Here is a 55,442-nt window from a genome sequence, read left to right on the forward strand (position 1 = left end):
CAGTCTCGCGTGGGGCTCGATATTCACCCGGAAAACCCGTGGGAGCAGTTTGTTTATCAGCTGAGCGCCGATAAATGGTGCGTGGGCGCGGCGCTGCGCGACCTGCATATGCCGAAAGAGACGCGCATCGCGGCGCTGTTTCGTGAAAACCAGCTGATGCACCCGACCGGCAGCACTCGCCTGCGGGAAGGCGATGTGCTGTGCGTGATTGGCCGCGAGCGCGACCTGCCTGCGCTTGGCAAGCTGTTCAGCCAGTCGCCGCCGGTGGCGCTCGACCAGCGCTTCTTCGGTGATTTTATCCTTGAAGCGGACGCGAAGTTCTCCGACGTGGCGTTTATCTACGGGCTGGATGACCAGTCGGCGGTGGATCAAAACCGCACCATCGGCGAAGTGGTGCTGGCGCTGATTGGCGCCGCGCCTGTCGTGGGCGACCAGGTGGATTTCGCGGGCATGACGTGGACGGTGGCGGAGAAAGAAAATAACCAGATCCGCCGCATCGGTCTGAAAGTGGCCGAAGACGGCGACGACTGACGGCGCCGCACGGCACAAAAGCAAAAGGGAAACCCGCGGGTTTCCCTTTTTTATGGCCTCGGTAACGCGCTTAGCGCGTGCTGACCGGCACGCGCGGCGCCAGCGCGCACATCAGCTCATAGCCAATTGTGCCGCAGGCCGCGGCGACATCGTCGATTTTAATCTCGTTGCCCCACAGCTCTACCGGACTGCCGATGCCCGCCTGCGGGCAAGGCGTGAGATCGACCGCCAGCATATCCATCGAGACGGTGCCGACAATCCCGGTACGCACGCCATCCACCAGCACCGGCGTGCCGTCCGGCGCATGGCGCGGATAACCGTCGGCGTAACCGCCCGCGACAATCCCGATACGCTGCTCGCCGGCGGCGCGGTAGCGGCTGCCGTAGCCCACGGTGTCGCCAGGCTTCAGGGTCTGCACGCCGATAATCTCGCTCTTCAGCGTCATCACCGGTTGCAGACCGCTGGTGGCGATATCCCGCCACTGCCCGGTCGGCGACGCGCCGTAGAGCACGATGCCAGGACGTACCCAGTCGAAATGCGCCTGCGGATGCCAGAGCGCGGCGGCGGAGTTGGAAAGCGAGCGCGGCGCGTCGATGCCTTCCGCCGCCTGCTCAATGCGCACCATCGCCGCGTCAATGCCGTCCGGGCGATCGGCATCGGCGAAGTGCGCCATCAGCGTTATCTGCCCCACATTGGCAATGGTTTTCAGCTGCTGCCAGATGCTGTGCACCCGCTCCGGCGTGAAGCCCAGACGGTTCATGCCGCTGTTGATTTTGAGATAGACATCCAGCGGGGCGTTCAGCTTCGCCTCCGCCAGCGCCTTTAACTGCCAGTTGCTGTGCACGCTGGTGGTGAGCCGGTATTTATCGAACAGCGGCAGTTCATCGGCGTGGAAAAAACCTTCCAGCATCAGGATCGGGCCTTTCCAGCCGCGCTCGCGCAGCAAAATGGCCTCTTCCAGATTAAGCATCGCAAAACCGTCGGTGGCGCCCAGCGCCGACCAGACGCGGTCAAGCCCGTGGCCGTAAGCATTCGCCTTGACCACTGACCAGACGCGCGACCGGGGCGCCGCGCGGCGCACCACCTCCAGGTTGTGACGCAGAGCCTGCAAATCCAGGCTCGCCTGTATCGGACGAGACATGCGGGTTCCTTATCAGGGGTGCGCGCCGTGCAGGCGGTGGGAAGAGGACGGTGTGAAGCCCGGCGCGTAACGGGCCACCGACAGATCCTCAAACGGAATCGCGGGCGTGCGGCCGGAGATGATATCGCTCAGAAGCTGCCCGGAGCCGCAGGCCATCGTCCAGCCGAGCGTGCCGTGCCCGGTGTTGAGCCACAGGTTTTTGAATTCGGTGCGCCCGACCACCGGCGTGCCGTCCGGCGTCATCGGGCGCAGGCCGGTCCAGAATTTCGCCTGTTCGATATGGCCGCCGCGCGGGTAGAGATCGCGCACCACCATTTCCAGCGTCTCCTGACGCGGTTTCAAAAGCTCGGTGTTAAAGCCGACGATTTCAGCCATGCCGCCGACGCGGATACGGTCATCAAAGCGCGTAATGGCGATTTTATAAGTTTCATCGAGCACGGTGGAGACCGGCGCGCCGGTTTCATCGGCAATCGGAATGGTGAGCGAATAGCCCTTCAGCGGGTAAACCGGAATATCCACGATGCCTTTGAGCATGGCGGTGGAATAGGAGCCGAACGCCATGACATAGCCATCGGCTTTAATAACTTCATCGCCGCACTTCACGCCGTAGATGCGCTGGCCTTCAGAGAGCAGTCTGTCTACCGGCGTGTTGTAACGGAACACCACGCCCGCCGCTTCCGCCATCTGCGCGAGGCGCGTGGTGAAGAGCTGGCAGTCGCCGGTTTCGTCATTCGGCAGTTGCAGCCCGCCGGTGAGTTTATGCGCTACTTCCGCCAGCGCTGGTTCCACCTGCGCCAGTTCAGCGGCTTTCAGGAGGCGGAACGGCACGCCTTCGCTCTCCAGCACCGCGATGTCGCGCGAAGCGTTTTCATATTGCTGTTCGGTGCGGAACAGTTGCAGCGTTCCGCCCTGACGGCCCTCATACTGAATGCCGGTGGATTCGCGCAGCGCTTTTAAGCAGTCGCGGCTGTACTCCGCCAGCCGCACCATGCGGCCTTTATTCTGCATGTAGTGGCGGGTGTCGCAGTTGCGCAGCATCTGCCACATCCACTTAAGCTGAAAGTGCGTGCCGTCAAGGCTGATGGCCAGCGGCGCGTGACGCTGGAACATCCACTTGATGGCTTTCAGCGGCACGCCGGGCGCGGCCCAGGGCGCCGCGTAACCGGGCGAGATCTGGCCGGCGTTGGCGGCGCTGGTCTCCAGCGCCGGGCCCGGCTCGCGATCGATAACCGTCACTTCGTGCCCCGCCTGGCGTAAATACCAGGCGCTGGCGACGCCGACAACTCCACTCCCCAGCACGACTACATGCATGTCCTCTTCCTTCTCAGGCTAAAGAATAATTAACTGATTACAAATTGATAACCCAGAAGAAAATATTATTCAACATATGGCTTTTTTATGGTGAACCCTCTCACAACTTTCCGCGTCACAGCAGGGATAGCGCTTTCAGGATCTCCTGCTTCCCTTCCCTGCCCGGCAAAATAAAATTCTGCGACGCCCGGCATTTACCGACAGGCGGGCTCAGGAAATCGCGCAGAAAAAATTTTTGCCGTGGCGCTGATAAGTCGGGGGTGATCTATGCTTGAAATTAAGGCTCTCCCCGGATGAGAGCCGCTAACAATGAGGGCGCGCTGATGGCTACCGTAACTGATTCCCTGAAAAAGGATACCCAACGTCTGAGCGACGGGCCGGACTGGACATTCGAGCTGCTGGATGTCTATCTCGCTGAAATCGATCGCGTGGCGAAACTCTACCGGCTGGACACTTATCCGCACCAGATTGAGATAATCACCTCCGAACAGATGATGGACGCGTACTCCAGCGTCGGGATGCCGATTAACTACCCGCACTGGTCGTTCGGTAAAAAATTCATCGAGACCGAGCGGCTCTATAAGCATGGTCAGCAAGGGCTCGCCTACGAGATTGTGATCAACTCCAATCCGTGTATTGCGTATCTGATGGAAGAGAACACCATTACGATGCAGGCGCTGGTGATGGCGCACGCCTGTTACGGCCACAACTCGTTTTTCAAGAATAACTACCTGTTCCGCAGCTGGACCGACGCCAGTTCGATTGTCGATTACCTCATTTTCGCCCGCCACTACATTACCGAGTGCGAAGAGCGCTACGGCGTGGATGAAGTGGAGAAGCTGCTGGACTCATGCCACGCGCTGATGAATTACGGCGTTGACCGTTATAAACGCCCGCAGAAGATCTCGCTGCAGGAAGAGAAAGCGCGCCAGAAAAGCCGCGAAGAGTATCTGCAAAGCCAGGTCAACATGCTGTGGCGCACGCTCCCCAGACGTGAGGAGGAGAAGGCCGTCGAGGCGCATCGCCGCTTCCCCGCCGAGCCGCAGGAGAACCTGCTCTATTTTATGGAGAAGAACGCCCCGCTGCTGGAGCCGTGGCAGCGCGAGATCCTGCGCATCGTGCGTAAGGTGAGCCAGTATTTCTACCCGCAGAAACAGACGCAGGTGATGAACGAAGGCTGGGCGACGTTCTGGCACTACACCATCCTGAATCATCTCTACGATGAAGGAAAAGTGACCGATCGCTTTATGCTGGAGTTTCTGCACAGCCACACCAATGTCGTTTTCCAGCCGCCCTACAATAGCCAGTGGTACAGCGGCATCAACCCGTACGCGCTCGGCTTCGCCATGTTCCAGGATATTAAACGTATCTGCCAGAACCCGACGGAGGAAGACCGCTACTGGTTCCCGGATATCGCGGGCTCCGACTGGCTGGAAACGCTGCATTTCGCCATGCGCGACTTCAAAGACGAGAGCTTTATCAGCCAGTTCCTGTCGCCGAAAGTCATGCGCGATTTCCGCTTCTTTACGGTGCTGGATGACGATCGCAACAACTATCTGGAAATTGAGGCTATCCACAACGAAGAGGGTTACCGGGCGATTCGTAACGAGCTGTCTGCCCAGTATAACCTGAGCAACCTGGAGCCGAATATTCAGGTGTGGAACGTTAACCTGCGCGGCGACCGCGCGCTGACGCTACGCTACATTCCGCAACACCGCGCGCCGCTCGATAAGGGCCGTCGGGAAGTGCTGAAGCATGTGCATCGCCTGTGGGGCTTCGACGTGCTGCTGGAGCAGCAGAACGAAGACGGCAGCGTGGAGCTGCTGGAGCGCTGCCCGCCGCGGATCAATACGCTCTGACAGCCACGCCCAACAAAAAAGGCTTCCCGAAGGAAGCCTTTTTTATGCGCGCTCGCCGTGTATTAACGGCTGTGCATCGCCAGATCGCCCGGCAGGTTTTTCTGCATCCGGTGCCAGATCTCGCCGCTTTCACGGCCGTAAGTACGGACCACGTCGTAGACCTGATCGTGCTGCCCTTCGCGCGAAAGCGTGCCGAGCTTGTGGTAAAAGCCCAGCGCCAGGCTGCGCGCTTCCGGGTTGGAGAAATAGTGGCGGCCGATGCGGGTGTAAAGCCCTTTCATGCCGTTGAGGATAAGGCCGTAGATCGGGTTGCCGGAAGCGAACGCCAGACCGCGGAAAATGTTGTAATCCAGCTCCGCGAAAGCGTCAGCGTGATCTTCGACTTCATCCGCCGTCGCCAGCACTTCATGCGCGCGATCGGGGTGCATACGCAACGCGGTGCGGATAAAAATCGTCGCGATGTTGGTGCGCACGGAAAGGAGGTTATCGATAAGCTGCGGCACGCTTTCGTGGTCGAGACGCGCCAGCGTTTCGAGGATGTTGAGCCCCGACGTTTCCCAGAAGTTGTTTACTTTCGTCGGCTTACCGTGCTGGATAGTCAGCCAGCCGTCGCGCGCCAGGCGCTGTAGCACTTCGCGCAGGGTGGTGCGCGTCACGCCGATCAGTTCAGAGAGTTCGCGTTCAGCAGGCAGAATAGATCCCGGAGGGAAGCGGTTATTCCAGATGCTTTCAATAATGTACTCTTCCGCGAAACCCGCCGGGCTCTGCGCCTTAATCACCATAATGAGCTTTCCAATACACCTAAGATGCAAAATTCACTCATCATACCAGACGCGCCGGAGCGCAGGTAGCATGACGAAATGTAAAAAAAGGGATCGTGGTTCGGTTTCTGACAATCCCCACCGGCCCGCCATACGCGCCCGCGGCTTGATCGCCGCACCACTGCCGGGTACCCTGCCATGTTAACGAAAAATAACCGTAAAGGATCATGGCATGGAAATTTCATATGGCCGGGCGTTGTACCGTAACTTTTTAGGACAATCTCCGGACTGGTACAAGCTTTGTTTACTTGGCTTTTTGATTCTTAATCCTCTGGTTTTCTGGGTAAGCCCCTTCGCCGCCGGCTGGCTGCTGGTTATTGAGTTTATCTTCACGCTGGCGATGGCGCTGAAGTGCTACCCCCTGCTGCCGGGCGGGCTGTTGGCCGTCGAGGCGCTGTTTATCGGGATGACCAGCGCCGAACATGTGCGCGAAGAGGTGGCGAATAACCTCGCCGTCGTGCTGCTGCTGATTTTCATGGTGGCGGGCATCTACTTTATGAAGCAGTTGCTGCTGCTGATTTTTACCCGGCTGCTGCTGGGTATCCGCTCCAAAACCCTGCTCTCTCTGGCGTTCTGCTTTGCGGCGGCATTTCTCTCCGCGTTCCTCGACGCGCTGACGGTGGTCGCCGTGGTCATCAGCGTGGCGGTAGGCTTTTACGGCATCTACCATCGCGTCGCGTCCAATCGTGAAGAGGGACAAGAGTTAGTGGACGATGCCCAGCTCGACGACGAACGCCGCGCCACGCTTGAGCGCTTTCGCGCGTTTCTGCGCAGTCTGATGATGCATGCGGGCGTCGGCACGGCGCTTGGCGGCGTGATGACGATGGTGGGCGAGCCGCAAAACCTGATTATCGCCCACGCGGCAGGCTGGGGCTTCGGCGACTTCCTGCTGCGCGTCGCGCCCGTGAGCGTGCCGGTGTTCATCTGCGGCATCCTCACCTGTATTCTGGTGGAGAAAACCAAATCGTTTGGCTATGGCGAACCGCTACCGGAGCCGGTGCGTAAGATCCTTCGCGAGTACGACGACAAGAGCCGCCAGAAGCGTACCCGTCAGGACACCATGAAGCTGATTATCCAGGGCCTGATCGGCGTCTGGCTGATTGCCGCGCTGGCGCTGCATCTGGCGGAAGTGGGCCTGATTGGTCTGTCGGTGATTATTCTCGCCTCCTCGCTGTGCGGCGTCACCGACGAGCACGCTATCGGCAAAGCGTTCACCGAAGCGCTGCCCTTCACCGCCCTGCTGACCGTGTTCTTCGCCATTGTGGCGGTGATAATCGACCAGCATCTGTTCGCGCCGATTATCGCGTATGTGCTGGAAGCCACGCCGCATAACCAGCTGTCGCTCTTCTATCTCTTCAACGGCCTGCTGTCGTCGATTTCCGATAACGTGTTTGTCGGCACGGTCTATATCAATGAAGCGAAAAGCGCGCTGCAACAGGGCGTTATCGACGCGAAACAGTTTGAGATGCTGGCGGTGGCGATTAACACCGGCACCAACCTGCCGTCCGTCGCCACCCCGAACGGCCAGGCGGCGTTTCTGTTCCTGCTGACTTCCGCGCTGGCACCGCTGATTCGCCTCTCCTATGGCCGCATGGTCTGGATGGCGCTGCCGTATACGGTGGTTCTGACGCTGGTGGGCCTTGCGTGCGTGCAGTACACGCTGGTGCCATTCACCGACTGGCTGCTGCAAAGCGGCTGGGTCAGCACCCCTGCCGTCACGGCGCTGCTGCATTAATCGCAAATCGGGCCTTCGCGGCCCGATTTTTTGTTTATAGGCAGGGGTTTAATGCGTTATTTTTGATGTCGCTAGTGGCGTCAAAGAGGTTTTCGTTTACACTGCCGGTTCAACGCAGATTGCAGAGATAATCATTATGTTGCGATATTTAAACCAGTGTTCGCGTGGGCGCGGCGCATGGCTGTTGCTGGCGCTCACCGCTTTCGCGCTGGAAATGGTGGCGCTGTGGTTCCAGCATGTCATGCTGCTGAAGCCATGCGTGTTATGTATTTATGAACGTTGCGCGCTGTTCGGCGTTATGGGCGCAGGGCTGGTGGGAGCCATTGCGCCGAAAACCCCGTTACGCCTTGTGGCGATGGGGATCTGGATCTACAGCGCCTGGAAGGGCCTGATGCTCTCCATTGAGCACACAAACATCCAGTTGCACCCTTCGCCGTTTGTCACCTGCGACTTCGCCGCGCGCTTCCCGTCCTGGCTGCCGCTCGACAAATGGCTGCCGCAGGTGTTTGTCGCCAGCGGCGACTGCGCCGAGCGTCAGTGGTCATTCCTGACCCTGGAGATGCCGCAGTGGCTGATAGGCATTTTCGCCGCCTATCTGCTGGTCGCTCTTCTGGTGCTGCTGGCCCAGGCGTTCAAACCGAAAAAACGCGATCTTTTCGGCCGCTACTGAGTCTGTCTCGTCAGCGCCACACCACGCCCACCGCGCCCCGGCCGGTGGGCGTTTTTTTTGGCCACGCGCAGGCATTCCCCTTGCCGCCTGGCTTGTTCCGGATTCCGGCGCCTATACTTAACAGGTGTTTAATTAACGACAGGAGAACGTGATGAATAAGTATCCACTTAACGTCGAAAAAGATGATCCGAACGAAGCGCCGGAATCGGGCGATAAAAGACCCAGTCCGAATCAGAAGTAATCAAAAAGGCCGCTCAGTCGGCCTTTTTTTCGGCGTTTTCTTACAATCGCTGGATTATCGACCAAAAACCGCTTACGTAACTTTACGCTTAAAAACAAAGCCTTAATTACCACTACAATAGATACAGACTATTGGTTCAATCACTATAAAAAGGTGAATTGTATCAAGCTGGCAGATGTGTTATTTGTGTGGGCAGATGATTTTTCGAAGCCCTTTCAGCCCTATGAACCCACTGATTTTACGCGACGACGTTTCTGTTAAAGCGGTACTTGCGCCTTCTGGCGCCCTGCGCGGCGTGTCGCTTATTCGACAGCCCGGCAATGAAACCTGGATGACCATTATCGCGCAGCCGTGCGATCATCTTCAGGAACAAATTGCGCGTTTTTTATCCCTTACTGACGATGAGCACAATACGCTGAGTCAGTATCTCGCGCAATTCAGCGAACCGGAATGACCGGTGATTAAACGTAAATAAATGAAAATGCAATTATTCAGGCGTGCTTAAGAAATATCTCAGGGCACGCTGAGCGAATAATCTGATTTTTTAAAATTGAAGATGCACCGCAATAAACAATAGCTATACTCCCTGTGTCGTAAAAACACGCCCGGAGTATTGTATGGAGATTTCAAGCAGAACTGCGGTTTTACTTAACCTGTTCGCCTTTGCTGGTCTACTCCTTTCCTTATCCGTCAGGTTTGGCTGGCTCTGAGAGGCGCACTGAGCCTCACCGCCGTCAACAGTCCCTTGCGAGCGATGTATCCCCGCTCCGGCGGTGAGAAAATACGTAGCGCTTACGCGCCGGATAAAAAAAGCCGCTAATCAGGAGCGGCTTTTTTATGCATTTCTGTTTAGCGTGGAGAATATTCACGGCTAGCAGAAAATAGCAGCTGAGATTATTCCGCCCAGTCCGTTTTTTTTGATACAGGCTGCCGTTTGAAGCAACAATATTTTGTTATGGTAGAAAATCTCTTTGCAAGCAATGGGTTAGCGCAGGGCAAATCTGCACCATCAGGGTCTTGAATTGTTTTCCGTTAGTTTTTTGCCACATAAATGCCCAACGTCGTATTGTCTGGACAGCTCGCCAAAGTTAGCATCAGCAACTTCTTCGCAATGGCAAAGAGCGTTATATGTTTTATAACTCATCTGACTGCATCTCGTTGTTCCTGCAGGTAAGCGCAGCGCCTTCCTGCGCTTCAAGCGCTACCTTCTGAGGTACTACAGCCAACATATAAGCCAGCGCGATGATGCTATGGGACTAATATAGCGTGTCTACTGTCATCGTGGTTGACTTAAGGCCCACCGTTTAATGTGCCTGCTCCCCTCGTAACAAGGGATCATGATAAACAATAAACCATATGGTTCACTAAAATATTGCACCGTAATTATTATCAAATAGATAAAAGGGCATCAGGAAAGGCAAGTTTATGTTGATGGCTTGTGGGTAACAGAATCTCAACTTAATAGCTTGTAACGTGGCGGTTATGCAGCTAAAATTGGTTAACTTTTTATAAAAATTATGAATGCGGCTTGGTATTTTTTTGATAAACTAAAACCTTTTATTAGCAGTAGTAAAAACCTCTTAAGGACAAACATGACAAATTTCATCAAAACTCTTATTTATGATTTAAAGATAAATAATGCAAAATCGAAGGTTGTCGTATTATTATTTAGATTATCCACGATACATGCAAAAACAAAGATGCTGTATCCATTATCCCTTATTTTTGTAATCCTGAATAAAATAGTAAACGAATTTTTCCTTGGTGTGGAGTTATCCTATCATTTAAAAATTGGAAAAGGCTTTAAAATATGGCATGCAAATTCTGTAATTATTAACAGGAGCTGCGTTATAGGAGATAATTTTGTCATCCGCCAATGCTGTACGCTTGGGGGAAACAAAAGAGGAATAGATATACATTTCAAAGTCGGGAACAACGTAGAAATGGGCGCGCATTCATGCATCATCGGAGATGATATTGAAATTGGTGATAACGTTAAAATTGGTGTAGGAACACTTGTGATGAAAAGTGTTCCATCAGATAAGACAGTAATTTCAAGTAATAAAATGATCATACTCGATAAATGAAGGGTTTTTCCTTATTTATAACCGCGCCTGGTCCGAAAAGTACAGGTCGGCGCGGTTACACAGTAGGCCACTTTTAGGGAAAGTTTATCATATATTCAAGGCGTACTCGCTGTATACCTGGTGTTGGTATGGCGGCTCAGTCACCACCGGTGCCGCCCCGCAAGATAAAAGCCTGAGTAAATGAACTCATGACACCATCTATATAAACAGCCACAGGCAAAGGATAAAGTTGCCCCAGATATCATTTTTACTTTGTTAACAGATAATGCATTTAAAGTTGTGGAAGTTTTGATATCTGTATTATACACGAAATCAGTAACATTCTTTTTATCTACATTATAAATTATGTGTTTATCACCCAGGCTAACGGTAATACCATCACCTGATGTCGCTCCCCAGTTTACTTCGATCAAGGTGTGGAGTTTCTAATCAACATTTCTCTTTTTTGTCGTGATATACTGAAAACACCCTCAAGACATTTTTTTGATCTCTGACCGCTGTAAAAAACTATTTGAATATTTTTTAAAATAAACATTCGTCTCAACCTTGATCGTTAAAATTTGCTGCAAAAAACTCTTTGGTAAAGTAAAAAATTCAGAAACACATCCCATTTGAATAGTAAGCCTCCCAGATTAGCCTCGTCAGTTACCTGACTTCGTAATACAGTCTGTGTGACGTCTGGTTTTTCAGGACGGTTTTCCCTGGATGCCCCTCAATACATTGCAGAAAATGTTTGCAGAATAACGCGCGCTGGGTTTCCCCATGATCGGGGAACTGTTCAGGAAATCAATTTCAGTGTGCCATTACACAGTTCGGCGCAGATGGTTTACAGCGTTTACGGGAAATGGATGATCGATAACAATGTGGATCAGATGAGCATACTGAACGCTAATTTTGGAGGAAATGCCCCACAGATGCCCCAGGCAGTAAATCAGAAGTAATAAATCCCTTTCATATCAACGCTTCAATCTGCCCAGTCCGGTTTGTTTAAAATGTGATCCTGCCAGTCACGCACTACCGATTCTTTAACCGCAATATGACGCACTGAAATACGTTCGGCGTGCATCGCGGCTTTTGAGCCGGCGCGCAGCGGGTGCCACTGAGGCAGGTTTTTCCCCTCGGCCAGCAGACGGTACGCGCAGGTGGGCGGCAGCCACTCGAAGGTCGGCAGATTTTCGCGGGTCAGTTTAATGCAGTCCGGCTCATACTCGAAGCGCCGTTCATAGTTGCGGCACTGGCAGGTTTTAATATTGAGCTGACGACAGGCGACGTTGGTGAAATAGATTTCGTCGGTGTCTTCATCCATCAGCTTATGCAGGCAGCACTGACCGCACCCGTCGCAGAGCGATTCCCACTCGGCGTCGCTCATCTCATCCAGGGTTTTACGCTGCCAGAAAGGCGTATCGGTCATAACGGTGTCCGCGCATCAAAAATTAAGCTGCACCTTATAAACACTCTGACGCCAGGATGCAAGTTTTGCCGCCCTGCGGGCGGCATCTTTACAGAACCCGTGTGGTCAGCGAGTGATTGTCAAAGGCGATATCCAGCGCGTCGCCGCTGGTGAGCGGGCCGACGCCTTCCGGCGTGCCGGTGAGGATCACATCCCCTGCGCGCAGCGTGAAGAAACGACTCATATAAGCGATAAGCGGCACGATCTTGTGGATCATATCAGCGGTGTTGCCGCTCTGGCGCACCTCGCCGTTGACGCGCAGGCTCAGCGGCGTGTTTTGCGGATCGCCGGTAAACTCCCCGGCCGGAATAAACCCGGAGATTGGGCAGGAGTTATCAAACGCTTTCGCTTTCTCCCAGGGCTGTCCGGCCTTTTTCATTTTGCCCTGAATATCGCGAAGCGTGAGATCGAGCGCGACGCCATAGCCCGCTATCGCTTTAGCGACATGCTCATCGCTCGCCTGACGGAGCGTTCCGCCAATCAGTACCGCCAGTTCAACCTCATGATGCACCGAGCCGAGCCCCTGCGGCAGCACGAGCGGCTGGCGCAGATCGCACAGCGCGGTTTCAGGTTTGATAAACAGTACCGGCTCTTCCGGCGTGGCGCTGCCCATCTCCTGAATATGCTTTGCGTAGTTGCTGCCGACGCAAACGACTTTACTGACGGGATAATCAAGTAGCGCGCCCTGCCAGTGATGATGTTGGTACATAGCGTCCCTCTGTGTTCGATGATAAGACAGTACGTAACTATTCGTCCCGGCAGCGCAAAAAGTCAAACCGCGCGGATGCCGACGCAAAAAAAGCGCCGTATGAAACGGCGCGTGGGACTATTTTTTACCGAGCGATTCGAGATGCTGTTTTAGCAAATTTTCCTGCGGCGGCGGGATCTGTAAATAATAGCCCTGATCTTTGAGCGCCTGTTTCACTTTTTCGAGATCGGCGTTGGCTAATTTTTTACGACCGTCCAGCGGAAGCATCATAGTCATAATTGGCTGGCCGAAACCGGCCAGCAATTCTTCCGGCACACGCGAAAAATCGTCTTTTTTTTCAACATAAAGATAAGTTTGCTCGCGGCGCGCGCTTCGATAGATCACACAAAACATGTTTTTACTCTAATTTAGCCAGATGGTTACTTGCCTGAATATAAGGCTGACTATAACATGCCTGATGTGCTTCGGAATATCATCCCACTGCGGTGGGGATTTAAACTGAATTGAGTAAGGCCAGGATGTCAAACACGCCCATCGAGCTAAAAGGCAGTAGTTTCACCTTATCAGTGGTTCATTTGCATGATGCTCACCCCGAGGTTATTCGCAAGGCGCTTGAAGAAAAAATTGCTCAGGCGCCGGCCTTTCTCAAAAATGCGCCGGTGGTGGTGAATGTTGCAGGGCTTGACGGGTCGATAAACTGGCAGCAGTTACATCAGACGTTTATCGACAGCGGGCTGCATCTGGTCGGCATCAGCGGCTGTCAGGATGACGCGCTGAAAGCGGAAATTTCGCGTGCGGGCCTGGCGCTGCTGACCGAGGGAAAGGCCAGCGCGCCGCGCGCCGCCGCACAGCCCGCTGAAGCGCCCGTGCCGCCTGCTCCCGCGGCAGCGCTGCGTACCCGGTTAGTCGATCTGCCGGTGCGTTCCGGCCAGCGGATCTACGCGCCGGGGGCCGATCTGGTGGTCACAAGCCACGTCAGCGCGGGCGCAGAGCTTATCGCGGATGGCAATATTCACGTCTACGGCACCATGCGCGGGCGCGCCCTCGCAGGCGCCAGCGGCGATAAAGAAGCACAAATATTTTCAACAAATCTCGCGGCGGAACTGGTTTCCATCGCCGGGGTTTACTGGCTGAGCGATCAAATCCCGGCCGAGTTTTACAACAAAGCGGCACGCCTGCGTCTGGCCGACGGCGCGCTGACGGTTCAACCATTAAATTAAGCCCTTTTAACAAGGAATTCCTTTATGGCACGCATTATTGTAGTTACATCAGGTAAAGGGGGCGTTGGCAAAACCACCTCCAGCGCGGCCATCGCTACGGGTCTGGCCCAGAAGGGAAAGAAGACTGTAGTTATCGATTTCGATATCGGCCTGCGTAACCTTGATCTGATCATGGGTTGTGAACGCCGTGTCGTATACGATTTCGTGAACGTCATTCAGGGCGATGCCACGCTGAATCAGGCGCTTATCCGCGATAAACGTACCGAAAGCCTCTACATCCTGCCTGCGTCCCAGACGCGCGACAAAGACGCGCTGACCCGCGAAGGCGTGGAAAAGGTACTGGATGAGCTGAAAAAGATGGAGTTCGACTTCATTGTCTGCGACTCCCCTGCCGGTATTGAAACCGGCGCGCTGATGGCGCTCTATTTTGCTGATGAAGCCATCATTACCACTAACCCGGAAGTCTCCTCCGTACGCGACTCCGACCGTATCCTGGGTATCCTCTCTTCCAAATCGCGCCGCGCCGAAAATGGCGAAGCGCCGATTAAAGAGCATCTGCTGTTGACCCGCTACAACCCGGGCCGCGTCAGCAAAGGCGATATGCTCAGCATGGAAGATGTGCTGGAGATCCTGCGTATTCCTCTGGTGGGCGTTATCCCGGAAGATCAGTCCGTGCTGCGCGCCTCCAACCAGGGCGAACCGGTCATCCTTGACGCCACATCCGACGCAGGGAAAGCCTACGCCGATACCGTTGATCGCCTGATGGGAGAAGAACGCCCTTTCCGCTTCATTGAAGAAGAGAAGAAAGGTTTCCTCAAACGCCTGTTCGGAGGATAAGTTATGGCATTACTCGACTTTTTTCTCTCCAGAAAAAAGAACACCGCGAATATCGCCAAAGAGCGCTTACAAATTATTGTTGCTGAGCGCCGTCGCAGCGATGCTGAACCGCATTATTTACCGCAGCTGAAGCGGGATATTCTGGAAGTAATTTGTAAATACGTTCAGATTGATCCGGAAATGGTCACCGTTCAGCTGGAACAAAAAGGCGACGATATTTCGATTCTCGAACTTAACGTCACTTTACCGGAAGCGGAAGAGACGAAATAACGATAAAAAATACCCCGGCATGCCGGGGTATTTTTTTAGCTGCTTCACTGTATATATTCTCAGTGAATTTAACTTTCCCTGTAAATAATTACAGGTCATGCCATTAATAATGTTGCAGCAGCGTTTTTAACGCATCGCCTAATAACTCGCCGCGCCAGCCGCTGATTAATTCCGGTAGCTGATTCTGCGGTTTCAGCTTCCAGTGCCAGTTCAGCAACTGGTTAATCTGGCGGCGCGACGCCATCAGCTCGGCGCTGATCTTGTGCGCCTCGCTCGTCTCCTGCACCAGCGCTTTGATCTCTTTGAACACTTTGCGATAGCCCGGCATGTCGACCAGATTCGAGAGCGGCTCCGGCAGGGCATCTTCCGGCAACGCCTGCGCTTCGCCGACCAGCGCCAGCAGCGTCTTGCCGTGGAAGCGGATTTCGCTGCCTGACAGCCCCAGGCCGTCGAGTTCGCCAAGCGAGCCCGGCATATGGCGCGCCACTTTCCAGAGGTTTTCTTCACGCACCACGAAATTCACCGCCATATCGCGCTCGCGCGCTTTGCGCAGGCGCCAGCCCGCCAGCAGCTTCAGGCAGGCGAGCTGACGTGGGCGCAACTGCCAGGCGTTGGTGATTTCACGCCACGCCTCGTCAGGATCGAGCACCTCGCCGCGGCGCTGGGTCATCAGGCGGCATTCGTTAATGGCGGCGGTCAGCCAGCCGGCGTCGCGCACCTGCTCCATCAGTTTGTGGGCAATCGGCAGCAGATACCAGACGTCCGCCGCCGCGTAATCGCACTGGCGCTCCGTCAGCGGGCGCGCCAGCCAGTCGGTACGCGACTCGCTTTTATCCAGCGCCACGCCGGTGTGATGTTCCACCAGCGTCGCAAAACCGCAGGAGAGCGGATGACCGACAAATGAGGCCAGCACCTGAGTGTCGATAAACGGATCGGGCATCATGCCGAACGCGTTCTGGAACACTTCCAGATCTTCGCTGCCCGCATGGAGGAATTTGTTGACGTTTTGATCCTGCAACAGCGCCTGAAAAGGCGCCCAGTCGGTAATGGTCAGCGGATCGATCAACGCGACGTTTTCGCCGTCATACAGCTGGATGAGCCCCAGCTGCGGATAGTAAGTACGGGTACGGACAAATTCGGTGTCCAGCGCCAGGGCGCGCTGCGTGCGTGCGGTCTCGCACAGCGTCGCCAGCGCGTCATTGGTGGTAATCATCTGGTAATTCAAATCGCTCTCTCTTTGTCTGCGCCCATAAAAAACGCCGGTAGAACCGGCGTCAGGGCGACGTGATTGCAGCTCAGGCGGTATTGTCGCCCGCCCGGCGCGCTTCGTCACGTAGTTCTCGTCGTAAAATTTTGCCGACGTTGGATTTTGGCAGCTCAGTGCGAAATTCCACCTGTTTCGGTACTTTATAACCCGTCAGGTGACGGCGACAGAAGGTAATCAGCGCCTCTTCCGTAAGCGACGCCTCTTTCTTCACCACGAAGATTTTCACCAGCTCTCCGCTGGCTTCCGACGGCACGCCCACCGCCGCGACTTCCTGCACGCCGCTGTGCTGCATCACCACATCTTCGATTTCATTCGGATAGACGTTAAAACCGGAGACCAGAATCATATCTTTTTTGCGATCGACGATGCGCAGGAAACCTTCTTCATCCATTACCGCGATATCGCCGGTGCGCAGCCAGCCGTCCTGGATAATCTCATCGGTGGCGTCGGGGCGCTGCCAGTAACCCAGCATCACCTGCGGGCCTTTAATGCACAGCTCGCCAGGCGCGCCAGGCGCCACTTCGTTGCCCTCGTCGTCAATCAGTTTGACTTCGGTGGACGGCACCGGCAGGCCGATGCTGCCGCTGTGGTAGTCGATGTCGTGCGGGTTGACGCTCACCAGCGGCGAGCACTCCGTCAGCCCGTAGCCTTCCAGCAGGAACTGGCCGGTCAGTTTCTCCCAGCGCTCCGCGACCGCCTGGTGCACCGGCATGCCGCCGCCCGCCGAGAGGTGCAGCGAGGAGAAATCGAGCTTGTGGAACTCTTTATTATTCAGCAGCGCGTTAAACAGCGTATTCACGCCGGTCATCGCGGTAAACGGGTATTTGCCAAGCTCTTTCACCAGCCCCGGGATATCGCGCGGGTTGGTTATCAGCACGTTCTGGCCGCCGAGTTCGATAAACAGCAGGCAGTTCATGGTGAGCGCGAAAATGTGGTATAGCGGCAGCGCGGTGATCACCAGCTCTTTGCCGCGATGCAGCAGCGGGCCGTATGTGCCGAGCACTTGTTCGAGATTGGCGAGCATATTGCGGTGCGTCAGCATCGCGCCTTTCGCCACACCCGTGGTGCCGCCGGTGTATTGCAGGAAAGCCAAATCGTCTGGCGTCACTTCCGGCTTGATGTACTGCATCCGGTAGCCGTTATGCAACGCGCTGCGAAACGAAATGGCGTCCGGCAGGTGATACTTCGGCACCAGGCGTTTCACATACTTGACCACAAAGTTCACCAGCGTGCCTTTGGCGGTGGAGAGCTGGTCGCCCATGCGCGTCAGAATGACGTGCTTCACCTGGGTTTTATCGACCACTTTTTCCAGGGTGTGCGCGAAGTTGGAGACAATCACAATCGCGCTGGCGCCGCTGTCGTTAAGCTGATGCTCCAGCTCGCGCGGCGTGTAGAGCGGGTTGACGTTCACGACGATCATCCCGGCGCGCAGAATGCCGAACAGCGCCACGGGGTATTGCAGGAGGTTAGGCATCATCAGCGCCACGCGATCGCCTTTTTGCAGGCCCAGGCCCTGTTGCAGCCAGGCGGCGAAGGCGCGGCTGCGCTCTTCCAGCTTACGGAAGGTCATTACCTCGCCCATGTTGGTGAAGGCAGGCTGGTCGGCGTAGCGTGTGCAGGATTGCTCAAACAGATCCACCAGGGAGTGATAACGGTCCGGGTTTATCTCCGCCGGAACATCCGCCGGATAACGGTTAAGCCAAACCTTCTTCAATGCGTCACCTCTGAATGTATTATTCGTCGTCATCACAACCCCAAAACAATAAACACGGCGTTAACATAATATTAACTCATTGTACCAGTTTATTAATTCACCTGATTTAAGGTTGCGAAGCGCGTCACTAATTATTTTTGTTATGCCGATAAAACAAATAAACAGCGGACCGGCCGCTGTTTATTTTATTTACTAAATCAATGTGTTACTCAGTTACTACGGTCTGAACCTGTGCCGGGCCGGGATTATACCAGCCCCACGGACCATAACCATAACCCCAGCCGGGACGCGGCCCCCACATCCACGGATCGATGGGCTGCGGCGGCATTACCACCTGCTGCGTCACGCGCCAGCGCTTAAAGCCGTTCACCTGCATCACCATAAATTTGTACGGGCTGGCGCCGATTTTGCCGTCCGCCGTACCGGTAATGGGGCCAACCACCGTCACGAGCTGATTACGGAAGTCCACCGGGTCGAGAAAGCCGCCAACGTCGGCATAGATGCGTCCTCGCGACGGCTGGCCGAGCAGCGGCCGCGCCGCGCTGTCGAGCGGCAGCGTGGCTATTTCAAGGCGGGTTTTGCCCTTCTCGTTATCGACATTCACCACCCGCCCGCCGAAGCGCGCCTCCTGCCCGACGTAGAGCTGCGGCGCGTTCATCACGCGCACCAGATCCTGCTGCGGCGTCGGACTGGTGCCTTTAATCGCGTCGGGAACGCTGACGCACCCACTGACGAGCAAAACGCTCAGCGCCAGAAACCCACTGCGCATCATTGATTGTTGACCCACCATAAGCGACTCCTTAAACCCGCCCGCGGCTCGCGTCGGGATGTTATTCCCGGCCTGGCAATTTTTTCCACGCCACTTCGTTGCGCAGATAGACCGGTTCTGCATGTTCGACCGCGACAACGCGCTGTTGTTCGAACAACCGGCACGCCAGCGGCAACATATCTTCCGCCGCCGGGAGCGTTACCTGCCCGTCGGTAAGCGTAAGCCCGCTGCCGTTCGCCATATCCGGCCACGCCTGCCAGCCGGTGCCGACCGTCGCCCACGCGCCGCTGAGCGCTTTCAGGCGTTCCGTGACGGCTTCAGGTTTGAGCACCGCTTCGGTCTCTTCGCCGTGCCAGACGCCCTGCTCATCGCGCTGGTATTCGGCCCAGTAGACTTCGCCCATGCGCGCGTCGATCGCCGCCAGCACGCGAGTCGCGCCGCTGACGCGCCATGCGCCCTGGGCCATGGTCATCAGCGTCGAGACGCCGACCATCGGCAGTTGTGCGCCGAGCGCCAGCCCCTGCGCGATGCCAATGCCGATTCGCACGCCGGTGAAACTTCCCGGCCCGCGGCCAAAGGCCAGCGCGTCCATCGCCGCCAGCGCAACGCCGCTTTCGGTGAGGATTTCACTGACCATCGGCAGAATACGCTGGGTGTGCTCGCGCGGGCAGAGTTCAAAAAGGGCGGACGTTTTACCGTTGTCCCACAAGGCGACGGAACAGGCCTCGGTGGCGGTATCAATAGCCAGAATTCGCATGGATCAATAACACTCTTACGCGTCGTGGTGGTTCAAAAAGGGGCGCATCTTATCACAGTCTGGCGCAAATTACTGCCGCGCCGCGTCGGTGAGAAAGCGCGCCGCCTCGCCGATATCGCGGGTGCGCGGCGTCGGCGGCAGGCTTTTCAGGAACACGGCACCGTAGGGGCGCATCACCAGGCGGTTGTCGCAAATCACCAGCACGCCGCGGTCGTCGACGTCGCGGATAAGCCGCCCGACGCCCTGCTTGAGCGTGATGACCGCCTCCGGCAACTGGACTTCATCAAACGGATCGCCGCCGCGCAGGCGACAATCTTCCATCCGCGCTTTCAACAGCGGATCGTCCGGCGAGGTGAACGGCAGTTTGTCGATAATCACCAGCGACAGCGCGTCGCCACGCACGTCTACGCCTTCCCAGAAGCTGCTTGTCGCCACCAGCAGCGCGTTGCCCGCGCTAATAAACTGCTCCAGCAGCTGGCTTTTGCTGGTTTCGCCCTGCAAAAGCACCGGCAGCGTCATGGTGGCGCGGAATTGCTCGGCCAGGTCACGCATCATCGCGTGTGACGTGCAGAGCATAAAGCAGCGCCCCTGGTTGGCTTCAATCAGCGGTTGTAACATTCGCGCCAGCGCTTTTCCGGCCTGCGGCTGGTTAGTCTGCGGCAGGCCGCGCGGCACGCAGAGCAGCGCCTGGCGGGCATAATCGAACGGGCTTGGCAGCAGCAGGGTTTGCGCCTCGTGAATACCAAGCCGATCCGTGAAGTGATGCAAGTCGTCATTCACCGAGAGCGTGGCGGAGGTGAAAATCCAGCTGCCGCCCTTTTCGGCGATCACGTCCTGGAATTTATCCGCGACGGTAAGCGGCGTGAGGGCCAGCGTAAAGTGGCGCGAGTTGCACTCATACCAGTAGCTGTAGCCCGGCTGATTGATCTCTTTTAAGCGTTTAAGGCGCGCGCGGTAGAGCGTGGCGCGCTCAAAGGCGGCGTCCAGCAGCGCCGAGCGGCCAAGCGACAGCTTCGCCACGTCGTAGCAGAGCTCCAGCGCGTCATCGAGCAGCAGCAGCGCGCGGCTGATGGAGGCATCCGCCAGCAGTTCGCGCAGGTTGCCGCGAAAGCCGGGGTCACCCAGCTGGAGCCTGAAATCCTGCGTGCTTTGCGCCAGACGGTCGGCGCACTTTTGCAACTGCTGGGTATCTTTCACCTCGGTGCGGTAGGCGATGATAATGTCTCTCGCGAGATCAAGCAGCTGGCGGCTGGAGAGCGACTGGCCGAAATACTGGCTGGCGATATCCGGCAACTGATGGGCTTCGTCGAAAATAATCACCTCAGCCTCCGGGATAAGCTCCGCGAAGCCGCTCTCTTTGACCACCATATCGGCGAGAAACAGGTGATGGTTCACCACCACCACGTCGGCTTCCATCGCCTTTTTACGCGCTTTCACCACAAAGCAGTCTTTATAGAGCGGGCAGTCGGTGCCAAGGCAGTTATCGTTGGTGCTGGTGACGAGCGGCCAGACGGGGGCGTCTTCCGCCACGCGTCCGCAGGTGCTGATATCGCCATCGACGGTTTCGTTGGCCCAGCCGCGCAGCTGGATAACGTCGCTCAAGGTCTGTACCGGCAGATCGCCGCCCGCCAGCGCCTGTTGCTCCAGGCGCTCAAGGCACAGGTAGTTGGAGCGCCCTTTCAGGAGCGCCAGGCGGCCTTTGTACTCCAGCGCTTTGGCGACCGTGGGCAGATCGCGGCTGTAGAGCTGATCCTGCAACGCTTTCGAGCCGGTGGAGACAATCACTTTCTTACCGGCGCGCAGCGCGGGCGCCAGATAGGCGTAAGTTTTCCCGGTCCCGGTGCCCGCTTCCACCACCAGCGGCTTCGCGGCCTCAATGGCGGCGCTGACCGCCTGCGCCATCTGGCGCTGCGGCTCACGCGGTTTAAAGCCGGGAATCGCGTTGGCCAGCTGGCCATCTGCTGCAAAATCGTCTGTCACACTGCCCCCTGGTTAAATTGCCAGTGATTATGTCAGGGCGGCCACGCTTACGCCAGCCGAACAGATGACGGCGCTCGCGCTTTATGGCAGGCTTGCACCCTGCTAAACAGAACAGGAAAAGGAAACAGCGATGACAATCGTGCGTATCGATCCCGCAGATCGTTGGTCTGACGCGGTGATTCACAACCAGACGATTTACTACACCGGCGTGCCGGAAAATCTCGATGGCGACGCTTACGAACAAACCGCCAATACGCTGGCGCAAATCGACACCCTGTTAACCGCGCAGGGCAGCGACAAATCCCGCATTCTTGACGCCACGATTTTTCTGGCCGACGGCGACGACTTCGCGCTGATGAATAAAGCGTGGGATGAGTGGGTGGTGGCAGGCTGTGCGCCGGTACGCTGCACCGTGCAGGCCCGCCTGATGAATCCGCGCTATAAAGTGGAAATCAAAATCATCGCCGCCGTGTAATACCCATGGCCGTCACCGTTCGCCGGTGGCGGTTTCTTCTCTTTCTGTCTTCTGCGTGTTTTCACATCGCAAGGCGCCTTGCGCCAAAGAACGAGCCAGCATCCTACGCGCCAGCATACCAGCCAGCAGCGTCAGCGCGACGCCGCCAACCAAATCAACAAAAAGATGCCGGCGCAGCTGCAAAATCGACACGCCGATCGCCGCGCCCCAGAGCACAGCGGCCAGCGTATAGCGCCACTGTCCGCGTTTACTGATGCCCCAGACCATCAGCAGCGTGAGCGCCATATGCAGCGACGGGAAGCAGTTCTGCGCAGAGTCCACCGCCAGCAGGATACGCAGCGCGTCAGCGCTGATGCCCTCGCCGCTGACGGCGGGGTACGCCATCGTCGTGGGCCACGCCAGATAGATAGCTCCGGCAAACAGCGCCGCCAGTTGGGTCGCGCGCATCAGCCATTTCACTTCTGCGCGCGGGGTCAGCCAGTAGCCTGCGGGAACGAGCAGGAAAAACGACATATAGAGCCAGATGGCCGAGGGCGTGAAATCCAGCAGCGTGTCGAACCACAGCGGCGGCAGCTTATGTCCGGCGCGCTGGAGCAGATCGGTCGTGAAATAGACCACGCCGACGCTTCCCCACCCCAGCAGCAGGGATTTCAGGCGATAACCCGTTTCGTTCATACGCGCTTCCTCATGCGCACGATACGCCGCCGCTTGGCCCCGGCGGCGGCTTCCGGGACCTGCGATAAAAGCGTCCAGTGGAGGACGCCGCACGCCACGCCCTGTTGTTCAAAAAGCGCGATCAGCGCGGCCTGCGCCTGCGCGCGCTGCGCGTCGTCGGCCTCGACGATAAGCGTCAGGCGCTCCGCGCCGTGCTGGATAAGCCGGTAATCCGCCGAGAAGGGCAGAACGCGCGCCAGCGCCCGGTTGCAGAGATCGCCGAAAATCGCGCGCTCGCCGCCCTGGCCATCCGGCAGCAGGAGTTGATCGTCCTCTCGCCCTTCAATATGCGCCAGCGCCAGCGACGGATCGCCGCAGGCGCACGGCGTCTCGCGTACCGCCAGCACATCGTCCAGCCGGTAACGCACGATGGGCTGCGTGGTGCGGGTAAAATCGGTAATGACCGGGACAAAACGGCGCGCATCCAGCCACTCTTTTTCAACATGGATAAACGCCTCGTTCAGGTGCAATACCCCGTGCGCGCAGGTGGCGGCGAGAAAACCTTCGGTCGCCTGATACACTTCGCCGACGTCAGGAAAAACGTTTTCCAGCAGCGCGCGGTCCTGCGCGTCGAGCACTTCCGCCACGGAAATGACTTTCTTTGGCGCAATCTTCAGCTCGCCTGCCTGGACGGCCAGTGCCAGCGCGCGCAACACCTGCGCAGGCGCAACGATAATCGACGGCGATTCGGCTTCAAGCCGTGTGAGCAGCGCCTCGAAGGGCTCAAAGAGATCGTAAAAACCGAGGCTCAGCCAGCGGCTATTCACGCTCTGATAGAGGTTATTATCGGCGCGCAAAAAGAGCGCCACCCGCTCGCCTGCAAAGAGGCCGTCAGGCAGCATTTTCGCGAGCATGGCGCCTGCCCACAGCGCCTGTTCCTGCGGGCTGACCGCGAAAATCCCGCGCCGCCCGGATGTGCCGCTCGACAGTCCCACGCTGTAGCGCCCGACCGTCGGCGTAAAATTGCGGTCGTTTTCGCTCTTAAGCGCGCACGCCATCACGTCCGCCGCTTTCAGACCGCCGGTGTTCATCTCATCGAAATGCGCCATCATCCGCGCTTTGTCCATCCCCGGCCATTCGCGAAACGGCAGCGTACTGTAACGCCTGAACCACGGGCTTTTCGCCAGCACGCGCGCGGCAAACCGCCCAAGCTGTTTTTGCTGGTAGCGCTCCAGCGCCGCGCGGCTGTGAAAACGCAGACGTTTAACACGGAAATAGTGCCAGAGCATGGCGAGCTTATTCACAGGTCGCCCTCGTGCGCGAGACGGATCTCCGCGCCGCCGTCGCGCCAGAGCTGGTGCAGTAAGTCGAGCGTGCGCGCAGCGGCCGCCGGATCGGCAATCACCAGATTCGCAAGCCGCGACGGGCCGCGCTGTTCGCGGTAGCTGACCGGCGACCAGGCGGCGTCGGCCGCGAGCAGCACCCAGCCGTTATCCGTCAGCACAAACGCGCCGATATGCCCGGCGGCGTGGCCCGGCAGCGACACCAGTAACACCTCGCCGTTGCTGCCTGGCAATAAGAAGCCAGTATCAAACGGCGCGAGCGCGGCGGGCAACGCCACGCGCTCAAAGCCCTCGATAAAGCTGACCGCGTTTTCAAAATTCTCCGGGATAAGCCCTGGCACGAACGCCTGGCGCAGCGCGGCAAACCCGCGCAGCGTGCGCGTCTGCGCCCAGCCTTCTCCCGAGCAGATAAAGCGGTTATCCGCGAAATCGCGCAGCCCGGCGATATGGTCGGCGTGAAAGTGCGAGAGGATCAGCGCGTCGATGTCAGCAGGGCGATAGCCTTTCGCCGCAAGCTGGCGCACCAGCGACTGTTCCGGGGAGAAGTAAACCGGCGTCACGCGGCGATAAAGTTGATAGATCCCGCGGCGGGTGTAGTCGTCAAACCACGAGGCGTAGCCGGTATCCCACAGCCAGCGTTTGCCGCCCGCTTCGATAAGGCTCGCGCGGGCCGGAAATTTACAGGTTTTCCATGCCGCGCCCTTGAGCGCGATACAGCCCAGATGGGTGCAATAACCCGTTTCAAACGTCGTAATCGTGGCCATTCAGCTTTTCCTTTCGCGCAGCCAGGCGCCGGTAAGCCGCACGCCGTCCGCCAGCGACACCGGCGGTCGGTAGCCGAGCCGGGTGATGGCTTTCTCCTGGCTTAACGTCATATCGAAACTGACGGTGCCCGCGCTGTAGCGCGTCAGGCGCGGTTCCGTGCCGGTGAGATGTCCGTGGATTTCCATGCCCTGCGCCACAAGCGCGAGCAGCGGCCAGGGCACCGACGCCACCCGATACTGTAACCGAAGCTCATCGCGCAGCAGACGGCCGAGCATCTCCACCAGCCGCTGCGGCTCATGATTGGTAATATTGAACGCTTCACCGGAGAGGAGACCCGGCTGTTCGGTGGCGAGACGCATCGCATGCACCACATTGCCGACCCAGGTTAAATCCAGCAGCGCCTCGCCGCCGCGCGGCAGACGCAGCACGCCGCGGTCGGCCTCAAGCTGGCGCAGCAGGCGTGGAATGATGACGCGATCGTGCGCGCCGAACAGCCCGCGCGGGCGCAGAATAATAAATGTGACATGCGTAAATCGCCGCGCCGCCGCCTGAATCACCTGCTCCGCCGCATATTTACTGCTGGCGTAGTGGCAGGCGAAACGGGCAGCCCGGTAGTGTTCATCCACATTGTGGTGATGACGGAAATCGAAATAGATAGCGGGCGTGGAGATATGAATAAAGCGCGTGACGCCTGCCCGCGCCGCGGCATGGGCCAGCCGTTCGGTAGCCGCGACATTCACCGCGTGAAACGCCTGCGCGCTGCCCCACGGCGACGATTTCGCCGCGCAGTGCCAGACCACATCGCAGCCCTGTATCAATGCATCGCAGCGGGCATCGTCGGCCTGCGCCAGCTCCAGCGGCACGAAGTGCGCGCCGAGCGCGGCCAGTTCAGCCCCGGCCTTTTCGTCACGTCCGGTCGCGCGCACGTCGCAGCCCTGCGCGAGCAGCGCCTCGACCGCGTTGCGGCCAAGCCCGCTGGTGGCGCCCGTCACCAGATATTTCATGGCAGCAGCACCATACCGGCGAGCGTTAACCCGGCGGCCGTGCCGACCAGCATCAGCGGCTCGCCCGTTTTTACACGCCCGGTGATGAACGCTTCGTGCAGCGCGGTGGGAATCGATGCCGCCACCTGATTGCCGTGCTGGCGGTAGATATCCACCAGCACGTCAGGCTTCACTTTAAGGCGTTTGCGCATATGCTCGAGCGACAAATGGCTCGCCTGGTGCGGCACCACGGTGGCGATGTCATCAAGCGTTAGCCCGGCGGCGTCAAGCAGCCGCTGCCAGAACCCATCGATCAGCAGCGAAGCCTGGCGGAACAGCGCTTTGCCCTGCATCCGGAACAGAAAATCGCTCTCCTCCATCCCGGCGCGGGGATTTTTACGCGTGCCGCCGGCGCGGATCTCGCACAGTTCGCTGCCCTGCGGGTAGGTTTCCGCGTTCATCGCCAGAATGCCAGAGCGACCGTCGCCCGCTTCAACAATGGCGCAGGCGGCGCCGTCGCCGAAAATCAACGAGGACTCCTCATGCCGCCAGTCAATGCCGCGCGAGGCGATATCGGCTGAAACAATGGCGATACGGCGGTAGCTGCCGCTGGTTAACAGCGCCGAGGCCACCTGCATGGCGCTGATAAAGCTCACGCAGCTGCTGTTGATGTCGAACCCCGCCGTACCGGCCGGTAAGCCCGCGGCTTTCATGACGTGAACCGCCGAACAGGGCAGCGCCTGGACGGCGATGGCCGAGGCGGAGATCAGCAGATCGATGGAGTCCGGATCAATGGCGTGACGACGGCAGGCGTCGTGCAGCGCGGCGGCGGCGAGCGCGGCCTGACTGTCGTCGCTCGCGGCATGGTAGCGGTGCAGAATGCCTGAGCGGCGCTCGACATATCCCGTCCGCTTGCCGAGGCGGCTGTCGAGTTCGGCGGACGTAATAAGGTGTTCAGGCAGCGCCTTGCCGGTCGCGATGATGTTCAGCCGCGAGGCTGGCGGAGAGTGAGGTGTAAAGGCCATGACGCTCTGTCCCTAAGCTCAACGTCCCTGCCGGACAGGGACGTAAATGAAGTGATATCTGACGTTATTATGCGTGGTGCGCACGATAACATGTCAGCAGGGACAAAAAAATTCTCGCTACCTTTTCCTGGAGCCGGAGGCTTATTCCTCTTCGTCCTCGTCTTCAAAGCGCGCGACGATGCGATCGCCTTTATGGGTGGCGCGGATCTCCTGGGCCACCTGCGCGATGGCCTCGCCGCTGCTCATGCCCTGCGACATCAGCTCCTGAATTCGTTCGACCGCTTGCTGTTGTTGTTCATGGGTGAGAGAAGGTAAACCTGCAAACATCGCTGACTCCTGTTACATTGATGAGTTCAATTATTTCACGCCGGGCGCGCGGGCGCCAGACGCCCCGCGCCGTTGTTAGCTGTCGTCCTGATGAATACGAACCAGACTCCTGAACTGATCTCCCTGCCCTGGCGCGCCGATGCGCTGCAACAGACCTTTTCTGCGCTACAACACCAGCCGTGGGCGATGCTGCTGCACTCGGGTTTTGCCGAGCACGCCCACAACCGTTTCGACATTCTGGTAGCCGACCCGCGCGTCACGCTGACCACGCGGGGGGCGCTCACTATGACGCAAGACGCAGAGGGTTGCCAGCAGAGCGACGACGATCCGCTGTGTCTGCTGCACGCGGCGCTGGCGCGTTTTCCGTTTTCGCCCGCGCCAGATGAGGATTTCCCGTTTCAGGGCGGCGCGCTCGGGCTGTTTGGCTACGATCTCGGGCGGCGCTTCGAACGGCTGCCATCACAGGCCAGCGCCGATCTCAACGCGCCGGATATGGCGGTCGGCATCTATGACTGGGCGCTGGTAGCCGATCATCACCGCGAGCGCCTGACGCTGCTCTGCTACGGCGATGCCAGCGCGCGTCTCGCCTGGCTTGACGCACAGCAGCCGGTTGAGACCGCGCCGTTTCGCTTAACCACGCCCTGGCGCTCCAACATGAAGCGCGAGGAATATGGCGAGAAATTCCGCCAGGTTCAGGCGTATCTGCTAAGCGGCGACTGCTATCAGGTCAATCTCGCGCAGCGGTTTTGCGCGCAGTACGAAGGCAGCGAATGGCAGGCGTTTTTAAGGCTCAATGCCGCTAACCGCGCCCCGTTCAGCGCCTTTCTGCGCCTGCCGGATCAGGCGATTCTAAGCCTGTCGCCGGAGCGGTTTATCCGTCTGCACGACAGCGCCATCGAGACGCGCCCCATTAAAGGCACGCTGCCGCGCTTGTCCAATCCCGAGGACGATGCCCGCCAGGCTTTAAGGCTCGCGAACTCGCCTAAAGATCGCGCCGAAAATCTTATGATTGTCGATCTGCTGCGTAACGACATTGGCCGCGTGGCGACGCCTGGCAGCGTCAAAGTGCCGGAGCTGTTTGTGGTCGAGCCGTTCCCGGCGGTGCATCATCTGGTCAGCACCATTACCGCGACGCTGCCGCCGTCGCTTCACGCCACCGATCTCCTGCGCGCGAGCTTCCCCGGCGGCTCTATCACCGGCGCGCCCAAGGTGCGGGCGATGGAAATTATTGAGGAACTGGAGCCGCAGCGGCGCAACGCCTGGTGCGGCAGCATCGGTTATCTCAGCTTCTGCGGCGCGATGGACACCAGCATTACCATCCGCACGCTGACCGCCGACGGCGGCGCGCTGTACTGCTCTGCGGGCGGCGGCATCGTGGCGGACAGCGAGGAAGCGGCGGAATATCAGGAAACTTTTGATAAAGTTAACCGTATCCTGCACGCATTAGAGAGGTGACGATGGAGAATAGCCCGCTGACGCTCGACCGGTTTTTATCGCGTTTCCAGCTTCTGCGCCCGCAGATGAGCCGTTCCAGCCTGAATCAACGCCAGGCCGCGGTGCTGGTGCCGGTGGTGCGCCGCCCGGAACCGGGCCTGCTGCTGACGCAGCGCGCGGCCACGCTTCGCAAGCACGCGGGCCAGGTGGCCTTCCCCGGCGGCGCCGTCGATGCCACCGACGCCTCGCTAATCGCGGCGGCGCTGCGCGAGGCGCAGGAAGAAGTGGCTATCCCGCCCGAGGCGGTGGAGGTTATCGGCGTGCTGCCGCCGGTCGACAGCGTGACCGGTTTTCAGGTGACGCCCGTGGTGGGCATTATCCCGCCGGATCTGCCGTATCACGCCAGTGAAGATGAAGTGGCGGCGGTCTTTGAGATGCCGCTTGCCGAGGCGCTGCGGCTCGGGCGCTATCACCCGCTCGACATCCACCGGCGCGGCAATCATCACCGCGTCTGGCTCTCCTGGTATCAGCACTATTTTGTCTGGGGCATGACCGCAGGCATTATTCGTGAGCTGGCGCTACAAATCGGCCACAAACCCTGACTATTATTGTGGGTGAAAAGTGGGATCCGCAGCACTTTATTAGGCGGCCTCGCCTTATTCATTAGTTTAATTCATGTGAATAGTTAACTGCGCAGCACAATAACCTTTTACACTATGCGCTGTTTTCACACCGTCATTTGCAACGCAGATGACTCTGTCAGGAGTTACCACGTGATTAGTATATTCGACATGTTTAAGGTGGGCATTGGCCCCTCCTCTTCCCATACCGTAGGTCCGATGAAGGCCGGGAAGCAGTTCGTCGATGACCTGGTCGAAAAAGGATTATTGCAGGACGTGACCCGCGTCGCGGTGGACGTCTACGGCTCGCTCTCATTGACCGGCAAAGGGCACCACACCGACATCGCCATTATTATGGGCCTGGCGGGCAACGAACCCGCCACGGTGGATATCGACGCCATACCTGCGTTTATCCGTGATGTCGAAACCCGCGGTCGCCTGCTGCTCGCGCAGGGCGCTCATGAAGTGGATTTCCCGAAAGATAACGGGATGCGTTTTCAGAGCGACAATCTGCCGCTGCATGAAAACGGCATGACCATTCACGCTTACAGCGGCGAGAAAGAGATCTACAGCAAAACCTATTACTCCATCGGCGGCGGCTTTATCGTCGACGAAGAGCATTTCGGCAAAACCGCCAGCAATGAAGTGAGCGTGCCGTATCCGTTCCATTCCGCCAAAGATCTGCTGGCCCATTGCAAAGAGACCGGCCTGTCGCTCTCCGGCCTGGTGATGAAAAACGAGCTGGCGCTGCACAGCAAAAAAGAGATTGAAGACTATTTCGCCGATGTCTGGCAGACCATGCGCGCCTGTATCGATCGCGGGATGAATACCGAGGGCGTGCTGCCGGGCCCGCTGCGCGTACCGCGTCGCGCCTCCGCGCTGCGCCGCATGCTGGTTTCCAGCGATAAGCTCTCCAACGATCCGATGATCGTGGTCGACTGGGTGAACATGTTTGCGCTTGCCGTGAACGAAGAGAACGCCGCGGGCGGCCGTGTGGTTACCGCGCCGACCAACGGCGCGTGCGGCATCGTACCGGCGGTTCTGGCCTACTATGATCACTTTATTGAATCGGTAAGTCCGGATATCTACATTCGCTACTTCCTGGCGGCGGGCGCTATCGGCGCGCTGTACAAAATGAACGCCTCTATTTCCGGCGCCGAAGTGGGCTGCCAGGGTGAAGTGGGTGTCGCCTGCTCAATGGCGGCGGCGGGCCTGGCGGAGCTGCTGGGCGCGAGCCCGGAGCAGGTCTGCGTGGCGGCGGAAATCGGTATGGAACATAACCTGGGCCTTACCTGCGATCCGGTCGCAGGCCAGGTGCAGGTGCCGTGCATCGAGCGTAACGCCATTGCCTCCGTGAAGGCGATTAACGCCGCGCGTATGGCGATGCGACGCACCAGCGAGCCGCGCGTCTCGCTCGATAAAGTCATCGAGACCATGTATGAAACCGGCAAAGATATGAACGCCAAATACCGTGAAACCTCACGCGGCGGCCTGGCCATTAAGGTCCAGTGCGATTAATGCCTTAGAGCGCCGCCCTCGCGGCGCTTTTTTTATCCCCGCCCGCCTTTTATTTCTCCCGTCGCGTCAACGCCCACTACACTCTTAACATTCGCCTTCATAACTCAGATGAGTCTGAGAGACCGAGCCTATGCAAAAAGCGCAGCGCATTATCCGGGCTTACCGCCGTCGGCGGTTGATCCTCTGTTTTGCCCTCGCCCTTCTGACGTTACTGGTGACGCTGGGAATACGCTATCTTGCCGACCGCAAACAGTATCAGCACGACACCACGCGCTACGCCTCGCGCGCGGTGGAAACGATTGAAGAGCTGCTGGTGCCGCTCGACGCCGCACGTACCGCGCTGCTGCCGCTGGTAGGCGTGCCATGCCTGCAGGTGCACCGCCAGTTGCGGGAGATGGCCGCCAGCCTGCAGACGGTGCGATCCATTGCGCTGGTTAATGACGGCATCCTCTATTGCTCCAGCATTTTCGGCGAGCGCAACGTGCCGGTGCATCAGTTGCAGCCCCATTTGCCTTCCCCAACGCCCCTGATGCGCCTCTCGCGCGACAGCTCGCTGATTAAAGGCAGTCCGGTGCTGATCCTCTGGACGCCCTCTCTCGACAGCGGCGAATCAGGTGTGTTACAGGCGGTCAACATTGAGTTTATCGCCAGCCTTTTGCTCAATCCGCACCCGCCCGTTATCGAGCATGTGCTGTTCGACGTGGCGGGCAAACATCTGGAATATGGCCGCGGCCTGACGGAAACGGCGCACGCGAGTAACGGGCTGACGCAATATCAGCAAACGTCAGAACGCTACCCGTTCTCCGTGACGCTGCTGGGGCCCTCGCCGGACGCGCTGGCGCTGAAAAATCTGCCGGGCCAGCTACCGCTTGCTGTACTGCTGAGCCTGCTGATTGGCTATATCGCCTGGCTTGCGACCGCCCGACGCATGAGTTTCTCCTGGGAGATCAACCTCGGTATCGCCAACAATGAGTTTGAAGTCTACTGCCAGCCGCTGGTAAGCGGTAAAACCGGCGAATGCACCGGAGCGGAGCTGCTGCTGCGCTGGAACAATCCGCGCCTCGGGCCGATTGCGCCGGATGTGTTTATCCCGCTTGCCGAACAGCTTAAGCTGATTAACGCGCTAACGCGGTATGTGCTGATAAAAACCGTCGCGCAGCGTCACTATTTCCCGGCATCCGCCGATTTTCATATCGGGGTGAATATCGCCGCCAGCCATTTTCAGGGGGGCGTGATTATTGACGATCTGAAGCGCTACTGGTATCCGTCGCGCCCGGTTCAGCCGCTGTTTCTGGAGCTTACCGAACGCGACGCGCTGCCGGAGGTGGATTATCGCGTGGCTCACGATTTGCGCCAGCTCGGCGTGAAACTGGCGATCGACGATTTCGGCACCGGCCAAAGTTCGCTCTCCTATCTCGAAACGCTCAGCCCTGACGTGCTCAAAATGGATAAACGCTTTACGGCGGCTATCGGCACCGACGCGGTGAACTCGACCGTCACGGACATTATTATCGCGATGGCGAGAAGGCTGAAAATTGAACTGGTGGCGGAAGGCGTGGAAACCGAAGAGCAGGCCGCGTATTTGTGCCGCCTCGGCGTGCCAGTATTGCAGGGGTATTTATTCGCGCGCCCGATGCCGCTCAGCGAGCTGCCGCAGTGGCTGGAGCAACGGCGCGCCCATCCGGGCACGCCGTTCTGGCGCCGGCGTCTTCCGGCGCCGATGGTCTGACGGTTACTCTTCTTCGTCGTGGTGCGGTGTGTCTTTCACTACCCGCACCAGATCGACGCGGTAAGGGTTAGCCTCGACGATAGTAATACGCAGCGGCGGCATCGCCAGTTCATCGCCCACGCACGGGATCTGTCCGTTAATGGCGATAACCAGCCCGGCGACCGTGGCGATATCCTCTTCGTCGTTAACCAGCGACGGGAGATCGAGCGTCTGTTGCAGCGCATGGAGGTCGGTCGACCCTTTCACCAGCCAGCCGTCGCCGTCGTGAACGATTTCCGGCGTTTCGTCGGCGTCCGGGAATTCACCGGCGATAGCTTCCAGCACGTCCAGCGGCGTCACCAGCCCCTGCACCACGCCAAACTCGTTATTAACGATAACGAAGCTGCCGCGGGCGCGGCGCAGCACGCCGAGCAGGTTGATCGGATCCAGCGTCTCCGGCACCACAATCACCGGCGTCGCCGAGGCGATAGCTGCGACGTCCACGCCCTCTTCCAGCGCCATTAACAGCTCTTTGGCGCGCACCACGCCGATGATTTCATCGAGCTCGCCACGGCACACCGGGAACAGGCTGTGCGGTGAGGACAATAACTGCTCGCGGATCTCATCCACGCTGCGGTTGGCGTCCACCCAGCTGATTTCGCCGCGCGGCGTCATGATGCTGCGAAGCGAGCGGGACGCCAGCGTCAGCACGCCGTTGATCATGTAACGCTCTTCTTCCGCAAACGCCTCGTCATGCACCGGCACTACGGTGTGATGCTCGGTTTCACTGACCGGCGCGGGACGGCGACGATTGCCCATCAGACGCAAAATCGCCTCCGCCGTACGCGCGCGCAGCGGCAGGTTCGACTGATGCTTCAGGAAGTTGCGGCGCGCCACCTGGTTGAAGAACTCGATGATGATAGAGAAACCGATCGCCGCGTAGAGGTAGCCTTTCGGAATATGGAAACCGAAGCCTTCCGCCACAAGACTCAGACCAATCATCAGCAGGAAGCTCAGACAGAGCACCACGACCGTCGGGTGCGCGTTAACGAAGTTGGTCAGCGGCTTCGAGGCGAGCAGCATCACGCCCATCGCAATCACCACCGCGGCCATCATTACCGGCAGATGGTTCACCATGCCTACCGCCGTAATCACGGCGTCCAGCGAGAAGACGGCGTCCAGCACCACAATCTGCGCGACGACGACCCAGAAGCTGGCGTAGCCTTTGCCGTGGCTGTCGTTATGCTGGCGGTTTTCCAGCCGTTCATGGAGCTCTGTCGTGGCCTTGAACAGCAGGAACAGGCCGCCGAGCAGCATGATCAAATCACGGCCGGAGAAGCTCAGTTCCCACACGGTGAAGAGCGGACGGGTAAGCGTCACCATCCAGGAGATCAGCGACAACAGACCCAGACGCATCACCAGCGCCAGGGATAAACCAATCAAACGCGCTTTATCGCGCTGCTTTGGCGGCAGTTTGTCCGCGAGAATGGCGATAAACACCAGGTTGTCGATGCCGAGAACGATCTCCAGCACCACCAGCGTTAATAAGCCCACCCAAATCGAGGGGTCCATTAAGAATTCCATAACAGGCTCCTGCGCAAGGAATGACTAAACGGCACCCCAACGATGTCGGGCGCTTTGATATGATTTATCAGTGAGTTAAGGCGAAAGCCTTGTGAAATGGCGGCTGATGAAAGCCTGGAAACGAAAAGACGTCGGTGACGGTCCATACGGTGGGCTGCTGCCCGCTACTCCTGTTAGTTAATCGGAAATGTACCTTAACAAAGCGTAATAGCCTTTGGCAAAGATTTACCAGAATTTGCAATCGGTCTGACATAAAAAACGCGCATATTTTGCGCTTACGCCGAATGCCTTGTTTTGAAGGCAAAATTACTGACCTTCATCACATACATTATTTTTTCGCCTTCTAAAATAAATCGTGCTTAGGTTCTGAAAGCTTACAAATCCTTATCTGAATCGATTCGATAAGCGAATCACTGTTAGCGGTGCCTGTAAAGGCATTGACGATAACCACGGAGGTAGCAAGTGACCATTGCTATTGTCATAGGCACGCATGGCTGGGCGGCCGAACAACTGCTCAAAACAGCGGAAATGCTGTTGGGCGAGCAGGAGAATGTCGGCTGGATCGATTTCGTGCCCGGCGAAAATGCGGAAACCTTGATCGAAAAATATAACGCGCAGCTTGAGAAACTGGACACCAGCAAAGGCGTTCTCTTTCTGGTGGATACCTGGGGCGGCAGTCCGTTCAACGCGGCGAGCCGCATTGTGGTGGACAAGCCCAACTATGAAGTCGTCGCCGGGGTGAATATCCCGATGCTCGTCGAAACCTTAATGGCGCGCGACGACGATCCGGCTTACGATGAACTGATAGCGATTGCCGTTGAGACCGGACGCGAAGGCGTGAAAGCGCTGAAAGCCAAACCCGTTGAAAAAGCGGCTCCCGCCGCCCCCGCCCCGAAAGCGGCGGCGCCTGCCAGACCTATGGGGCCCAACGACTATATGGTCATCGGCCTCGCTCGTATCGACGACCGTCTGATTCACGGCCAGGTCGCCACCCGCTGGACCAAAGAGACCAACGTTTCGCGCATTATCGTGGTGAGCGATGAAGTCGCCGCCGACAACGTGCGTAAAACGCTGCTCACTCAGGTGGCTCCGCCAGGCGTCACCGCGCATGTGGTGGATGTCGCCAAAATGATCCGCGTTTATAACAACCCGAAATACGCGGGCGAGCGCGTGATGCTGCTGTTCACCAACCCGACTGATGTTGAGCGCATCGTGGAAGCCGGCGTCAAAATCACCTCCGTCAATATCGGCGGGATGGCCTACCGTCAGGGCAAAACCCAGGTGAACAACGCGGTCTCTGTCGATGAGAAAGATATCGAGGCCTTTAAGAAACTCAACGCGCGCGGCATTGAACTGGAAGTGCGTAAAGTCTCTAACGACCCACGTTTAAAAATGATGGATTTAATCAGCAAAGCCACGAAATAAGGGCATTGCGGATCCACGATTACTCAGAATTTACACGTAAGCTTGATATCACAGGAGAAGTACAATGGAGATTACCACTCTTCAGATTGTGCTGGTGTTCATCGTCGCCTGTATCGCGGGTATGGAATCGGTGCTTGATGAATTTCAGTTCCACCGCCCGCTGGTGGCCTGTACCCTGGTCGGGGCCGTACTGGGGGATATGAAAACCGGCATCATCATCGGCGGTACGCTGGAGATGATAGCGCTCGGCTGGATGAACATCGGTGCCGCCGTGGCGCCTGACGCCGCGCTGGCGTCGATTATCTCGACCATTCTGGTTATCGCCGGGCACCAGAGCATCGGCGCCGGTATCGCGCTGGCGATTCCGCTGGCCGCCGCAGGCCAGGTGCTGACCATCATCGTGCGTACCATTACCGTCGGCTTCCAGCACGCGGCGGATAAGGCGGCGCAAAACGGCAACCTCACCGCGCTGTCCTGGATCCATGTTTCGTCGCTGTTCTTACAGGCGATGCGTATCGCTATTCCGGCGGTTATCGTGGCGATTTCCGTCGGCACCAGCGAAGTACAGAGCATGCTTAGCGCGATCCCGCAAGTCGTGACCGGCGGCCTTAACATCGCAGGCGGCATGATTGTGGTGGTCGGTTACGCGATGGTCATCAACATGATGCGCGCTGGCTACCTGATGCCGTTCTTCTATCTCGGCTTCGTTACCGCCGCCTTCACCAATTTCAACCTCGTGGCGCTGGGCGTCATCGGCGCCGTTATGGCGGTGCTCTATATCCAGCTGAGCCCGAAATATAACCGCTCCGCAGCGGCGCCCGCGCACACTGCTGGCGCGAACGATCTTGATAACGAACTGGATTAACAGGTGAGCGACATGGTTGATATGACTAAAACAACTGGTGAGAAAAAACTGACCCCAGGCGATGTGCGCGGCGTGTTTATCCGCTCTAACCTCTTCCAGGGATCGTGGAACTTTGAACGTATGCAGGCGCTCGGCTTCTGCTTCTCGATGATACCGGCGATTCGCCGCCTGTACCCTGAGAACAACGAGGCGCGTCGTCAGGCCATTAAACGCCACCTGGAGTTTTTCAACACGCATCCGTACGTGGCAGCGCCAGTGCTCGGCGTCACGCTGGCCATGGAAGAGCAACGCGCGAACGGCGCGGAGATCGACGACGGCGCGATTAACGGCATTAAAGTGGGCCTGATGGGGCCGCTGGCAGGCGTCGGCGACCCGATTTTCTGGGGTACGGTGCGTCCGGTGTTCGCGGCGCTCGGCGCGGGCATCGCCATGAGCGGCAGCCTGCTCGGCCCGCTGCTGTTCTTCGTGCTGTTTAACCTGGTGCGTCTCGCCACGCGCTATTACGGCGTGGCGTATGGCTACCGTAAAGGCGTCGATATCGTGAAAGATATGGGCGGCGGCTTCCTGCAAAAACTGACCGAGGGGGCGTCAATTCTCGGCCTGTTTGTGATGGGGGCGTTGGTTAACAAATGGACGCACGTTAACATTCCGCTGGTGGTGTCGCGTATTACCGACCCGAGCGGCGCGGAAAAAGTCACGACAGTGCAGACGATCCTTGATCAGCTGATGCCGGGCCTGGTGCCGCTGCTGCTGACCTTCGCGTGCATGTGGTTGCTTCGTAAAAAAGTGAACCCGCTGTGGATTATCGTGGGGTTCTTCGTAATTGGTATCGCCGGTTACGCGGTCGGCCTGCTCGGCCAGTAACGGTAAATGTAATGCGCCGGGGGCCCGTGGCTCCCGGCTTTTTTATTTAAGGGAGACGGCATGACGCTGACTGATGGAGTGCTGGTCATTTTGATTATCGCGCTGCTGGGCTGGGCCATTTATGACCAGTGGGGAACCGAGCGTCGCCACGGGAAGACATTGCTGCGGGTGGCGCTGCTCAGACGCGGGCGCGCCGACAGCCTGATCTTCACAGGTCTGGTCGCCATTCTTATCTGGCAGAACATCGCCTCGCACGGCGCGCTGCTCACCACCTGGCTGCTGGGCGCGCTGGCGTTAGTCGCGATTTATCTTTTCTGGATCAGAGAGCCGCAAATACGCTTTAAGCGCGAAGGCTTTTTCTTTGTCGGCGGCTGGGTGAAATATAACCACATTAAAGCGATGAATTTATCCGAAGATGGCGTTCTGGTCATGCAATTAGCCAGACGTCGGTTGCTTATTCGCGTTAAGAATATCGACGACTTGGAGAAAATTTATCAGTTTATGATTAACAATCAATAGGTTAAAAATATAGCACAGGCTATTTTTGCGTGTAAAAAATAGCCATGCTTATAGCCCGTGCTATATTTTTATACGATAGTTTTCTTTAATTTTTAACAACTGCGTCACGTCCAGCGATTAAGCGAAAACCATTCTCATTTATAACCAAAAGGTTATTAGCCCATTATTGTCTTTGGCGTCTGGAATATGGTAAGGTTGCGCCCGTCATTGGGGAGTAGCCAATTTCCTTAAGGAAATGTACGCGTCAACATACTCGTTGCAAAACGTGGCGCGTACGGACTGAAGCCCTTTCAGTCAGGCGAGACCATAGGCACGCGGCCGCTGTTTACTGGGGGCGGTCGGCGTGTATATGGTGATCCCGGTCAGGACGTCGATATGAATCTTTCCGCAACCCTGCTTCTCGCTTTCGGCATGTCAATGGACGCGTTCGCGGCTTCCATCGGCAAAGGCGCCACGCTCCATAAACCCAAATTTTCCGAAGCGCTCCGCACCGGCCTGATCTTTGGCGTTATCGAAGCGATTACTCCGCTGGTAGGCTGGCTGCTGGGTCTGCTGGCTACGCAGTTTGTGCTGACCTGGAATCACTGGATAGCGTTTGTGCTGCTGGTGTTCCTCGGCGGCCGGATGATTATCGAAGGCATGCGCGGCTGTGAGGAAGCGCCAGAGAAACTCCGTCGCCACAGCTTCTGGCTGCTGGTGACCACGGCGTTCGCCACCAGCCTTGACGCGATGGCAGTCGGCGTCGGCCTCGCCTTCCTTCAGGTCGATATCGTGAAAACCGCGCTCGCTATCGGCTGCGCCACGCTGATTATGTCAACGCTCGGCATGATGGTCGGCCGCTTTATCGGCCCGCTGCTTGGCAAACGGGCCGAAATTCTTGGCGGCGTGGTGCTTATCGGCATCGGCTGCCAGATCCTCTGGAGCCACTTCGCGGGTTAAGCCTCGCGTCGCCAGACCCGCAGGCAAAAATCGGTTTCACAGCCAAACGCCGTTTGTTCTTTTAGCGCTGCCCACACTTCAGGGCGCGCGCGCCAGGCGAACGGCGTCATCTGTAAAAGCGTCGTCGCCTCATCCCCATTCAGGCTCATCTCATAGCGTAACGCATGTTCTTCCGCGAGCGTAAAGCCAGGCAGCGACTCCTCATTCGGCGCATGCAGCCGCACCTCATCATAGATAAGCCCTTTGAGCTGGATAAGATGGCGCGGGCCAGGCGTGACGGTCGCCACGACGCCGCCGGGTTTTACCACGCGTGCCAGCTCTTCGGCTTTGCAGGGCGCGTAGATGCGCACGACGGCATCGAAGAAGGCGTCCGGGAACGGCAACCGGTGGCTGGATGCCACGCAAAAGGCAATATCGGCGTAACGTTTTGCGGCAAAGCGGATGGCGCTGCGCGACACATCAAGGCCAAAGCTCTGCCCACCGCGGGCGGCGGTAAGCGCCGCGAAGGCGCTGGTGTAGTACCCTTCCCCACAGCCCAGATCCAGCAGCGTCGCGCCGCTCTGCGGCAGGCGCTCATTCAGCAGTTCTGCGGTATGCTCGCGAAGCGGCGCGTAGTGGCCGGCGTCGAGAAACGCGCGGCGCGCCTGCATCATTTCGGCGCTGTCGCCCGGATCCCGTGAGCGCTTATGCTGCACCGGGAGAAGATTCACGTACCCTTCCTTTGCGATGTCAAACTGATGGTTGCTGGCGCAGCGGAAACTGCTGGCTTGCGCCTGTAGCGGCAAATGGCAAAGGGGGCAGATAAAAGACATGACGACTCCGGAACAGCGCAAAACGCGAAGTTTAACGTGATTCGGCGGTCGGGGAAACGCTGATGCGCGTAAGGAATGAAAAAGCCCCGCCGATGGGCGGGGCTTTAAAATAGCTGGCCGGTGGAAACAAGGCACCGGGTCAGTTTAAGTGCGATTAGATAGCAACTACGTTAACAGCTGCCGGACCTTTCTGGCCGTCCTGAATCTCGAACTCAACGTTCTGGCCTTCAGCCAGAGTTTTGAAACCATTACCCTGGATTGCAGAGAAGTGTACAAACACATCTTTGCTGCCGTCAGCAGGAGTAATGAAACCAAAACCTTTAGATTCGTTGAACCACTTAACTTGACCTTTAATCTTTGCCATTTCGCAAATTCCTTCAATTGTTTTGTTCGCCCGCAGGCGCTGACTTAGATAAAACAGAGACATTACTGCTTGAGGCACTAAAATAAGGTTCGGCAGAGAAGCGGTATTCAACGACAACGTGTTTACTCAGGACTTCTTTACTGAAAATGCCACACATAAACAGAACTGTACCTCGTTTAACCCAAAACTTGTTATCACATACAACGTAACCAATGGCAAGCCATTTTTATACGCTGCACGATCTGTCGCACAGATTCCTCAACGGATCGCTATGTCACTGACAATAAAGCACAGAACGGGCGCACGAAGCCCTTTCAGGATAACCTCGCCGCCCGGTTCTGGCTTACAGCCAGATTACACCTTTTAACAGTAGCCCAGTTACTTCAGTTCGTCCAGGCGACATAAGGAAAGGCCGTGTCTTTATTTTCAGCTCTGTTATTATTTCTGCAAAAGCTTATTCATAAATGTGGTTAAACTTCATTTTAACGAGGCTTTATTACAGCCTGACGGCAGTAAATAATGTACAAATCGGAAAAAACTGTACAAGATAATTTCTCTTTGCACCAAAATAATGACATTTTAATGAACGCTGCCTCAAAAAGAGGCAGGCGGAATAAGACAAACTGATTAATAAATCATCCCGGCAGAAGTAAATTTAACCAGCCTGATATATTCTTACTCGGGTTTATTTGCCGTCAGAGATAAATATTGTCCGATACGGCGCGGCGCGAACGTTTCCGCTTTTTCGCCGCGTTCGGCAAGCGCGCTTAATAGCTCAGCGGGTGGCGCATCCAGCGATTCATCCGCCAGTTCAAAAACGCCCCAGTGAATCGGAATGGCGAGCGGGCGTCCCACATCCTGCCAGAGCCCGACCGCCTGCTGCGGGTCCATATGGTGCGGCGCCATAAACCAGCGCGGCGCGTAGGCGCCGATGGGTATGGCTGCTCCCGTCAGCGGCCCCAGGCGGCGAGGGATTTCCAGTAGCTCAGGCGTATACCCGCTGTCGCCGCTAAACCAGAAACGCTTCGAGGCGCTTTCAATCACCCAACCGCACCACAGCGAGCGATTGCGGTCCCACGGGGTGCGCATGCTCCAGTGCTGCGCCGGAACGGCGGTCATTTGCAGCCCTGCCACGGACTGGCTCTCCCACCAGTCGAGTTCAGTAACGTCGCGGATGCCGCGCTTCACAAACCACCCTTTCAGGCCCAGCGGCACAAAAAACGCCGCGTCAGGAAAGCGTTTCGCCAGGCGGCGTATCGTACTGTTGTCCAGATGATCGTAATGGTTGTGCGAAATCAGTACCGCGTCGATACGCGGCAGGCGGGCGAATTCCAGCGGCAGCGGCGTTTTACGGGCGGGGCCGTAAAAGCTCACGGGCGAAGCCCGGCGGGAAAAAAGGGGATCGGTGAGAATATAACGGCCATTGAGACGAAGCAGCAGCGTGGCGTGGCCGAGCCACCAGACGCCGTCCTCTTCGCCTTCAATCACCGCAGGCTGCCACCACTGGCGGATAAACGCGTCGTACCCGCCGCCAGGCGGGTGCGGCAGCCCCTGGGCTTTACGCTCATCCTGCCAGCGGCGCAGATCGCCAGGCTGATGCCCGACCTCCTGCGTATTGCAAAAGCCGTCCGGGCGATGATGGGCTTTTGTCGGATCGTACCAGGGATTCTTCCAGACCATGCCCATCACCTCCGGGGCGTTGACGATTAGCGTTCAGCCACCAGGCGGACGAAACCGTCGTCCTCATCCTGCGTCGCGGCGGGCGTGGCGGCAGGCGTCTGCGCCTCCGGCTCGTTCGCGTCGCACAGACGACGCAGCAGCGCCGTCTGACGCTTTTCCTGCTCAAGCAGCGCTTCCAGCAGTTCTACCTGCTGATTTGCGCGCACGCTTGCACGGTTGATAAAGAACCAGGCCACCAGCGCCACGATGGCGCCAAAGAGAGAAATCGCCAGGGAGGCGAAATTTAAAGCACCAGAATTGATAATGTCGTTCATGCTAACCACCTCAGGGAAACGCGTTATCTTACCACCGCTGCGGCGTAAGGGCATCGCCTGACTGACGCGTTACCAGGGAATGAACTTATTAATGGTACAAATGCCGCTGAAAAACTGAACGTCCTGATCGCACATCACATTGATCGTCTGCGTCCACAGCAATAAACAGGCCACCAGCACGGCCAGCAAAATAGCCCATCTGAATTTTTTCACTACCTTCTCCGTTACGGCATTTACAGGGCCAAATTATCACGGAAACCTTAAACCAAATATCACTGTAACGGTAAGTCACGTAATACGGAATCCTCTCCTTGCGACGAAGCGGCAGGCGCGGCAGGCTGTACGCCTGAACGTAAAAAAACGGAGCCGTAATGCGCTATTTGATTCGTATCGCCGCGCTCGTCGTCGTGGCCTGGGTTGCGCTGCTTTTCAGTGGTTATGGAATTTTGATCGGCAGTCATGAGAATGCGGCAGGCTTAGGGTTGCAGTGCCGCTATCTGACGGCAAGACAGGTGGTGAGCGCGCAGTTTATTCATTCCGACAGCGGGCTTATCGGTCTTACCGCCTGTCCGGTGCTGCGAAAAAGCGAAACCGTCGTGGATAACGGTTAACGCAATAAAACGCCGCAGGCCCGCTGCGGCATTTTTATCAGAACGGGTAGTCGTTGTAACCCATCTGTTCGGAGATTTTCCGCGCGGCGGTATGCAGAATTTCGACATACTCGTGCAGACGCTCTTCGGAGAAACGCAGCGTCGGGAAAGAGATGCTCAGCCCCGCGATCACCACCCCAAAGCGGTCGAATACCGGCACCGCGATGCAGCGCAGCCCTTCTTCCTGCTCTTCGTTATCTTCGCCGTAACCGTGCTCGCGCACCTGATCCAGCACCGGCAGTAACGCGTCGGTAGAAACAATAGTACGATCGGTACTGCGCTTATACTCGACGCCTTCAAGGATCTGTCGAACTTCGTCGCGGTCGCGCCAGGCCAGCAGCACTTTACCGATAGCGGTACTGTAGAGCGGGTTGCGGCGACCGATGCGCGAATACATACGCAGGTTATACATCGAGTCGATTTTATGGATGTAGACAATGCTGTCTTCATCCAGCGCGCCCAGGTGAATCGTTTCTTTCGTCAGGCGCGACAGTTCGCGCATCTGAATATCCGCGCTGCGGATAAGATCGACATTCTGTAGCGCACGGGCGCCCAGCTCAAAGAGCTTGAGCGTCAGGGAATACTTTTCCGACTCCCCTTCCTGGGCAACGTAGCCCAGCGATTTCATGGTCTGCAAAAAGCGGTAAACGGTGCTTTTTGACATCATGACGCGCTGCGACAACTCGGTGATACCAATTTCCCGCTCTTCACCCAACGCCTGCAAGATACCAAAGACCTTGAGCACCGAAGAGACGGAGTCAGGCTGTTTATCTAAGTCTGCGATTGCCATTGATCACCTCGATCGCATTTGTTTTATAAAAATCAGAACCGGTTTTTATTATAAATTCCGGGCGACGGCACCGCAATGAATCTGTGCCCGCGTATGATAATTCTGCGACATAAAACCTGATTAGCGGTCAGGGATATATCTTCAGCAGCGGATCAAGCGCTTAGCGCCTGCCAGAGCCCAAAAAAAAGCGCGCCATAAGGCGCGCTTTCGTCTTTATCGCTTACACGATTATTTCAGGTATTCACCGCTACGCAGGGCTTCGATACGTTTATCCAGCGGCGGGTGCGTCATGAACAGTTCGCTCAGCGATTTTGATTTACCATTGATGCAGAACGCCATCATGCTGCTAGCCTCCTGCGGTTCATAGCTGGTTTTCAGGCGCTGGAGCGCGGCAATCATTTTCTCGCGGCCCACCAGTTTCGCGGAGCCGGCGTCAGCGTGGAATTCGCGGTAGCGCGAGAACCACATCGTGATGATGCTCGCGAGGATACCGAACACCAGTTCCAGCACGGTCGCGACCGCGAAGTAGATCAGCGGGTTGCCGTTGCTCTCTTCGCCTTCGTCGCGGTTGCCGCCGAGAAAACCGGCCGCCACCTGCGCGATAATACGCGAAATGAAAATCACGAAGGTGTTCACCACGCCCTGAATCAGCGTCATGGTGACCATGTCGCCGTTGGCGATATGGCTGATTTCGTGCGCGATTACCGCCTCCGCTTCATCGCGGCTCATGTTCTGCAACAGGCCGGTACTCACCGCCACCAGCGAGGCGTCGCGGCGCGCGCCTGTCGCAAACGCGTTGATATCCGGCGCGTGATAAATCGCCACCTGCGGCATGGCGATGCCCGCCTGGCGCGACTGCTGCGCCACGGTATCCATCAGCCAGCGTTCTGTTTCATTACGCGGCGCTTCGATAACTTCACCACCCACCGATTTCAGCGCCATCCATTTGGACATCAGCAGCGAAACGATCGAGCCGCCGAAGCCAAACAGCAGCGCCATGATCAGAAGGCCCGTCACGCTGCTTGACTGGATCCCTGTCAGGCTGAGCACCAGACCGAACACCACCATGACGGCCAGGTTAGTCAACAGGAAAAGCGCAATTCGCATCATAATTTTCTTTTTACCTCGGTTTAACAATACGCGTTATGCGATTACACACATCGTAGGGGCGCGCACGGCGTTTTCAAGCATCACAGGCTGGCAAGTCTCTAAAAATACGAAACTTTACATTTTGTAGCATTTAGCTGACGGGGCTTAACACGACGCTAAAAAAACCGGCGCCTCTGAGTGCGCCAGTTGGGGAGTTTTACTTCTGCGGATCAGCGGGCTGCGCCGTTTTCTCTTTGGTCATCTTCGCCAGGTCAAGGGCGATATGCACCGTTTCATCGAGATACGGATCGGGCTCCTGATAATCCTTCGGCAGATCCTCAAGCTTCGCCAGCGGCGGTTTGCCGGCACGCTTCAGACGATCGTTGATACGCGCCAGTCGGGTTGCGTCATCTTCATGGTTCTCTTTTTCACGCTGGGCAAGATTAAGCGACACAATGTTACGCTTATCTTTCATCGCGTTATAACGAGCAATATCCTTGATGATGTACTGGAACTCCGGATCTTTCGCGATACGGTCGTTGTGGTCTTTCAAAAGCTCAGGGCCGAGCGGCTTCAGGTCGCCAGATTTTCCATAGGTGGCGGCGTTGATGCTGTCCCACGGCAGCGCGTTATCCTCGAATTTCTCACCGGTTTCCGTCTCTTCATTGCCGGTTGGCATGATGATATCCGGCGTGACCCCTTTACGCTGGGTACTGCCGCCGTTAACGCGGTAGAATTTCTGGATGGTGTACTGCACGGAACCCAGCGCCGGCCATTCCGGGCGCAGCATCTGATCGTAGATGCGGTTCAGCGAACGGTACTGCTGCACAGTGCCCTTGCCGAACGTCGGCTCGCCGACAATCAGCGCACGGCCGTAATCCTGCATGGCGGCGGCGAAAATCTCAGACGCCGAGGCGCTGAAACGGTCGACCATCACCACCAGCGGGCCTTTGTAATACACCACGCCGTCGGTGTCGCGGTCTTCACGCACTTTGCCGTTGTTATCACGCACCTGTACCACCGGGCCAGATGGAATAAACAGACCGGAGAGCGATACCGCTTCCGTCAGCGCGCCACCGCCGTTAGAGCGCAGGTCGATGATCACGCCCGCGACGTTCTGCTTCTCAAGTTTCTGAAGCTGCACTTTCACGTCATCGGTCAGGCCGACGTAGAAGCCTGGGATATCCAGCACGCCGATTTTTTCTTTACCGACATTTTTCACCGACATCTTCACGGCGCGATCTTCAAGACGAATGCGCTCACGCGTCAGCGTCACGATGCGGGTTTTGGTGCCTTTACCGGCAGGCAGAACTTCAAGGCGTACTTTACTGCCCTTCGGCCCTTTAATGAGCGCGACGACGTCGTCAAGGCGCCAGCCGATCACATCCTGCATCTGCTGGCCGACCTGGCCTACGCCGACAATGCGATCGCCAACGCTAATCGCCTTGCTCTTCGCCGCCGGGCCGCCCGCGACCATGGAGTTGATGACGGTATAGTCATCATCCATTTGCAGAACGGCGCCGATGCCCTCAAGCGAGAGGCTCATTTCGGTGTTGAACTGCTCGGTGCTGCGCGGCGAGAGATAGTTGGTATGCGGATCAATCTCATGCGCGAAGGCGGTCATCGCCAGCGAGAACACATCTTCGCTGTTGGTCTGCGCCAGGCGGCGGATCGCGAATTTGTAACGCTTGGTCAGCGTTTCGCGGATTTCCGCATCGGTTTTACCGGTCAGCTTCAGGCTCAGCTCGTCATATTTGACTTTGCCGTCCCAGAGTTTATTCAACTCCGCCTCGCTGGCAGGCCAGGGCGCCTTGCTGCGATCGATATCAAACGTATCGTTACCGGTGAAATCCATCGGTCTTTCCAGCACTTTCAGCGCGTACTGATACCGCTCAAAACGGCGCTGCTGCGCCAGATTGTAGAGATCGTAAAACACATCGAGCTTGCCGCTGCGCAGTTCATCGCCAATCTGCCCTTTTTTCTTCGCGAACTGCTCAACGTCCCCCGCCAGCAGCACGTTATGGCTGTAGTCGAGGAGGTTGAGGTAACGGTCGAAGATTTTGGCGGAGAAGGCTTCGTTCAGATCGAACTGGCGATAGTGAGAGCGGGTGAACCTGGAGGTCACGCGCTCGCTAACGGTGGCATGCTGCGGCTCTTCTTTCAGAACCGGGATCTGGTCAGGACGGGTAATGTCATCCACGGCCAACGCCTGACCCGCCATCAGCAGCAGGCCGGCGACGGCGGTAAGCTTAAAAAAAGTGTTCATGCCCTGGTTGACCTCCGTTTCAGAACAATAAATGTTCTGCGCGTACAATCATCGACATACCAGAAGTCAGCTGTACACGGACGCCATCTTTGGTAATTTCCTGCACGGTGGCGTCCATCGCGTTGTTGCCTGCTTTGACCTTGATGGCCTGGCCGACGCTGAGCGCCGTAATGTCAGACACCGGAGTATGGCGCTCTTCACGCGCAGGGCGCGATGGTTTGGCGGCGGCAGGTTTAGCGGCGCGCGGTTTGCGCTCGGCGTTTTCCTGGCGACGCGGCGCCGGACGCGGCTTACGTTCACGACGCGCAGCGCCGTTCTCTTCGCCTTCAGCGCCGGACGCTTCGCGTTTTTTCGCCTGCTGCTCGGCGCGCTGCGCCTGAACGCGGGCTTTCGCTTCTTCAAGCTGCTTGCGGGCGTGTTCTACGTGCTGTTCTTCCAGAACGCCGCACGGGTTGCCGTCGAGATCGACGCGCGTGGCACCGGGTTTGATGCCGTAAAGATAGCGCCAGCTCGACGTATAAAGACGTAATGCGGAACGAAGTTGCGTTTTGCTGAGGTTCATTTCGCCCTCAACACGCTCCACCAGATCCTGAAAAATGCCGATCTTCAGAGGACGCGCTTCGCCTTCAGCACTGAAACACTGCGGAAAACGTTCGGCCAGAAAGGCGATAACTTCTTTACTGCTATTCAACTTAGGTTGATTTTCCATGAAATTTCCTGATTACAACGGATGTTGCCAACAAGCCGCAGGCATGAACAGGCGTCATTATAATGACGCCATCGGTAAATGCCACGTTATCCGTTGCTTATCATGCGACTGGCGCAAAGAATTTTTTAAAGTCGGTGGCGGCGATAACGGCTTCAAGCTGTTCCACGAGGGTACGCAGCCCCTGCTCGTCGTCAGCGTCGAAGCGGTTAAAGACGGTGCTGTCGATATCCAGCACGCCGATAATCTGCCCGCCCGCGCGCAGCGGCAGTACGATTTCAGCATTGCTGGAGGCGTCGCAGGCGATATGGCCGTCGAACGCATGCACGTCATCCACGCGCTGCACCTCGCCGGTCGCGACCGCTGTACCGCACACGCCGCGGCCGTAAGGGATACGCACACAGGCGATTTTGCCCTGGAACGGGCCGAGCACCAGCGTCTTATCTTCGAGCAGGTAGAAACCCGCCCAGTTCACGCCTTCAAGGCGTTCGAAGAGCAGCGCGCTGGTATTCGCGAGCGTCGCGAGAAAACTGGTTTCCCCTGCCATAAGGGAGTGAAAATCGCGATTGAGTTCCGCGTAAAATTGTGTTTTGTTCATTAATCCGATCGCTTTGTTGTCTTACTTACTCTGCCAGCCTACTAAAATAAGCATTAAATGCGCTCATGCTCAAGATTAATCATTTCATGAGTTACGATAACAGAATCATATAAAAACATGCTTCGCACATGGCACTCAAAACTCAACAGATTTCTCCTGGCAAAAAACTGAACATTCACGCCATCGGCGAGCCGTTGCCGCTGGCACATTATCAGCGTTGTCCGCAATGCGATATCCTTTTTATGCTGCCAGTGGTGAAGTCGAACCAGACGGCATACTGCCCGCGCTGCGACGCGAAGATTCGCGACGGACGCGACTGGTCTTTAACCCGGCTGGCGGCGATGGCCATTACCATGCTGCTGTTGATGCCATTCGCGTACAGCGAACCGCTGCTGCGTCTCTACCTGCTCGGCACGCGCATCGACGCCAACCTTTTCCAGGGCATCTGGCAGATGACTCGCCAGGGCGATACCATCACCGCCGCGATGGTGCTGTTCTGCTCGGTGGGCGCGCCCGCGACGCTGGTGGCCGCTATCGCCTATCTCTGGTTCGGCAATATTCTCGGCATGAATCTGCGCCCGGTCCTGCTGATGCTGGAGCGGCTGCGCGAATGGGTGATGCTGGATATCTATCTGGTGGGCATCGGCGTCGCGTCCATTAAAGTGCGCGAATACGCCTGGCTTGAGCCGGGCATCGGGCTGCTGGCGTTTGTGGCGCTGGTGGTGTTGAGCGTGCTGACGCTGATTCATCTTAATGTTGAAGAGCTCTGGGAGCGGTTTTATCCCCAGCGCCCCGCCACGCGCTATCACGAGGATCTCCGCGTCTGTCTCGGCTGCCACTACACCGGCGTGCCGGATAACCGCGGGCGCTGCTCACGCTGCCATATTCCGCTGCGCCGCCGTCGCCGGCAGAGTTTGCAAAAATGCTGGGCGGCGCTGATTGCCTCGATGGTGTTTCTGCTGCCCGCCAACCTGCTGCCGATCTCCATTATTTATATTAACGGTTCGCGCCAGGAAGATACGATCATGTCGGGTATCATCTCGCTGGCGCAGAGCAATATTCTGGTGGCGGGCGTCGTGTTCGTCGCCAGTATTCTGGTGCCGTTCACTAAAGTGCTGGTGCTGCTGACGCTTTTAGTGAGCATCCATTTTAAATGTCAGCAGGGGCTGCGCGCGCGTATTCTGATGTTACGCCTGGTCGCCTGGATTGGCCGCTGGTCGATGCTCGATCTGTTTGTGATTTCTCTTACGATGTCGCTGGTCAACCGTGACCAGCTGTTGTCGTTTGTCATGGGGCCGGCGGCGTTTTATTTCGGCGCGTCGGTGATTTTGACTATTCTTGCTGTTGAATGGCTGGACAGCCGCTTACTTTGGGACGCACATGAGTCAGGAAACGCCCGCTTCACAGACTGAAGCGCGAATTAAAACAAAACGTCGCATCTCTCCGTTCTGGATCCTGCCCGTTATCGCATTGCTGATAGCGGGCTGGCTTATCTGGACCACCTATGAAGAGCGAGGCACCACCGTTACTATCGACTTTATGTCCGCCGACGGGATCGTCGCCGGGCGTACGCCGGTGCGCTATCAGGGCGTCGAAGTCGGCACCGTACAGGATATTCGCCTGAGCGACGACCTGAATAAAATCGAAGTGACGGTCAGTATCAAAAATGACATGAAAGACGCGCTGCGCGATCAGACGCAGTTCTGGCTGGTGACGCCCAAAGCCTCGCTGGCGGGGGTTTCCGGGCTGGATGCGCTGGTGGGCGGTAACTATATCGGCATGATGCCGGGCGAAGGCGAGCCGCGCGACCACTTCCGGGCGCTCGATACCCAGCCGAAATATCGCCTCAATACCGGCGAGCTGATGATCCATCTTCACGCGCCGGATCTCGGCTCGCTGAACAGCGGCTCGCTGGTTTACTACCGTAAAATTCCGGTCGGCCGCGTGTATGACTACTCCATCAACACCGATAAACAGGGCGTCACCATCGACGTTATCATCGAGCGGCGTTTCACCAACCTGGTGAAAAAAGGCAGCCGCTTCTGGAACGTCTCCGGCGTGAAAACCAACATTGGGCTGAGCGGCGCCAAAGTCGAGCTGGAGAGCCTGGCGGCGCTGGTCAACGGGGCTATCGCCTTTGACTCGCCCGCGGATTCCGCGCACGCCGACCAGAACGACACCTTCGGGCTGTATGAAGATCTCGCCCACAGCCAGCGCGGCGTGCTGGTGAAGCTCGATCTCCCCGGCGGTCAGGGGCTCAAGGAGAACTCCACACCGTTAATGTATCAGGGGCTTGAGGTGGGCACGCTGACCAAACTGAATCTCAATCCTGGCGGCGCCGTCACTGGCGAGCTGACGGTCGACCCGAGCGTCGTGAATCTGCTGCGTGACGGCACGCGCATTGAGATGCACAGCCCGAAACTCTCGCTCAATAACCCCGAAATCAGCACGCTCCTGACCGGCAGCACGCTGGAGCTGGTGCCGGGCGAAGGCCAGCCGCGCAGCCATTTCGTCGTCCTGCCGGATGATAAAACGCCGCTGCAAAAGCCGGGCGTGTTGACGCTGACGCTGAACGCGCCGGAAAGCTACGGCATCGACGCCGGCCAGCCGGTTATCCTCCACGGCATTCAGATTGGCCAGGTGCTGGAGCGCTCTCTGACGGCCAAAGGCGTCAGCTTCGCGGTGGCGATTGATCCGCAGTACCGCGAGTTACTTAAAGGCGACAGTAAATTTGTGGTCAACAGCCGCGTGGATGTGAAAGTGGGCCTCGACGGCGTCGAGTTTCTCGGCGCCAGCGCCACCGAATGGCTGAGCGGCGGCATCCGCGTCCTGCCGGGCGATAAAGGCGAAATGAAAAACGAATACCCGCTTTACGCCAATCTGGAAAAAGCGGTGGAAAACAGCTTAAGCGATATGCCGACCACGACGCTGACGCTGACCGCCGAAAGCCTGCCGGATGTTCAGGCAGGTTCTGTAGTGCTGTACCGTAAATTCGAAGTGGGCGAAGTGATCACGGTACGCCCGCGCGCCAACGCGTTTGACATTGAAGTGCATATCAAGCCGGAATACCGCAAGCTGCTCACGCCGAACAGCGTTTTCTGGGCCGAAGGCGGCGCGAAAGTGCAGCTCAACGGCAGCGGTCTGACCGTGCAGGCCTCGCCGCTCTCCCGCGCGCTGAAAGGCGCCATCAGCTTTGATAACCTCAACGGCGCGGGCGCGGGGCTTGGCGAAAAAGACAAGCGCACCCTCTATCCGTCAGAAACCGCCGCCCGCGCGGTGGGCAGCCAGATAACGCTGCACGCGTTTGATGCCGGCAAGCTCGCGCCGGACATGCCGATTCGTTATCTCGGTATCAATATCGGCCAGATCGAATCGCTGAAGCTCATTACCGATCGCAATGAGGTGCAGGCGACGGCGGTGCTCTACCCGGAATATGTGAATACCTTCGCGCGCGCCGGCACGCGGTTCTCGGTTGTCACGCCGCAAATCTCCGCCGCGGGCGTCGAGAATCTCGACACTATCCTGCAACCCTATATCAACGTTGAGCCGGGACGTGGGCCGGGCCGCCGCAGCTTCGAACTGCAGGAAGCGACGATTACCGATTCCCGCTACCTCGACGGCCTGAGCATTATTGTGGAAGCGCCGGAGGCCGGGTCGTTGAATATCGGCACGCCGGTGCTGTTCCGCGGTATCGAAGTGGGCACGGTGACCGGGATGTCGCTTGGCAGCATGTCCGATCGCGTGATGGTGGCGATGCGCATCAGCAAGCGCTATCAGCACCTGGTGCGCGAGAACTCGATCTTCTGGCTCGCCTCCGGCTACAGCCTGAACTTCGGGCTGGTGGGCGGCGTGGTGAAAACCGGCACGTTTAACCAGTTCATTCGCGGCGGCATCGCGTTCGCCACGCCGCCAGAAACGCCGCTCGCGCCGAAAGCGCAGCCTGGTAAACACTTCCTGTTGCAGGACAGTGAGCCGAAAGAGTGGCGTCAGTGGGGCACCGCCCTTCCCCGTTAACGCCAGCGCCCCGGTGTCACGCCGGGGCGTTTGTGTTACACTTCGCGCCCTCTTTTTCTGCCCGCTGAGGTGTCCCGTGGCGCAATCCGGTTCTGTCTGCCTTCCTGAAGCTTTCCTTGATGTTATGCGTGATGCGATGCCCGCCGGGCTTGCGATGGACGATTTCATCGCCGCCTGCCAGCGCCCGCTGCGTCGCAGCATTCGCGTCAACACGCTGAAAATCAGCGTTGCGGAATTCCTTGCGCAGGTGGCGCCCTACGGCTGGCAGTTAACGCCCGTGCCGTGGTGCCCGGAAGGCTTCTGGATCGAGCGCGATGACGAGGACGCGCTGCCGCTCGGCAGTACCGCCGAGCATTTAAGCGGCCAGTTTTATATTCAGGAAGCGAGCTCCATGCTGCCGGTGGCGGCGCTGTTCGCCGACGGCAACACGCCTGCGCGCGTGATGGACGTAGCGGCAGCGCCCGGCTCGAAAACCACTCAGATCGCCGCGCTGATGCAAAACCAGGGCTTTATTCTCGCCAATGAATACTCCGCCAGCCGGGTTAAGGTGCTGCACGCGAATATCAGCCGCTGCGGCATTCGCAATGTCGGCCTGACCCATTTTGACGGCCGCGTTTTCGGCGCCGCGCTGCCGGAGCAGTTTGACGCCATTCTGCTGGACGCGCCCTGCTCAGGCGAAGGCGTGGTGAGAAAAGATCCGGATGCGCTGCGCAACTGGTCGCCGCAAAGCAACCAGGAAATCGCCGCCACCCAGCGCGAGCTTATCGACAGCGCGTTTCATGCGCTCGCCCCCGGCGGCACGCTGGTCTATTCCACCTGCACGCTGAACCGCGAAGAGAATCAGGAGACGGTGCGCTGGCTGCTGGCGCGCTACCCGCACGCGGTGGAAGTGCTTTCGCTTGAAGCCCTCTTCCCCGGCGCCGACGCGGCGCTGACCGAAGAAGGCTTTCTGCACGTTTTCCCGCAGATCTACGATTGCGAAGGCTTTTTTGTCGCACGACTGCGTAAAACCGCAGGCGTCGAACCGCTGCCCGCGCCAACTTACAAAGTGGGCGCATTCCCCTTCGCGCCCATGAAAACGCGCGAGGCGCAGGCGGTCATCACCGCGGCCAGCAAGGTCGGGCTCTCCTGGGACGAGACGCTTGAATTGTGGCAGCGCGATAAAGAGATCTGGTTGTTCCCGCAGGCATTCGCGCCGTTCATCGGCAAAGTGCGGTTCTCACGCACTGGCATTCGTCTGGCTGAAGTCCATAATAAAGGGTACCGCTGGCAGCACGAAGCCGTGGTGGCGCTGGCCGGAAGCGATAATCCGCTCGCCTTTGAGCTGACTGCCGAAGAGGCCCAGGAGTGGTATCGCGGGCGCGATGTCTGGCCGCAGACGGCGCCGGACGCCGATGATGTGATTGTCACTTTCCAGCATCAGCCGCTGGGGCTTGCCAAAAAAGTGGGCAGCCGTCTGAAAAACAGTTATCCCCGCGAACTGGTGCGCGACGGCGTTCTGTTCAGCGCGCCGGAGTAAGGCGCGCAAAAAAACATCAATGCAATTTTTGGCATTTCTTGCGCTTTTGACTACGCTTAACGATGGGGCCTGACTGGTCATACCACCCGTGTACTGTCTGAGGGAGAACGTTATGTCAAAAACCAGCGTAAAAATCGGTACTTTCGAGATAGATGATGCAGAGCTGCACGGCAACGCGCCCGGCGAGCGCAAGCTGAGCATTCCCTGCAAATCGGATCCGGATCTCTGCATGCAGCTTGATGCCTGGGACGCCGAAACCAGTATTCCTGCCGTGCTCAACGGCGAACACTCTGTGCTATACCGCGAACATTACGATCAACAAGCTGATGCCTGGATCATGCGTCTTGCCTGATTCAAAAAGAACCCGTCGCTGAAGGCGGGTTATTTATTTACACGTCCTGATTCAGAACCTTCGGTTTTCCCTTCCCCCTCGCTTCTCCTACACTTATGACAAACGTTGTCACACAGAGGACGCCATGTTCGCTCTGGTTTTATTTGTTTGTTATCTGGATGGCGGTTGCGATGACATCGTCGTGGATGTGTTCAATACGGAGCAGCAGTGTCTGAAAGCGATGGATGAGCAGAAGATGCGCCACGGGGGCTGCTACCCCGTTGAAGATTTTATTGACGGCTTCTGGCGCCCGGCGCGCGAGTACAGCGATTTCTGATCACTGCACGCGTATCAGCGTTAGCGGATTGCCGAAGACCGCGCCGGTATCGATGTAATTCAGGTTACCGCGGCTAAGCGGCTCGCGCAGCGGCGTGTGACCAAAATAGAACGCGTCCGCGCCTGCTATGTGCTCCTCTTTCCCTGCCGATACCCTGTTTATTCTTGTCCGGCTCCAGACCACCGCCTGCTCATCGATCGACTGACCCCAAACGTAGCGCGACGCCGGATAATCGGCGTGCGCCACCACGATGAGTCTGCCGTGACTTTGTAGCTCAACCACCAGCGGCAGTTCGCGCGCTCTGGCGAGCTGCGCCTGCGCCTCCTGCTTCGCGACGTCAGAGAGCCCCGAATACCAGTTGCCGCCGTTGATCGCCCACAGCGTGTTGTCGCCAGTCTCCAGCGCCATCGCTTCATGATTGCCGCGCACCGCGTAAAACCAGCGTTTGCCGATAAGCCGCAGGCAGCCCAGACTGTCGGGACCGCGATCGATTACGTCCCCGACTGAAATCAACGCATCGACGCGCGGGTCGAAACGCTCGCGTTTTAGGGCGCTGACCAGCGCCTGCAAACAACCGTGCAGATCGCCCACGATATATATGTGTCGCCACGCCGCGCCGTCGATTCGCTGATACATCGCCTGCTCCTCTGTTATCAGGCAAGTATAGCGCTGCGCGCCGTGGCATCATGGCTTTTGCGTCTTTGCCAGACTTCTCTCGCCCGCGTGACTGCCGGGCATTCCTCATGACCCTCAAAAGTATGTTGTAACTAATTAAGGCGCAGAGACGCTTTTATCCCATTAATTCGCGGTGGGACGCTTACCCGGCTAAGGATGTTCTATGCTTAAGGCAAGCAATGTCGGGAGGTGTCGGATGACTATTTTTACTCACGAAGCTATCGTCAGTTTTATCGGCTGTGTTGTGGCGGCTATTTTTATGCTCTGGCTGTTTGGCCGTAAACACGATAAATAACCCCACCACGCGTCAGGCCGGTTTACCACAGCCCCATAACGGATGAGGCGCCGGCCAGTTCACGAAGCGCGTCGAGCGTCAGAAGCAGGCCAAAAACGTAGATAAACGGATTCATCGGGATTAACTCCTTGTTTTCCTTCTCCCACTATACTTCATCCCTTAGCCTGCTACCGGTTCGCCTTCACAAATCCACCAGATTTAGTGGGCAACATTTCTTCGGTCTGCACCGTTCCAAATGAAACTACGCCTTGTGCCACCGGCGCGACTGTGCCGCAGTGACCGTTTTAACGGTGGCGATAAAAAAGCCTGGACGACGATACCGCAGCCTGTGTTATGGTTGAGTCATGAAGGTAAAGCGGAAGTTATGGATTGACACGCGATCCTTCCCCTGGATAAAAAAAGACCGAATACGATTCCTGTATTCGGTCCAGGGAAATGGCTCTTGGGAGAGAGCCGTGCGCTAAAAGTTGGCATTAATGCAGGCTCAGTCGCCTTGCCTCTTAAGAATAGATGACGACACCAGCTTTTCCAGTTTGCGACCAAACTCGCAACAAAAAGCGGTCAGAACGTCATAAAAAAGAAAAA

57 protein-coding genes, 2 pseudogenes and 1 riboswitch (1 of these 60 only partly in view) are annotated in these 55,442 nt (G+C 57.6%); of the genes and pseudogenes, 28 read left to right on the forward strand and 31 right to left on the reverse strand.

The window, feature by feature from the left end; genetic code table 11:
* A protein-coding gene (locus tag AFK65_RS11575) for a potassium/proton antiporter (RefSeq protein ID WP_038856972.1) crosses the window boundary here: on the forward strand, positions 1 to 531 show its 3' portion. It extends 1,200 nt beyond the left edge of the window; the window shows 531 of its 1,731 coding nt (coding positions 1,201-1,731); the start codon falls outside the window, past its left edge; its stop codon occupies positions 529 to 531.
* A gap of 70 nt (positions 532 to 601) precedes the next feature.
* On the opposite strand, the gene dadX is transcribed toward AFK65_RS11575, so the two are convergent.
* Complete coding sequence (gene dadX / locus AFK65_RS11580; protein WP_038856971.1) at positions 602 to 1,672, reverse strand: catabolic alanine racemase DadX; 1,071 nt, start codon at positions 1,670 to 1,672, stop codon at positions 602 to 604.
* A 12-nt stretch (positions 1,673 to 1,684) separates the two neighbouring features.
* Positions 1,685 to 2,983, reverse strand: a complete 1,299-nt coding sequence (locus tag AFK65_RS11585; RefSeq protein WP_038856970.1) for a D-amino acid dehydrogenase — start codon at positions 2,981 to 2,983, stop codon at positions 1,685 to 1,687.
* Between the two features lie 323 nt (positions 2,984 to 3,306).
* Between AFK65_RS11585 and AFK65_RS11590 the strand changes: the two genes are divergently transcribed.
* Positions 3,307 to 4,842: a SpoVR family protein gene (locus tag AFK65_RS11590; RefSeq protein ID WP_032805470.1), complete on the forward strand. Its 1,536-nt coding sequence runs from the start codon at positions 3,307 to 3,309 to the stop codon at positions 4,840 to 4,842.
* Positions 4,843 to 4,904: 62 nt separating this feature from the next.
* Here the strand turns inward: AFK65_RS11590 and fadR are convergent, their stop codons facing one another.
* Entirely contained in the window at positions 4,905 to 5,624 is a 720-nt protein-coding gene (fadR, locus tag AFK65_RS11595; protein ID WP_007698675.1) for a fatty acid metabolism transcriptional regulator FadR, read from the reverse strand.
* Between the two features lie 211 nt (positions 5,625 to 5,835).
* Here fadR and nhaB point away from each other — a divergent pair, with 211 nt between their 5' ends.
* From nhaB to AFK65_RS22260, 7 genes and pseudogenes are all read left to right on the forward strand, one after another.
* The gene (gene nhaB, locus AFK65_RS11600; RefSeq protein WP_007698678.1) at positions 5,836 to 7,398 is read left to right on the forward strand and encodes a sodium/proton antiporter NhaB; all 1,563 of its coding nucleotides are present in this window, start codon (positions 5,836 to 5,838) and stop codon (positions 7,396 to 7,398) included.
* A 136-nt stretch (positions 7,399 to 7,534) separates the two neighbouring features.
* Entirely contained in the window at positions 7,535 to 8,068 is a 534-nt protein-coding gene (gene dsbB / locus AFK65_RS11605) for a disulfide bond formation protein DsbB (RefSeq protein ID WP_007698681.1), read from the forward strand.
* Between the two features lie 151 nt (positions 8,069 to 8,219).
* Positions 8,220 to 8,309 (forward strand): hypothetical protein, encoded by a 90-nt coding sequence (locus AFK65_RS22255; protein WP_085958866.1) that lies wholly within the window; start codon positions 8,220 to 8,222, stop codon positions 8,307 to 8,309.
* A gap of 223 nt (positions 8,310 to 8,532) precedes the next feature.
* Positions 8,533 to 8,763, forward strand: coding sequence for a hypothetical protein (locus tag AFK65_RS11610; RefSeq protein ID WP_007698685.1), 231 nt, complete (start codon positions 8,533 to 8,535; stop codon positions 8,761 to 8,763).
* 163 nt (positions 8,764 to 8,926) lie between these two features.
* A complete protein-coding gene (gene yncL, locus AFK65_RS21100) occupies positions 8,927 to 9,019 on the forward strand; it encodes a stress response membrane protein YncL (RefSeq protein WP_071601081.1) in 93 nt (30 codons plus the stop codon).
* A gap of 882 nt (positions 9,020 to 9,901) precedes the next feature.
* A complete protein-coding gene (locus AFK65_RS11615; RefSeq protein ID WP_032804691.1) occupies positions 9,902 to 10,396 on the forward strand; it encodes a serine acetyltransferase in 495 nt (164 codons plus the stop codon).
* Between the two features lie 806 nt (positions 10,397 to 11,202).
* Positions 11,203 to 11,337: pseudogene (locus tag AFK65_RS22260) on the forward strand (site-specific integrase); the annotation flags it as partial.
* A gap of 23 nt (positions 11,338 to 11,360) precedes the next feature.
* Here the strand turns inward: AFK65_RS22260 and AFK65_RS11620 are convergent.
* The 3 genes from AFK65_RS11620 to AFK65_RS11630 all read right to left on the reverse strand — a co-directional run bounded on the left by AFK65_RS11620 (position 11,361) and on the right by AFK65_RS11630 (position 12,948).
* Positions 11,361 to 11,807 carry a YcgN family cysteine cluster protein gene (locus AFK65_RS11620; RefSeq protein WP_007698692.1) on the reverse strand — a complete coding sequence of 149 codons (447 nt, stop codon included), beginning with the start codon at positions 11,805 to 11,807 and terminating at the stop codon, positions 11,361 to 11,363.
* A gap of 88 nt (positions 11,808 to 11,895) precedes the next feature.
* Positions 11,896 to 12,555 carry a fumarylacetoacetate hydrolase family protein gene (locus tag AFK65_RS11625; protein ID WP_007698694.1) on the reverse strand — a complete coding sequence of 220 codons (660 nt, stop codon included), beginning with the start codon at positions 12,553 to 12,555 and terminating at the stop codon, positions 11,896 to 11,898.
* Positions 12,556 to 12,672: 117 nt separating this feature from the next.
* Entirely contained in the window at positions 12,673 to 12,948 is a 276-nt protein-coding gene (locus AFK65_RS11630; protein WP_038856968.1) for a YcgL domain-containing protein, read from the reverse strand.
* A gap of 125 nt (positions 12,949 to 13,073) precedes the next feature.
* On the opposite strand from AFK65_RS11630, the gene minC reads away from it, so the two are divergent.
* Genes minC through minE form a run of 3 tightly spaced genes read left to right on the forward strand, consistent with a single transcriptional unit; the run spans position 13,074 to position 14,882 of the window.
* On the forward strand, positions 13,074 to 13,775 hold the full coding sequence (minC, locus tag AFK65_RS11635; protein WP_038856966.1) for a septum site-determining protein MinC: 702 nt from the start codon (positions 13,074 to 13,076) through the stop codon (positions 13,773 to 13,775).
* A 24-nt stretch (positions 13,776 to 13,799) separates the two neighbouring features.
* Positions 13,800 to 14,612: a septum site-determining protein MinD gene (minD, locus tag AFK65_RS11640; RefSeq protein ID WP_007698701.1), complete on the forward strand. Its 813-nt coding sequence runs from the start codon at positions 13,800 to 13,802 to the stop codon at positions 14,610 to 14,612.
* A gap of 3 nt (positions 14,613 to 14,615) precedes the next feature.
* Positions 14,616 to 14,882 carry a cell division topological specificity factor MinE gene (minE, locus tag AFK65_RS11645; protein WP_007762212.1) on the forward strand — a complete coding sequence of 89 codons (267 nt, stop codon included), beginning with the start codon at positions 14,616 to 14,618 and terminating at the stop codon, positions 14,880 to 14,882.
* Positions 14,883 to 14,985: 103 nt separating this feature from the next.
* On the opposite strand, the gene rnd is transcribed toward minE, so the two are convergent.
* The 5 genes from rnd to AFK65_RS11670 form a co-directional block, all read right to left on the reverse strand.
* On the reverse strand, positions 14,986 to 16,107 hold the full coding sequence (rnd, locus tag AFK65_RS11650; protein WP_144421402.1) for a ribonuclease D: 1,122 nt from the start codon (positions 16,105 to 16,107) through the stop codon (positions 14,986 to 14,988).
* A gap of 70 nt (positions 16,108 to 16,177) precedes the next feature.
* The gene (fadD, locus tag AFK65_RS11655) at positions 16,178 to 17,863 is read right to left on the reverse strand and encodes a long-chain-fatty-acid--CoA ligase FadD (protein ID WP_007698710.1); all 1,686 of its coding nucleotides are present in this window, start codon (positions 17,861 to 17,863) and stop codon (positions 16,178 to 16,180) included.
* Positions 17,864 to 18,068: 205 nt separating this feature from the next.
* The gene (locus tag AFK65_RS11660; protein ID WP_038856964.1) at positions 18,069 to 18,653 is read right to left on the reverse strand and encodes a Slp family lipoprotein; all 585 of its coding nucleotides are present in this window, start codon (positions 18,651 to 18,653) and stop codon (positions 18,069 to 18,071) included.
* A gap of 40 nt (positions 18,654 to 18,693) precedes the next feature.
* A complete protein-coding gene (tsaB, locus tag AFK65_RS11665) occupies positions 18,694 to 19,389 on the reverse strand; it encodes a tRNA (adenosine(37)-N6)-threonylcarbamoyltransferase complex dimerization subunit type 1 TsaB (protein ID WP_038856960.1) in 696 nt (231 codons plus the stop codon).
* Between the two features lie 69 nt (positions 19,390 to 19,458).
* Positions 19,459 to 21,369: an ATP-dependent DNA helicase gene (locus AFK65_RS11670; protein WP_038856956.1), complete on the reverse strand. Its 1,911-nt coding sequence runs from the start codon at positions 21,367 to 21,369 to the stop codon at positions 19,459 to 19,461.
* A gap of 130 nt (positions 21,370 to 21,499) precedes the next feature.
* Here AFK65_RS11670 and AFK65_RS11675 point away from each other — a divergent pair, with 130 nt between their 5' ends.
* Entirely contained in the window at positions 21,500 to 21,844 is a 345-nt protein-coding gene (locus tag AFK65_RS11675) for a RidA family protein (RefSeq protein ID WP_007698746.1), read from the forward strand.
* Between the two features lie 12 nt (positions 21,845 to 21,856).
* Here AFK65_RS11675 and AFK65_RS11680 read toward each other — a convergent pair whose 3' ends face one another.
* From AFK65_RS11680 to AFK65_RS11705, 6 genes are all read right to left on the reverse strand, one after another.
* On the reverse strand, positions 21,857 to 22,519 hold the full coding sequence (locus tag AFK65_RS11680) for a phosphatase PAP2 family protein (RefSeq protein ID WP_038856953.1): 663 nt from the start codon (positions 22,517 to 22,519) through the stop codon (positions 21,857 to 21,859).
* Positions 22,516 to 23,802: a F390 synthetase-related protein gene (locus AFK65_RS11685; RefSeq protein ID WP_038856950.1), complete on the reverse strand. Its 1,287-nt coding sequence runs from the start codon at positions 23,800 to 23,802 to the stop codon at positions 22,516 to 22,518. The genes AFK65_RS11680 and AFK65_RS11685 overlap by 4 nt, the downstream gene beginning before the upstream one ends.
* Positions 23,799 to 24,605 (reverse strand): MBL fold metallo-hydrolase, encoded by an 807-nt coding sequence (locus AFK65_RS11690; RefSeq protein WP_038856949.1) that lies wholly within the window; start codon positions 24,603 to 24,605, stop codon positions 23,799 to 23,801. Before AFK65_RS11690 ends, AFK65_RS11685 begins: the two co-directional genes overlap by 4 nt.
* Positions 24,606 to 25,610: an NAD-dependent epimerase/dehydratase family protein gene (locus AFK65_RS11695; RefSeq protein WP_038856945.1), complete on the reverse strand. Its 1,005-nt coding sequence runs from the start codon at positions 25,608 to 25,610 to the stop codon at positions 24,606 to 24,608.
* Positions 25,607 to 26,614 carry a 3-oxoacyl-[acyl-carrier-protein] synthase III C-terminal domain-containing protein gene (locus tag AFK65_RS11700; protein ID WP_038856943.1) on the reverse strand — a complete coding sequence of 336 codons (1,008 nt, stop codon included), beginning with the start codon at positions 26,612 to 26,614 and terminating at the stop codon, positions 25,607 to 25,609. Before AFK65_RS11700 ends, AFK65_RS11695 begins: the two co-directional genes overlap by 4 nt.
* Positions 26,615 to 26,755: 141 nt before the next feature.
* Positions 26,756 to 26,941, reverse strand: a complete 186-nt coding sequence (locus tag AFK65_RS11705) for a YoaH family protein (protein ID WP_007698754.1) — start codon at positions 26,939 to 26,941, stop codon at positions 26,756 to 26,758.
* 90 nt (positions 26,942 to 27,031) lie between these two features.
* On the opposite strand from AFK65_RS11705, the gene pabB reads away from it, so the two are divergent.
* The 4 genes from pabB (at position 27,032) to AFK65_RS11725 (ending at position 32,242) form a co-directional block, all read left to right on the forward strand.
* Positions 27,032 to 28,396: an aminodeoxychorismate synthase component 1 gene (pabB, locus tag AFK65_RS11710; RefSeq protein WP_032804698.1), complete on the forward strand. Its 1,365-nt coding sequence runs from the start codon at positions 27,032 to 27,034 to the stop codon at positions 28,394 to 28,396.
* 2 nt (positions 28,397 to 28,398) lie between these two features.
* Positions 28,399 to 28,977, forward strand: a complete 579-nt coding sequence (locus AFK65_RS11715; RefSeq protein ID WP_038856940.1) for a CoA pyrophosphatase — start codon at positions 28,399 to 28,401, stop codon at positions 28,975 to 28,977.
* A 171-nt stretch (positions 28,978 to 29,148) separates the two neighbouring features.
* A complete protein-coding gene (gene sdaA / locus AFK65_RS11720) occupies positions 29,149 to 30,513 on the forward strand; it encodes an L-serine ammonia-lyase (RefSeq protein WP_004387270.1) in 1,365 nt (454 codons plus the stop codon).
* Between the two features lie 130 nt (positions 30,514 to 30,643).
* On the forward strand, positions 30,644 to 32,242 hold the full coding sequence (locus AFK65_RS11725) for an EAL domain-containing protein (RefSeq protein WP_038856939.1): 1,599 nt from the start codon (positions 30,644 to 30,646) through the stop codon (positions 32,240 to 32,242).
* A 3-nt stretch (positions 32,243 to 32,245) separates the two neighbouring features.
* Here the strand turns inward: AFK65_RS11725 and yoaE are convergent, their stop codons facing one another.
* A complete protein-coding gene (yoaE, locus tag AFK65_RS11730) occupies positions 32,246 to 33,805 on the reverse strand; it encodes a CNNM family cation transport protein YoaE (RefSeq protein ID WP_038856937.1) in 1,560 nt (519 codons plus the stop codon).
* Positions 33,806 to 34,267: 462 nt separating this feature from the next.
* On the opposite strand from yoaE, the gene manX reads away from it, so the two are divergent.
* The 5 genes from manX to mntP all read left to right on the forward strand — a co-directional run bounded on the left by manX (position 34,268) and on the right by mntP (position 38,417).
* The gene (gene manX, locus AFK65_RS11735; RefSeq protein ID WP_007698771.1) at positions 34,268 to 35,230 is read left to right on the forward strand and encodes a PTS mannose transporter subunit IIAB; all 963 of its coding nucleotides are present in this window, start codon (positions 34,268 to 34,270) and stop codon (positions 35,228 to 35,230) included.
* A gap of 64 nt (positions 35,231 to 35,294) precedes the next feature.
* Positions 35,295 to 36,095: a PTS mannose/fructose/sorbose transporter subunit IIC gene (locus tag AFK65_RS11740; protein WP_007698774.1), complete on the forward strand. Its 801-nt coding sequence runs from the start codon at positions 35,295 to 35,297 to the stop codon at positions 36,093 to 36,095.
* A gap of 12 nt (positions 36,096 to 36,107) precedes the next feature.
* Positions 36,108 to 36,959: a PTS mannose transporter subunit IID gene (locus AFK65_RS11745; protein ID WP_007698777.1), complete on the forward strand. Its 852-nt coding sequence runs from the start codon at positions 36,108 to 36,110 to the stop codon at positions 36,957 to 36,959.
* A 60-nt stretch (positions 36,960 to 37,019) separates the two neighbouring features.
* Positions 37,020 to 37,478: a DUF986 family protein gene (locus AFK65_RS11750; RefSeq protein WP_007698780.1), complete on the forward strand. Its 459-nt coding sequence runs from the start codon at positions 37,020 to 37,022 to the stop codon at positions 37,476 to 37,478.
* A gap of 197 nt (positions 37,479 to 37,675) precedes the next feature.
* A riboswitch (yybP-ykoY riboswitch) is annotated at positions 37,676 to 37,847 on the forward strand.
* A 6-nt stretch (positions 37,848 to 37,853) separates the two neighbouring features.
* A complete protein-coding gene (gene mntP / locus AFK65_RS11755; protein ID WP_007698783.1) occupies positions 37,854 to 38,417 on the forward strand; it encodes a manganese efflux pump MntP in 564 nt (187 codons plus the stop codon).
* On the opposite strand, the gene rlmA is transcribed toward mntP, so the two are convergent.
* From rlmA to mgrB, 6 genes and pseudogenes are all read right to left on the reverse strand, one after another.
* Positions 38,414 to 39,229 carry a 23S rRNA (guanine(745)-N(1))-methyltransferase gene (gene rlmA / locus AFK65_RS11760; protein ID WP_038856935.1) on the reverse strand — a complete coding sequence of 272 codons (816 nt, stop codon included), beginning with the start codon at positions 39,227 to 39,229 and terminating at the stop codon, positions 38,414 to 38,416. The two genes, mntP and rlmA, sit on opposite strands and share 4 nt — an antisense overlap.
* Positions 39,230 to 39,383: 154 nt before the next feature.
* On the reverse strand, positions 39,384 to 39,593 hold the full coding sequence (cspE, locus tag AFK65_RS11765) for a transcription antiterminator/RNA stability regulator CspE (RefSeq protein WP_004386688.1): 210 nt from the start codon (positions 39,591 to 39,593) through the stop codon (positions 39,384 to 39,386).
* Positions 39,594 to 39,608: 15 nt separating this feature from the next.
* A pseudogene (locus tag AFK65_RS21105) lies at positions 39,609 to 39,750 on the reverse strand (DUF2627 domain-containing protein); the annotation flags it as partial.
* Positions 39,751 to 40,268: 518 nt separating this feature from the next.
* Positions 40,269 to 41,279, reverse strand: a complete 1,011-nt coding sequence (locus tag AFK65_RS11770; protein WP_038856932.1) for an MBL fold metallo-hydrolase — start codon at positions 41,277 to 41,279, stop codon at positions 40,269 to 40,271.
* A gap of 20 nt (positions 41,280 to 41,299) precedes the next feature.
* Positions 41,300 to 41,587, reverse strand: a complete 288-nt coding sequence (locus AFK65_RS11775; protein WP_007698801.1) for a YebO family protein — start codon at positions 41,585 to 41,587, stop codon at positions 41,300 to 41,302.
* 69 nt (positions 41,588 to 41,656) lie between these two features.
* Positions 41,657 to 41,800, reverse strand: a complete 144-nt coding sequence (gene mgrB / locus AFK65_RS11780; protein ID WP_007698804.1) for a PhoP/PhoQ regulator MgrB — start codon at positions 41,798 to 41,800, stop codon at positions 41,657 to 41,659.
* 158 nt (positions 41,801 to 41,958) lie between these two features.
* On the opposite strand from mgrB, the gene AFK65_RS11785 reads away from it, so the two are divergent.
* A complete protein-coding gene (locus tag AFK65_RS11785) occupies positions 41,959 to 42,198 on the forward strand; it encodes a YobH family protein (RefSeq protein ID WP_032804701.1) in 240 nt (79 codons plus the stop codon).
* A 37-nt stretch (positions 42,199 to 42,235) separates the two neighbouring features.
* Here the strand turns inward: AFK65_RS11785 and kdgR are convergent, their stop codons facing one another.
* The 5 genes from kdgR to AFK65_RS11810 all read right to left on the reverse strand — a co-directional run bounded on the left by kdgR (position 42,236) and on the right by AFK65_RS11810 (position 47,686).
* Positions 42,236 to 43,027 carry a DNA-binding transcriptional regulator KdgR gene (kdgR, locus tag AFK65_RS11790; protein ID WP_032804702.1) on the reverse strand — a complete coding sequence of 264 codons (792 nt, stop codon included), beginning with the start codon at positions 43,025 to 43,027 and terminating at the stop codon, positions 42,236 to 42,238.
* 228 nt (positions 43,028 to 43,255) lie between these two features.
* Positions 43,256 to 44,137 carry a protease HtpX gene (htpX, locus tag AFK65_RS11795; RefSeq protein ID WP_004386682.1) on the reverse strand — a complete coding sequence of 294 codons (882 nt, stop codon included), beginning with the start codon at positions 44,135 to 44,137 and terminating at the stop codon, positions 43,256 to 43,258.
* A 196-nt stretch (positions 44,138 to 44,333) separates the two neighbouring features.
* On the reverse strand, positions 44,334 to 46,382 hold the full coding sequence (gene prc, locus AFK65_RS11800; protein ID WP_032804704.1) for a carboxy terminal-processing peptidase: 2,049 nt from the start codon (positions 46,380 to 46,382) through the stop codon (positions 44,334 to 44,336).
* 19 nt (positions 46,383 to 46,401) lie between these two features.
* Entirely contained in the window at positions 46,402 to 47,091 is a 690-nt protein-coding gene (proQ, locus tag AFK65_RS11805) for an RNA chaperone ProQ (RefSeq protein ID WP_007698832.1), read from the reverse strand.
* Between the two features lie 100 nt (positions 47,092 to 47,191).
* Positions 47,192 to 47,686 (reverse strand): GAF domain-containing protein, encoded by a 495-nt coding sequence (locus AFK65_RS11810; protein WP_007698840.1) that lies wholly within the window; start codon positions 47,684 to 47,686, stop codon positions 47,192 to 47,194.
* A gap of 128 nt (positions 47,687 to 47,814) precedes the next feature.
* On the opposite strand from AFK65_RS11810, the gene yebS reads away from it, so the two are divergent.
* From yebS to AFK65_RS11835, 5 genes are all read left to right on the forward strand, one after another.
* Positions 47,815 to 49,098 carry a membrane integrity lipid transport subunit YebS gene (yebS, locus tag AFK65_RS11815; RefSeq protein ID WP_032804705.1) on the forward strand — a complete coding sequence of 428 codons (1,284 nt, stop codon included), beginning with the start codon at positions 47,815 to 47,817 and terminating at the stop codon, positions 49,096 to 49,098.
* Positions 49,067 to 51,700 carry a PqiB family protein gene (locus AFK65_RS11820; RefSeq protein ID WP_007698846.1) on the forward strand — a complete coding sequence of 878 codons (2,634 nt, stop codon included), beginning with the start codon at positions 49,067 to 49,069 and terminating at the stop codon, positions 51,698 to 51,700. Before yebS ends, AFK65_RS11820 begins: the two co-directional genes overlap by 32 nt.
* A gap of 124 nt (positions 51,701 to 51,824) precedes the next feature.
* Positions 51,825 to 53,219 carry a 16S rRNA (cytosine(1407)-C(5))-methyltransferase RsmF gene (gene rsmF / locus AFK65_RS11825; protein WP_369835005.1) on the forward strand — a complete coding sequence of 465 codons (1,395 nt, stop codon included), beginning with the start codon at positions 51,825 to 51,827 and terminating at the stop codon, positions 53,217 to 53,219.
* Between the two features lie 112 nt (positions 53,220 to 53,331).
* Entirely contained in the window at positions 53,332 to 53,571 is a 240-nt protein-coding gene (locus AFK65_RS11830; protein ID WP_007698851.1) for a YebV family protein, read from the forward strand.
* Between the two features lie 124 nt (positions 53,572 to 53,695).
* The gene (locus tag AFK65_RS11835) at positions 53,696 to 53,887 is read left to right on the forward strand and encodes a YdfD/YebW family protein (protein WP_007698854.1); all 192 of its coding nucleotides are present in this window, start codon (positions 53,696 to 53,698) and stop codon (positions 53,885 to 53,887) included.
* On the opposite strand, the gene AFK65_RS11840 is transcribed toward AFK65_RS11835, so the two are convergent.
* Both AFK65_RS11840 and AFK65_RS22265 read right to left on the reverse strand, forming a co-directional pair.
* A complete protein-coding gene (locus AFK65_RS11840; RefSeq protein ID WP_038856929.1) occupies positions 53,888 to 54,523 on the reverse strand; it encodes a metallophosphoesterase in 636 nt (211 codons plus the stop codon).
* A 356-nt stretch (positions 54,524 to 54,879) separates the two neighbouring features.
* Positions 54,880 to 54,972: a KPN_01571 family protein gene (locus tag AFK65_RS22265; protein ID WP_004386672.1), complete on the reverse strand. Its 93-nt coding sequence runs from the start codon at positions 54,970 to 54,972 to the stop codon at positions 54,880 to 54,882.
* Positions 54,973 to 55,442: the final 470 nt, after the last annotated feature.

Origin of the sequence: Cronobacter universalis NCTC 9529 (genome assembly GCF_001277175.1) — a bacterium.
In the GTDB taxonomy this organism is placed as follows: Bacteria; Pseudomonadota; Gammaproteobacteria; order Enterobacterales; family Enterobacteriaceae; genus Cronobacter; species Cronobacter universalis.

Excerpts from the sequence above, each read along its gene's own strand:
- dadX (WP_038856971.1), bottom strand. The coding sequence starts at position 1,672 with ATGTCTCGTCCGATACAGGCGAGCCTGGATTTGCAGGCTCTGCGTCAC.
- AFK65_RS11585 (WP_038856970.1), bottom strand. The coding sequence starts at position 2,983 with ATGCATGTAGTCGTGCTGGGGAGTGGAGTTGTCGGCGTCGCCAGCGCC.
- AFK65_RS11590 (WP_032805470.1), top strand. The coding sequence starts at position 3,307 with ATGGCTACCGTAACTGATTCCCTGAAAAAGGATACCCAACGTCTGAGC.
- fadR (WP_007698675.1), bottom strand. The coding sequence starts at position 5,624 with ATGGTGATTAAGGCGCAGAGCCCGGCGGGTTTCGCGGAAGAGTACATT.
- nhaB (WP_007698678.1), top strand. The coding sequence starts at position 5,836 with ATGGAAATTTCATATGGCCGGGCGTTGTACCGTAACTTTTTAGGACAA.
- dsbB (WP_007698681.1), top strand. The coding sequence starts at position 7,535 with ATGTTGCGATATTTAAACCAGTGTTCGCGTGGGCGCGGCGCATGGCTG.
- AFK65_RS22255 (WP_085958866.1), top strand. The coding sequence starts at position 8,220 with ATGAATAAGTATCCACTTAACGTCGAAAAAGATGATCCGAACGAAGCG.
- AFK65_RS11610 (WP_007698685.1), top strand. The coding sequence starts at position 8,533 with ATGAACCCACTGATTTTACGCGACGACGTTTCTGTTAAAGCGGTACTT.
- yncL (WP_071601081.1), top strand. The coding sequence starts at position 8,927 with ATGGAGATTTCAAGCAGAACTGCGGTTTTACTTAACCTGTTCGCCTTT.
- AFK65_RS11615 (WP_032804691.1), top strand. The coding sequence starts at position 9,902 with ATGACAAATTTCATCAAAACTCTTATTTATGATTTAAAGATAAATAAT.
- AFK65_RS11620 (WP_007698692.1), bottom strand. The coding sequence starts at position 11,807 with ATGACCGATACGCCTTTCTGGCAGCGTAAAACCCTGGATGAGATGAGC.
- AFK65_RS11625 (WP_007698694.1), bottom strand. The coding sequence starts at position 12,555 with ATGTACCAACATCATCACTGGCAGGGCGCGCTACTTGATTATCCCGTC.
- AFK65_RS11630 (WP_038856968.1), bottom strand. The coding sequence starts at position 12,948 with ATGTTTTGTGTGATCTATCGAAGCGCGCGCCGCGAGCAAACTTATCTT.
- minC (WP_038856966.1), top strand. The coding sequence starts at position 13,074 with ATGTCAAACACGCCCATCGAGCTAAAAGGCAGTAGTTTCACCTTATCA.
- minD (WP_007698701.1), top strand. The coding sequence starts at position 13,800 with ATGGCACGCATTATTGTAGTTACATCAGGTAAAGGGGGCGTTGGCAAA.
- minE (WP_007762212.1), top strand. The coding sequence starts at position 14,616 with ATGGCATTACTCGACTTTTTTCTCTCCAGAAAAAAGAACACCGCGAAT.
- AFK65_RS11660 (WP_038856964.1), bottom strand. The coding sequence starts at position 18,653 with ATGGTGGGTCAACAATCAATGATGCGCAGTGGGTTTCTGGCGCTGAGC.
- tsaB (WP_038856960.1), bottom strand. The coding sequence starts at position 19,389 with ATGCGAATTCTGGCTATTGATACCGCCACCGAGGCCTGTTCCGTCGCC.
- AFK65_RS11675 (WP_007698746.1), top strand. The coding sequence starts at position 21,500 with ATGACAATCGTGCGTATCGATCCCGCAGATCGTTGGTCTGACGCGGTG.
- AFK65_RS11680 (WP_038856953.1), bottom strand. The coding sequence starts at position 22,519 with ATGAACGAAACGGGTTATCGCCTGAAATCCCTGCTGCTGGGGTGGGGA.
- AFK65_RS11690 (WP_038856949.1), bottom strand. The coding sequence starts at position 24,605 with ATGGCCACGATTACGACGTTTGAAACGGGTTATTGCACCCATCTGGGC.
- AFK65_RS11695 (WP_038856945.1), bottom strand. The coding sequence starts at position 25,610 with ATGAAATATCTGGTGACGGGCGCCACCAGCGGGCTTGGCCGCAACGCG.
- AFK65_RS11700 (WP_038856943.1), bottom strand. The coding sequence starts at position 26,614 with ATGGCCTTTACACCTCACTCTCCGCCAGCCTCGCGGCTGAACATCATC.
- AFK65_RS11705 (WP_007698754.1), bottom strand. The coding sequence starts at position 26,941 with ATGTTTGCAGGTTTACCTTCTCTCACCCATGAACAACAACAGCAAGCG.
- pabB (WP_032804698.1), top strand. The coding sequence starts at position 27,032 with ATGAATACGAACCAGACTCCTGAACTGATCTCCCTGCCCTGGCGCGCC.
- AFK65_RS11715 (WP_038856940.1), top strand. The coding sequence starts at position 28,399 with ATGGAGAATAGCCCGCTGACGCTCGACCGGTTTTTATCGCGTTTCCAG.
- AFK65_RS11725 (WP_038856939.1), top strand. The coding sequence starts at position 30,644 with ATGCAAAAAGCGCAGCGCATTATCCGGGCTTACCGCCGTCGGCGGTTG.
- yoaE (WP_038856937.1), bottom strand. The coding sequence starts at position 33,805 with ATGGAATTCTTAATGGACCCCTCGATTTGGGTGGGCTTATTAACGCTG.
- AFK65_RS11740 (WP_007698774.1), top strand. The coding sequence starts at position 35,295 with ATGGAGATTACCACTCTTCAGATTGTGCTGGTGTTCATCGTCGCCTGT.
- AFK65_RS11745 (WP_007698777.1), top strand. The coding sequence starts at position 36,108 with ATGGTTGATATGACTAAAACAACTGGTGAGAAAAAACTGACCCCAGGC.
- AFK65_RS11750 (WP_007698780.1), top strand. The coding sequence starts at position 37,020 with ATGACGCTGACTGATGGAGTGCTGGTCATTTTGATTATCGCGCTGCTG.
- mntP (WP_007698783.1), top strand. The coding sequence starts at position 37,854 with ATGAATCTTTCCGCAACCCTGCTTCTCGCTTTCGGCATGTCAATGGAC.
- rlmA (WP_038856935.1), bottom strand. The coding sequence starts at position 39,229 with ATGTCTTTTATCTGCCCCCTTTGCCATTTGCCGCTACAGGCGCAAGCC.
- cspE (WP_004386688.1), bottom strand. The coding sequence starts at position 39,593 with ATGGCAAAGATTAAAGGTCAAGTTAAGTGGTTCAACGAATCTAAAGGT.
- AFK65_RS11770 (WP_038856932.1), bottom strand. The coding sequence starts at position 41,279 with ATGGGCATGGTCTGGAAGAATCCCTGGTACGATCCGACAAAAGCCCAT.
- AFK65_RS11775 (WP_007698801.1), bottom strand. The coding sequence starts at position 41,587 with ATGAACGACATTATCAATTCTGGTGCTTTAAATTTCGCCTCCCTGGCG.
- AFK65_RS11785 (WP_032804701.1), top strand. The coding sequence starts at position 41,959 with ATGCGCTATTTGATTCGTATCGCCGCGCTCGTCGTCGTGGCCTGGGTT.
- kdgR (WP_032804702.1), bottom strand. The coding sequence starts at position 43,027 with ATGGCAATCGCAGACTTAGATAAACAGCCTGACTCCGTCTCTTCGGTG.
- htpX (WP_004386682.1), bottom strand. The coding sequence starts at position 44,137 with ATGATGCGAATTGCGCTTTTCCTGTTGACTAACCTGGCCGTCATGGTG.
- prc (WP_032804704.1), bottom strand. The coding sequence starts at position 46,382 with ATGAACACTTTTTTTAAGCTTACCGCCGTCGCCGGCCTGCTGCTGATG.
- proQ (WP_007698832.1), bottom strand. The coding sequence starts at position 47,091 with ATGGAAAATCAACCTAAGTTGAATAGCAGTAAAGAAGTTATCGCCTTT.
- AFK65_RS11810 (WP_007698840.1), bottom strand. The coding sequence starts at position 47,686 with ATGAACAAAACACAATTTTACGCGGAACTCAATCGCGATTTTCACTCC.
- yebS (WP_032804705.1), top strand. The coding sequence starts at position 47,815 with ATGGCACTCAAAACTCAACAGATTTCTCCTGGCAAAAAACTGAACATT.
- AFK65_RS11820 (WP_007698846.1), top strand. The coding sequence starts at position 49,067 with ATGAGTCAGGAAACGCCCGCTTCACAGACTGAAGCGCGAATTAAAACA.
- rsmF (WP_369835005.1), top strand. The coding sequence starts at position 51,825 with ATGCGTGATGCGATGCCCGCCGGGCTTGCGATGGACGATTTCATCGCC.
- AFK65_RS11830 (WP_007698851.1), top strand. The coding sequence starts at position 53,332 with ATGTCAAAAACCAGCGTAAAAATCGGTACTTTCGAGATAGATGATGCA.
- AFK65_RS11835 (WP_007698854.1), top strand. The coding sequence starts at position 53,696 with ATGTTCGCTCTGGTTTTATTTGTTTGTTATCTGGATGGCGGTTGCGAT.
- AFK65_RS11840 (WP_038856929.1), bottom strand. The coding sequence starts at position 54,523 with ATGTATCAGCGAATCGACGGCGCGGCGTGGCGACACATATATATCGTG.
- AFK65_RS22265 (WP_004386672.1), bottom strand. The coding sequence starts at position 54,972 with ATGAATCCGTTTATCTACGTTTTTGGCCTGCTTCTGACGCTCGACGCG.